35 protein-coding genes and 1 pseudogene (1 of these 36 running past the window's edge) are annotated in these 40,823 nt (G+C 62.5%); 18 read left to right on the plus strand and 18 right to left on the minus strand.

The window, feature by feature from the left end; all coding sequences use genetic code 11:
* Positions 1-557, plus strand: the 3' portion of a protein-coding gene (locus tag SJQ66_RS29355; protein ID WP_320534872.1) for a chalcone isomerase family protein. The gene continues 16 nt to the left of window position 1, outside the view; only the last 557 of its 573 coding nucleotides appear in the window; its start codon lies beyond the left edge, outside the window; the stop codon is at positions 555-557.
* A gap of 111 nt (positions 558-668) precedes the next feature.
* Here SJQ66_RS29355 and SJQ66_RS29360 read toward each other — a convergent pair whose 3' ends face one another.
* Entirely contained in the window at positions 669-1,814 is a 1,146-nt protein-coding gene (locus tag SJQ66_RS29360) for a PhaM family polyhydroxyalkanoate granule multifunctional regulatory protein (protein ID WP_157685165.1), read from the minus strand.
* Positions 1,815-2,068: 254 nt separating this feature from the next.
* Positions 2,069-3,037 (minus strand): fumarylacetoacetate hydrolase family protein, encoded by a 969-nt coding sequence (locus SJQ66_RS29365; protein WP_051504653.1) that lies wholly within the window; start codon positions 3,035-3,037, stop codon positions 2,069-2,071.
* Between the two features lie 51 nt (positions 3,038-3,088).
* Between SJQ66_RS29365 and SJQ66_RS29370 the strand changes: the two genes are divergently transcribed.
* The 4 genes from SJQ66_RS29370 to metH all read left to right on the plus strand — a co-directional run bounded on the left by SJQ66_RS29370 (position 3,089) and on the right by metH (position 9,482).
* A complete protein-coding gene (locus tag SJQ66_RS29370; RefSeq protein ID WP_320534873.1) occupies positions 3,089-4,609 on the plus strand; it encodes a DUF3108 domain-containing protein in 1,521 nt (506 codons plus the stop codon).
* A gap of 399 nt (positions 4,610-5,008) precedes the next feature.
* On the plus strand, positions 5,009-5,263 hold the full coding sequence (locus tag SJQ66_RS29375) for a BTH_I0359 family protein (protein WP_024905152.1): 255 nt from the start codon (positions 5,009-5,011) through the stop codon (positions 5,261-5,263).
* Between the two features lie 353 nt (positions 5,264-5,616).
* The gene (locus tag SJQ66_RS29380; protein ID WP_320535401.1) at positions 5,617-6,660 is read left to right on the plus strand and encodes a homocysteine S-methyltransferase family protein; all 1,044 of its coding nucleotides are present in this window, start codon (positions 5,617-5,619) and stop codon (positions 6,658-6,660) included.
* Between the two features lie 83 nt (positions 6,661-6,743).
* Positions 6,744-9,482, plus strand: coding sequence for a methionine synthase (metH, locus tag SJQ66_RS29385; protein WP_081765137.1), 2,739 nt, complete (start codon positions 6,744-6,746; stop codon positions 9,480-9,482).
* Between the two features lie 133 nt (positions 9,483-9,615).
* Here metH and SJQ66_RS29390 read toward each other — a convergent pair whose 3' ends face one another.
* Complete coding sequence (locus SJQ66_RS29390) at positions 9,616-9,939, minus strand: DUF1840 domain-containing protein (protein WP_024905153.1); 324 nt, start codon at positions 9,937-9,939, stop codon at positions 9,616-9,618.
* Positions 9,940-10,221: 282 nt separating this feature from the next.
* Here SJQ66_RS29390 and argS point away from each other — a divergent pair, with 282 nt between their 5' ends.
* The 5 genes from argS to SJQ66_RS29415 all read left to right on the plus strand — a co-directional run bounded on the left by argS (position 10,222) and on the right by SJQ66_RS29415 (position 16,434).
* Positions 10,222-12,036, plus strand: a complete 1,815-nt coding sequence (argS, locus tag SJQ66_RS29395; RefSeq protein ID WP_024905154.1) for an arginine--tRNA ligase — start codon at positions 10,222-10,224, stop codon at positions 12,034-12,036.
* Between the two features lie 82 nt (positions 12,037-12,118).
* Entirely contained in the window at positions 12,119-12,832 is a 714-nt protein-coding gene (locus SJQ66_RS29400; protein WP_024905155.1) for an SPOR domain-containing protein, read from the plus strand.
* A gap of 130 nt (positions 12,833-12,962) precedes the next feature.
* Positions 12,963-13,601 carry a thiol:disulfide interchange protein DsbA/DsbL gene (locus tag SJQ66_RS29405; RefSeq protein WP_024905156.1) on the plus strand — a complete coding sequence of 213 codons (639 nt, stop codon included), beginning with the start codon at positions 12,963-12,965 and terminating at the stop codon, positions 13,599-13,601.
* Between the two features lie 132 nt (positions 13,602-13,733).
* A complete protein-coding gene (locus tag SJQ66_RS29410; RefSeq protein ID WP_046152360.1) occupies positions 13,734-14,654 on the plus strand; it encodes an SDR family oxidoreductase in 921 nt (306 codons plus the stop codon).
* Positions 14,655-14,832: 178 nt separating this feature from the next.
* The gene (locus SJQ66_RS29415; protein ID WP_024905158.1) at positions 14,833-16,434 is read left to right on the plus strand and encodes an ABC transporter substrate-binding protein; all 1,602 of its coding nucleotides are present in this window, start codon (positions 14,833-14,835) and stop codon (positions 16,432-16,434) included.
* 47 nt (positions 16,435-16,481) lie between these two features.
* On the opposite strand, the gene SJQ66_RS29420 is transcribed toward SJQ66_RS29415, so the two are convergent.
* Positions 16,482-17,597, minus strand: a complete 1,116-nt coding sequence (locus SJQ66_RS29420) for an MBL fold metallo-hydrolase (RefSeq protein WP_320535402.1) — start codon at positions 17,595-17,597, stop codon at positions 16,482-16,484.
* A gap of 187 nt (positions 17,598-17,784) precedes the next feature.
* Between SJQ66_RS29420 and can the strand changes: the two genes are divergently transcribed.
* The 5 genes from can (at position 17,785) to SJQ66_RS29445 (ending at position 22,935) form a co-directional block, all read left to right on the plus strand.
* On the plus strand, positions 17,785-18,609 hold the full coding sequence (can, locus tag SJQ66_RS29425; RefSeq protein ID WP_320534874.1) for a carbonate dehydratase: 825 nt from the start codon (positions 17,785-17,787) through the stop codon (positions 18,607-18,609).
* On the plus strand, positions 18,606-20,036 hold the full coding sequence (locus SJQ66_RS29430) for an alpha/beta hydrolase family protein (protein ID WP_320534875.1): 1,431 nt from the start codon (positions 18,606-18,608) through the stop codon (positions 20,034-20,036). Before can ends, SJQ66_RS29430 begins: the two co-directional genes overlap by 4 nt.
* Positions 20,037-20,275: 239 nt before the next feature.
* Positions 20,276-20,812, plus strand: a complete 537-nt coding sequence (locus SJQ66_RS29435; protein WP_320535403.1) for a YbaK/EbsC family protein — start codon at positions 20,276-20,278, stop codon at positions 20,810-20,812.
* Positions 20,813-21,148: 336 nt separating this feature from the next.
* Positions 21,149-21,604, plus strand: a complete 456-nt coding sequence (locus SJQ66_RS29440) for a MaoC family dehydratase (protein ID WP_024905163.1) — start codon at positions 21,149-21,151, stop codon at positions 21,602-21,604.
* A 374-nt stretch (positions 21,605-21,978) separates the two neighbouring features.
* Positions 21,979-22,935: an NAD(P)H-dependent flavin oxidoreductase gene (locus SJQ66_RS29445; protein ID WP_253465894.1), complete on the plus strand. Its 957-nt coding sequence runs from the start codon at positions 21,979-21,981 to the stop codon at positions 22,933-22,935.
* 27 nt (positions 22,936-22,962) lie between these two features.
* Here SJQ66_RS29445 and SJQ66_RS29450 read toward each other — a convergent pair whose 3' ends face one another.
* Positions 22,963-23,562, minus strand: coding sequence for a hypothetical protein (locus SJQ66_RS29450; protein WP_320534876.1), 600 nt, complete (start codon positions 23,560-23,562; stop codon positions 22,963-22,965).
* Positions 23,563-23,918: 356 nt separating this feature from the next.
* Here SJQ66_RS29450 and SJQ66_RS29455 point away from each other — a divergent pair, with 356 nt between their 5' ends.
* Positions 23,919-24,932, plus strand: coding sequence for a bile acid:sodium symporter family protein (locus SJQ66_RS29455; protein ID WP_024905165.1), 1,014 nt, complete (start codon positions 23,919-23,921; stop codon positions 24,930-24,932).
* A gap of 12 nt (positions 24,933-24,944) precedes the next feature.
* On the opposite strand, the gene SJQ66_RS29460 is transcribed toward SJQ66_RS29455, so the two are convergent.
* The 3 genes from SJQ66_RS29460 to SJQ66_RS29470 all read right to left on the minus strand — a co-directional run bounded on the left by SJQ66_RS29460 (position 24,945) and on the right by SJQ66_RS29470 (position 29,500).
* The gene (locus SJQ66_RS29460) at positions 24,945-25,919 is read right to left on the minus strand and encodes a LysR family transcriptional regulator (RefSeq protein ID WP_024905166.1); all 975 of its coding nucleotides are present in this window, start codon (positions 25,917-25,919) and stop codon (positions 24,945-24,947) included.
* Positions 25,920-26,107: 188 nt separating this feature from the next.
* Positions 26,108-28,555, minus strand: a complete 2,448-nt coding sequence (locus SJQ66_RS29465; RefSeq protein ID WP_320534877.1) for a site-specific recombinase — start codon at positions 28,553-28,555, stop codon at positions 26,108-26,110.
* 171 nt (positions 28,556-28,726) lie between these two features.
* Positions 28,727-29,500, minus strand: coding sequence for a BspC domain-containing protein (locus SJQ66_RS29470; protein ID WP_024905168.1), 774 nt, complete (start codon positions 29,498-29,500; stop codon positions 28,727-28,729).
* 415 nt (positions 29,501-29,915) lie between these two features.
* Between SJQ66_RS29470 and SJQ66_RS29475 the strand changes: the two genes are divergently transcribed.
* Positions 29,916-30,206 carry a PsiF family protein gene (locus SJQ66_RS29475; RefSeq protein WP_046152444.1) on the plus strand — a complete coding sequence of 97 codons (291 nt, stop codon included), beginning with the start codon at positions 29,916-29,918 and terminating at the stop codon, positions 30,204-30,206.
* A gap of 148 nt (positions 30,207-30,354) precedes the next feature.
* On the opposite strand, the gene SJQ66_RS29480 is transcribed toward SJQ66_RS29475, so the two are convergent.
* Positions 30,355-30,651, minus strand: coding sequence for a hypothetical protein (locus tag SJQ66_RS29480; RefSeq protein ID WP_236693398.1), 297 nt, complete (start codon positions 30,649-30,651; stop codon positions 30,355-30,357).
* Between the two features lie 88 nt (positions 30,652-30,739).
* A complete protein-coding gene (locus tag SJQ66_RS29485; protein WP_176026073.1) occupies positions 30,740-31,924 on the minus strand; it encodes a glycosyltransferase in 1,185 nt (394 codons plus the stop codon).
* 230 nt (positions 31,925-32,154) lie between these two features.
* Here SJQ66_RS29485 and SJQ66_RS29490 point away from each other — a divergent pair, with 230 nt between their 5' ends.
* Positions 32,155-33,420, plus strand: a complete 1,266-nt coding sequence (locus tag SJQ66_RS29490; RefSeq protein WP_024905172.1) for an MFS transporter — start codon at positions 32,155-32,157, stop codon at positions 33,418-33,420.
* On the opposite strand, the gene SJQ66_RS29495 is transcribed toward SJQ66_RS29490, so the two are convergent.
* From SJQ66_RS29495 to rpmH, 8 genes and pseudogenes are all read right to left on the minus strand, one after another.
* Positions 33,398-34,246 (minus strand): ABC transporter permease, encoded by an 849-nt coding sequence (locus SJQ66_RS29495; protein ID WP_320534878.1) that lies wholly within the window; start codon positions 34,244-34,246, stop codon positions 33,398-33,400. The genes SJQ66_RS29490 and SJQ66_RS29495 overlap by 23 nt on opposite strands.
* 46 nt (positions 34,247-34,292) lie before the next feature.
* Entirely contained in the window at positions 34,293-35,027 is a 735-nt protein-coding gene (locus SJQ66_RS29500) for an ABC transporter ATP-binding protein (RefSeq protein ID WP_320534879.1), read from the minus strand.
* A gap of 48 nt (positions 35,028-35,075) precedes the next feature.
* Positions 35,076-35,504, minus strand: a complete 429-nt coding sequence (locus SJQ66_RS29505; protein ID WP_052738182.1) for a hypothetical protein — start codon at positions 35,502-35,504, stop codon at positions 35,076-35,078.
* Between the two features lie 199 nt (positions 35,505-35,703).
* Positions 35,704-37,137 (minus strand): tRNA uridine-5-carboxymethylaminomethyl(34) synthesis GTPase MnmE, encoded by a 1,434-nt coding sequence (gene mnmE, locus SJQ66_RS29510; RefSeq protein WP_046152366.1) that lies wholly within the window; start codon positions 37,135-37,137, stop codon positions 35,704-35,706.
* Between the two features lie 287 nt (positions 37,138-37,424).
* Positions 37,425-39,104 (minus strand): annotated as a pseudogene (yidC, locus tag SJQ66_RS29515) (membrane protein insertase YidC); the annotation flags it as partial.
* Positions 39,105-39,214: 110 nt separating this feature from the next.
* On the minus strand, positions 39,215-39,550 hold the full coding sequence (gene yidD / locus SJQ66_RS29520) for a membrane protein insertion efficiency factor YidD (RefSeq protein WP_024905178.1): 336 nt from the start codon (positions 39,548-39,550) through the stop codon (positions 39,215-39,217).
* Between the two features lie 35 nt (positions 39,551-39,585).
* Positions 39,586-40,128, minus strand: coding sequence for a ribonuclease P protein component (rnpA, locus tag SJQ66_RS29525; protein WP_046152450.1), 543 nt, complete (start codon positions 40,126-40,128; stop codon positions 39,586-39,588).
* 13 nt (positions 40,129-40,141) lie between these two features.
* Positions 40,142-40,276, minus strand: coding sequence for a 50S ribosomal protein L34 (rpmH, locus tag SJQ66_RS29530; RefSeq protein ID WP_081765139.1), 135 nt, complete (start codon positions 40,274-40,276; stop codon positions 40,142-40,144).
* Between the last annotated feature and the right edge of the window lie 547 nt (positions 40,277-40,823).

Consider the following 40,823-nt stretch of genomic DNA (forward strand, 5'->3'; position numbering starts at 1 on the left):
CCACCGGCATCCGTGGCGCCGCGCTGGCGTTGGTGTGTGTGGTATCACTCGCGGTCGCTCCACGCATGGCAATCGCCTATGATCCGTTGGATTTCGTACCGGATCAGGTCGCGGCGGCCCGGTTGTATGGTAGTGCACTGTTAAGGCGGTATGGTCGGCCGGTCTACGACATCAAGCTCTTCGTCGACCTGGGCACCTTTTCCGCCGATGATCTATCACGCGAATCGTTTGCTCTGGATCTGGAGTATCGCAACGATCATACCGCCAACCGTCTGGCCAACGAATTCGCTAGCCAGATGACCGATCAAGGAATAGCAAATGGAGCACAGATTCGTGTCTGGCAGCGTCAATTGACGCAATTTTTGCCCACGGTGCAACCCAGCGATCACTTGACCGCCGTCTTCCGTCCCAATGAGGGCACCCAGTTCTTTCTCAACGGCGAGCCGGTTGGCAAAATTGCCGGCAACGAATTCTGTCGAGCGTTTTTCGGTATTTGGCTGGATACGAGCACCACTATGCCAAGCGTTCGGTCGCAATTACTCAAAGGTGCCGGTTAAAACGCGGCACCCCCTTTCATCCCGCCACGATATCGGCATGGGGAGATAGGAGGGTGATGAGGAGGGAGCCACCTCCCCTGCCGCTCTGCGCCCCCGGTGCCCCAGGGCACGTCAAACCGATGACGGGGATTTTCGATGGGGCGGGCGCCCCCCGGCGTTCTGACTGGCCGATCGCGTCACAGCGCTGCCATTCGCCCCTTTCGACGTCGTTGCCGGGCGTGGCGGCGCGCGTTTCGCAACAGGTTTCACCGGCTGCTTGGCGGCCGACACCGGTGCGGGTACGGACTGTCCGCCGTCCGTCTGGCGTGGGGGGGCGGCTGTTGCACGGGAACCCGCCCCGGCAATCGGTGCCGCGGCATTCTTCCCCTGGACATCTTCTTTGCTTACCGCCGGGTGCGAGGTCTCGCCAGCGTCCGTCGGCGGCGCGACCGATGCGGCGGCGGCGGCCATTTGCTGGAACTGATCGTTCAGCATGGCCCACCAGCGCTGTGGATCGAGCGCCGGCACCGCTGCCAATCCAGCCGCCATGGCTTCGCCGGCGGCTTCCACGGACGGATCGGGGGACGCGCCAGCGGCGCCGTCACGCATCGGTTGCGTCGCCGCATCGCTTGCCGCCGCGGTGGCCGCACCGAATGCCCGCAATGTGGCCAACGTCGCACGTTGGACTTCCAACGCCTGTGTTGTCGATTGCAGCATTTGCAGATTCAATTTCAACCAATGCTCGACCGCGCGTAGATCAGCGATCCGTTTGTCGAGTTCGTCAACCTGTGTCAGCGGCGCGATCATCTCGGACATCATCGATAACGACGGCGACAATCCGGCGAACGGCGCGTTGAAGACGGCACTTGCTGCACTCATGGGATCCGATGCACCGCCCGTTGCCTGGCCGGACGTCCCGGCGATACCTGACATGCCGGGTGTCATTGCCGCCAGCGCCGCCATCTGGCCCCACGGCCCGAACGCGCTGAAAGGATTGCCAGACACGCCTGCGACCCCAGGAAACGTCCCGGGCATCCCTGGGAAGCCTGCCACGTTCGATGGAAAACCCGGTATCGCGCCAGAAAAGCCTTGCGGAAAAGTACCGGGAGCCACGCCAGGGAAACCGGACGGAAACGCGCCCGCCATAGTAGGAAACGGTGAGCTTGCGTCTTTTGCTCCTACTGCCCCAGGCCCTGTCGCGCCTGACGCGTCAGTAGTGGAAGGCACCCACATCGACCATAACTTCTGCCACGCTTCCGGACCGCCTTGTTCAGACATCGCATTTCTCCACTGGGCGGCGGTGCGGCCACGCACGACCCGATAAAAACGTTCCTTGCCCGCCTGTCGGTCGAACTGCGGATGCGGAGACCCGTCGCGATTGCAACGCGAAGGCCGCCCTTCATCAGACCCAACGGCGGACCGGGTCGGCATCGACGCGCACCGCCTGCTTGTACATTCGCCTATCTTACAGTGGCACCGCCCGACTGTGGCATGGCCTCGGGTATTAACGGACGATAACGGGGAACGGCCGGTCAGGCATCCATGGCGTCGCCATCAGTGCGTGGTGCCACACTGGTCTCGATCGTACCGCAATACGTCACGCCCTTATCGTCCCGCATATCCACTGCGACGCGGTCCCCTACCGCCAGCATGTCCGCATCCGGGCGAGCAATGCCGGGCGCGCCAAGCACGATCGTCCCCGCGCCGATACCCTGTTCGCGGCCCAACAAGGCGGCGACCGTCGCGAAGCCGCCGATATCGGCACGCCACGCGGCAGCGGCGTTGGCGGCTGCGTCGGGCTCCGCGATGCGCTGCCCATTTACCTTCAAGTCGATCCGCCGGCGCAATACCCCGTGATGCCAGCCTTCGCCGAAAACGTCGGGCGTCACCGCAAGCGGCGCAAAGGCCAACGCATCGTGTGCCGTGGCGTCGAACCATCCCGGCACGGCCTTCGCCTGAGTCGCTTCGGCCGAGACGGATGGCGATGCCTGGAACGATGCGAACAGCGTCAGTAAACGGACCGCCGAGACCGCCTCCATCGGTGAGGCGCCAGGCGCGATATCGCCGAGATACGCGGCCAAGCCTGCGCGTAAAGCGAGTTGTCGTGCATCGTCCGCGACCAGGATGTCGTCGCGCGCGCCGACCAGCGCGTCGGCCCGACGAGCGGCGAACCATTCACCGGTGGTCGCATTCCCCTCGATCGGATGCGTCGCGTCGATGCATCGCCAGGCGCGCGGTAACGGCGCCATGCAGGCCGTCGCATCGAATTTGAACGCCCGACGCACTCGCCCGCTATTCAACGATTCGTACAGCGTGCGCAACTGGGGAGCATAGAAATGCCAGTCTTCCAGCACCCGCTGCAATGTCGGCGCAATCGCATCGGCAACCGCGGCGGACTGCAAATCGCGGGACACGACGATCAATTGACCATCGCGGGTGCCATCCTTCAATGTGGCGAGCTTCATCGGTAACCAGAAAAAGTAAGGCAGGCGGAGCGCCATTTTACGTGAGTCCTTTGGACAGGCGAGTCGCATTACACATTGGACGAGACAATGCGCGACAATGCGGCCATGCGCGATGCCCGCTCTCCTTCCTCGTCCCCCGCCCGCCAGACGGTCTCGTCCGCCGTCGGAAACTATCACGCCCTCGCCGCCTGGCCTGCGCTCCAACGCGGCGTGCATCGACGGCGTGCGCGCATGATCGTGGCCATCGTCGCCGCTGTGTTCGTGCATTTGTCGGTAATGGTGGCGTTCCTTGCCGGGCTGCTTGGCCAGACGCACGGCGTCGAACCTGCCGCGAAAGCCCACGCAATCGTGGAACTGCTGCAGCCCACCCGCATTGCCCGAGACGGTCGCAGTGACCCACTCGGCACGCCGGACGAGACCCGGGATGCCGCGGCGGGTAACGCACGGAAATCATATGCTGCCGGGACATTCCAGCCTTTGCTGACGCCTCCACCGCCTGTGCGGACACCGCCGATGCCGCCGCCTCGCCGCCCTGCGCCCCTCTCGTCGGACGCGCAAGCCCCAAGGCGGGGCAAGCATCATCTTGACGTGGCGTCCCCGGCGAAACCGGCGTCGGCCGTCGCCGGTGCGAGCGATATCCGGCGTCCACGATCCGCCGACGACATCGAAGCCACGGCCGCGCGACTGGCCCTCGCGGCAGGCGTTTCAGCCGCGAGCGTCGATGAGGCGCCCGTGGGCAACACACACGAACGCGTGACCAACGTCGACAGCGGAGCGCCAGTCCCTGCGTCCACGACGTCGACGACAGGCACGGCCGCCCCGGACCCAGGCACCGGCACCCCTGGTCCCGCGCAACAGGGCACGCGATTCGCGTTGATGCCGTCCTGCGACCTGGTCTACGACACGTTCTACAACGGCGCGCAGAATCAAAGCGGCACATTGCACTGGCGCACGGACGGGCATCACTACACGCTACTGGTGTCGATGCCGGTGCCGTTCATCGGCACCTACAGTTATCGCAGCGAAGGCCATATCGATGACTACGGTCTGGCGCCAGATACGTATACCGAAACACGTGGACGTCGCGGCACATCGGTCTCTCGCTTCGTGCGCGACGACGGTAGTCCGCATGTTGCGTTCACGCGGACGCCAAATAATGTACCGCTCCCGGCCGGCGCGCAGGATCGCTTCAGCATGATCTTCCAACTGGCGAGCCTGGTGCGCGCCGATGCCTCGCTTTACCAGCCTGGGGTTACGCGCGCATTCGACGTGATTGACAGCGACAGCGCCGAGATCTGGCCGATTCAGACGATTGGCACCGACCAGACCATGATCGGCAATCGTCCCGTGGCGACATTGCACTTCATGCGGCTGCCGCGCAAGGAAGGAGATAAGCGCCGGATCGACGTGTGGCTGGCACCGTCTATGAACTGGGTTCCGGTGCGGATCATGCAGACCGAGCCAAATGGGACACAAATCGAACTGCTGTTCCACGCCCGCCTGCCGCCGGCAGGCGCGTCCGATGATAGTGCGACGGACAATAACGCGGTATCCGATGGCGCGTACACCGCTGATCCGTCGACGTCCAGGGTGATCGACCGCCCGTGAGCGGCCCACGATGCTATACTGGCACGACCCTTGCGACAGCAAGGTTGCTTTTCGTAGATATCGCCCCACCTTCAATCCATCGCTGGACACCGCTCCCGGTGGACGCGATGCGCGAACACAACATGTTGCAGGCCACATCTGCAAATGCGCGCTTTACGATCCACGGGAAATCAGCCAATCTGGAACCGGATGCACAATGACGGCGACGATGCCTGCCATTGCGGCGTCAGACGATGCAAAGCTTGTCCATACCGAGCTTTACCGTAGGAGCGGTGCCATCGTCCGGCGCCTATTTGCCCCTCCCACATGTTTCACCGGCATGGCAGGCCCGCATGGTCCACGCCTGAGCGTCCGCGACATCGGCTGTTCGTCTGGAGCAGGACTCACTGGAGTGTCGCCATGCAAATGATCTACAACAGCCCGAACTATTGCATCGTTGAATTTGCCGCCGAGGGCAGCTCCCGCCTAACGGCCGGCGGTTACGAGATAGTCGACAAGAAGTTGCAGCGCGAATGGTTCATCGACGGTGTGCTGGCAATGCAGTTCCGGGAAAACGTGCAACGACTTATCGCGCAAGAACCATCACTCGAGGAGGTCGACGACTTTCTCGGACAGTTCGACAGCCTGATGCTGCACCCCGTCATACTGCACTGACCACACGCCTCCTTCATCACGATGGTGGGACATCCCAGGGGCTAGGGGGCTAGGGGGCTAGCCACGCACTTCACCGCCTCCTTCCCCTTTTTCTATCAACACGCCGCGCCACCGGGAACGGCATGCGGGCCGCCGTCGCGCCGGGCATCGACAGTGCATGCCGGCTGCGCCCCCCACGCCCTTGATCGGCTAGAATCGTGTCTTTGTTAATGTGTCGGTCCTCATCGCTGCCAGGTTGCGCGCCGGATCGCCCGCACCACGGACCTTATCCTGCTCTCGTCATGTCCACGTCTTCTCAGGCTAGCGCCTCCGCCCCCCCGCTGTCCTCGCCCGCCGCCGCGGGCCAACCGGCCATGCGCCCCTACACGCGCGGCGCGCAACTGCCCGGGTTGTTGGAAAAGCGCATCCTGATACTGGATGGCGCGATGGGGACGATGATCCAGCGGTACAAGCTCGACGAGGCAGCTTATCGGGGTACACGTTTCGCTGATATCGCGCAGGATGTAAAGGGCAACAACGAGCTGCTGTCACTGACGCAGCCGCATATCATCCGCGAGATCCACGACCAGTACCTGGCCGCCGGCGCCGATATCATCGAGACGAACACATTCGGTGCGACACGCGTGGCGCAAGATGACTACAAGATGGAGGCGCTTGCGTACGAGATAAATGTCGCATCTGCCCGGCTCGCCCGGGAAGCATGCGATGCGGCGTCGACACCGGACAAGCCGCGTTTTGTGGCCGGTGCCATCGGCCCGACACCGAAGACCGCGAGCATTTCCCCCGATGTCAATGATCCGGGCGCGCGCAACGTCTCATTCGATGGACTGCGCGAGTCTTACTACGAACAGGCAAAGGCACTGCTGGAAGGGGGCTCCGACCTGTTCCTGGTGGAAACCATCTTCGATACGCTGAATGCCAAGGCGGCCCTCTTCGCGCTGGATCAGTTATTCGAGGACACCGGCGAGCGCCTCCCGATCATGATCTCGGGCACGGTCACCGATGCGTCCGGCCGTATCCTGTCCGGCCAGACCGTGGAAGCCTTCTGGAATTCGCTGCGCCATGCGCGTCCATTCACCTTCGGGTTGAATTGCGCACTCGGCGCCACGCTGATGCGGCCGTACATTGCCGAACTGGCGAAACTGTGCGATTGCGGCGTGTCCTGTTATCCGAACGCGGGCCTGCCCAATCCGATGAGCGATACCGGTTTTGACGAAACCCCGGACGTGACGTCGCGGCTCGTGAAGGAATTCGCGACATCGGGTCTGGTCAACATCGCGGGCGGCTGCTGCGGCACGACGCCCGACCATATCGCCGCCATCGCGCAGGCACTGAGCACGGTCGGGCCGCGCCGTTGGCCTTCGCAGTACCATCACAGCGACGCAGACGCCGCCTGACAGGCCATCGCGCCCTAGATAACCTTGCCGCGCCGGCGTCCGTGCCGCGCGCCGATCCCAATACAACGACCGACCGCTCCAGCATGTCCGACACTTTGCCGATCGCTCGCCCGATGCGCCTCTCCGGCCTCGAACCCTTCAACATCGGCGCCGGCGCCTTGTTTGTCAACGTGGGTGAGCGCACCAACGTCACCGGCTCTCGTGCTTTCGCGCGGATGATCCTGAACGAGCAATACGACGAAGCGCTCGCCGTGGCACGGCAGCAGGTCGAGAACGGCGCCCAGGTCATCGATATCAACATGGACGAGGCGATGCTGGATTCGAAAGCGGCAATGGTCCGCTTCCTGAATCTGATCGCATCGGAACCCGATATCGCACGGGTGCCAATTATGATCGACTCGTCGAAATGGGAGGTCATCGAAGCCGGGCTGCAATGCGTGCAGGGCAAGCCGATCGTCAACTCGATCTCGCTGAAGGAAGGCAAGGAAGCGTTCCTGTATCACGCCCGGCTGGTGCGCCGTTATGGCGCCGCCGCGGTCGTCATGGCGTTCGACGAGAAAGGTCAGGCCGATACGTTCGCGCGCAAGACCGAAATCTGCGCGCGCAGCTACCGTGTCTTGCTGGACGAAGCGGGGTTCGACCCCGAGGACATCATCTTCGATCCGAATATCTTTGCGGTGGCCACCGGTATCGAGGAGCACAACAACTACGCGGTGGACTTCATCGAAGCCACGCGCTGGATCAAGCAGAACCTGCCATACGCAAAGATCAGCGGCGGGGTCTCGAACGTATCCTTTTCGTTCCGTGGCAATGATCTGGTGCGGGAGGCCATTCACACGGTGTTCCTGTATCACGCGATTGCCGCGGGCATGGACATGGGCATTGTCAACGCCGGCCAGTTGGGCGTCTACGAGAACCTTGATCCGGAACTGCGCGAGCGCGTGGAAGACGTCGTACTGAACCGGCGCGACGACGCAACGGAGCGGCTGCTGGAAATCGCGGACCGCTTCAAGGGCGGTGGCGCGGCGAAGAAGGAAGAAAATCTCGCGTGGCGGCAGCAGCCAGTGGCACAGCGGCTCGCGCACGCGCTGGTACAGGGCATCACCACTTTCATCGTCGACGACACCGAGGAGGCGCGGCAGCAGATCGCCGATGCGGGCGGGCGCCCGATCCAGGTCATCGAAGGCCCCTTGATGGACGGCATGAATGTCGTCGGCGACCTGTTCGGCGCCGGCAAGATGTTCCTGCCGCAGGTGGTGAAATCCGCCCGTGTGATGAAACAGGCGGTGGCACACCTGATTCCTTACATCGAAGAGGAAAAGGCACGGATGGCCGCGAGTGGCGCGGATGTGCGCGCGAAGGGCAAGATCGTCATTGCGACGGTGAAGGGTGACGTCCACGATATCGGCAAGAACATCGTATCCGTCGTGCTCCAGTGCAATAACTTCGAAGTGGTCAATATGGGCGTGATGGTCGCGTGCGCCGAGATCCTGAAAAAAGCCAAGGACGAAGGCGCGGACATCATCGGCCTGTCCGGATTGATCACCCCGAGCCTCGAGGAAATGGCGTATGTGGCGGCCGAAATGCAGCGCGACGACTATTTCAAAGACAAGCAAATCCCGCTGCTGATCGGCGGCGCGACAACGTCGCGTGTGCATACCGCCGTCAAGATCGCACCTCATTACGAAGGCCCGGTCGTCTACGTACCGGATGCCTCGCGGTCGGTATCGGTGGCATCGAGCCTGCTGTCCGATGAAGGCGCCAAAGCCTATATTGAAAACTTGCGAACCGATTATGAGCGTGTGCGCCAGCAGCATGCGAACCGCAAGGCCACGCCGATGGTGACGCTGGCGCAAGCGCGTGACAATCGGCTCAAGCTGGACTGGTCGGGGTTCACGCCGAAAGCGCCGAGTTTCATCGGTCGCCGGGTGTTCAAGAATTACGATCTGTCAAAGCTCGCCGATTATATCGACTGGGGCCCGTTCTTCCAGACCTGGGACCTGGCCGGCCCCTACCCGGCGATTCTCGATGACGACGTCGTTGGCGACGCCGCCCGCAAAGTGATGGCCGACGGGCGCGCGATGCTGACGAAGGTCATCCAGAATCGCTGGTTGACCGCCAGCGGTACATTGATGCTGCTGCCGGCAAACGTTGTCAACGACGACGATATCGAGATCTATACCGATGAGTCCCGCACCGAGGTTGCCCTGACATGGCGTGGGTTGCGGCAGCAGTCGGAGCGCCCGGTCGTGGATGGCGTGCGACGACCCAATCGCTGCCTCGCCGACTTCATCGCACCGAAGGACAGCGGCAAGGGCGACTATATCGGCATGTTCGCGGTCACCGCCGGACTGGGTGTGGAAACGCGCGAGAAGGCATTCGAAGCGAGCCATGATGACTACAGCGCGATCATGCTGAAGGCCCTCGCGGATCGTTTGGCCGAAGCCTTCGCCGAGCATTTACACGAGCGCGTGCGCAAGGAATTGTGGGGCTATGCGCGGGAGGAAACGCTGACCAACGACGACTTGATCCGTGAGAAGTACGAAGGCATACGTCCGGCACCGGGCTATCCGGCCTGCCCGGATCACTTGGTGAAGCGCGACATGTTCCGCGTCATGCAGTGCGCAGACGTGGGCATGAGCCTGACCGAATCGCTGGCAATGCTGCCCGCGGCCAGCGTGTCGGGCTTTTATCTGGCGCATCCGGAAAGTACGTATTTCTCCGTTGGCAAGATTGGCGAGGATCAGGTGGCGGACTTCGCGGCGCGGATGGGGATATCCGATGCTGACGCGCGACGGGCGCTGGCACCGCTGCTGCACTAAGCCGCATGAAAAAAGCGGCCCGAAGGCCGCTTTTTTCATCGCTGGCATCACCGCGTGGCACGTTTTGCCACTGCTGGCGATCCCCTCTCGCGCGGTGCGCGTTCACCCTTGACCGCCAGGCGAATGCGGCACGTCATACCCCCCAGAGCACGTCGGCGTTTTTCTTGTGCGCCAGCCGCATCATGTCAAGCAACGGAAACGCGCGCTGTGCCAGATGGACGGCATCGTGATGCAACGGATCGCCGCTCGCCGTGGCGTAGTGCGACTCATGCGCCGCATGCTTTGCCTTGTCGACCGCGATGGCCGATTCCAGGCGAGAGATGGCGCTGGACATCTCGTCGTGGTGGATGACACCCCGCACGCCCAAGGTCTTGCCCAACAGGCCGACCAGGTAATGCGCCAGATCTTCCGTCATCAACAATTCCGGCGCCGCAGGGGATTTGAAAGCTATCAACATGAGTCCTCTCCTTCGTTTTTTCTTTTCTACACTACCGCTTCCCCGTTCGCGAACCATGACTCACCACGCCACGGCCGATCCCGCCCCCGGCATCCCAGAACAGGAAGCGCCTGGAGCCCATCATAGCACCTGCTAAAATCTCGCAACCGCGCGCTGTCTTTGCCGTAATCGTTACGTAAACATTGCGCCCACGTAGTCGGACCTCATCGCCGACCGTCGTTATATTTCGTAATGGAATCGTCGCCAACAGCCCACGCTACCCGGCTTCACAGGACTCCAACAATGCTGCCCGAACATTCACTTTTGCTTCAAAACATGCTGTCGCAAGCGACCGCGACCGTCGGTGGCGATGCCGCGTCGGCCGCGCACGACGCCGCCACGACAGTGCCCGCGTTTCACGCCCCGGCAATCGTCCTGGAACGACCCAAAGCGGCCGCGCACGGCGATATCGCCTGCAATGTCGCCATGCAGATCGCCAAGCCGTTGCGCGCCAATCCGCGCCAGTTGGCGGAGCGCATCGTCGCCGCCGTCATGGCCGACCCGCGGGCCGAGAAGCTGCTGGCCAGCGCCGAGGTGGCTGGTCCCGGCTTCATCAATTTCCGGCTGGCCGACGGCGCGCGGCACGCGGTGGTGAACGCAGTCCTGCAATCGCCGGAGACCTTCGGCCACAGCGACACCCATAACGGGGAGCGTGTCCTGCTCGAGTTTGTCTCGGCCAATCCCACGGGACCGTTGCATGTCGGCCATGGCCGACAGGCCGCCCTCGGGGATGCGCTTGCGAACTTGATGCAGACGCAAGGCTGGGACGTCTGGCGCGAGTTTTACTACAACGATGCCGGCGTGCAGATTCAGACGCTGGCGCTTTCAGTGCAGGCACGCGCACGAGGACTGAAGCCGGGTGATGCGCAATGGCCGGCGTCGGCCTATAACGGCGACTATATCGGCGACATCGCGCGGGACTACGTAGCGCGTGCAACAGTGTCCGCGAAGGATGGCGACCCGGTAGAAGGCGCCGGTGACATCGAGGATCTGGAGTCCATTCGTCGGTTTGCCGTGGCTTACCTGCGGCATGAGCAGGATATCGACCTGCAGGCGTTTGGCGTGTCGTTCAATTGCTACTACCTGGAGTCGTCGCTCTATGCCGATGGCCGCGTGGACCGTACGGTAAAGCGTCTGGTCGACAGCGGCAAGACGTTCGAGGAAGGCGACGCCCTCTGGCTGCGCACGACCGACTACGGCGACGACAAAGATCGCGTGATGCGCAAGACCGACGGCACGTACACCTATTTCCTGCCCGATGTCGCCTATCACGAGGCGAAGTGGGAGCGCGGCTTCACGAAGGTCATCAACATCCAGGGCTCCGACCATCACGGCACCATCGCCCGCGTGCGAGCGGGCCTGCAGGCGCTGGCGATCGGCATTCCTGAAGGCTATCCCGACTATGTGCTGCACAAGATGGTCACCGTGATGCGCAACGGCCAGGAAGTGAAGATCTCGAAGCGGGCCGGCAGCTATGTGACCGTGCGCGACCTGATCGAATGGTCGGGTGGCGTCGGCGTCGATGCCGACAAAGGCAGCGCGGGCATCACGGCGGACCAGGAGGTGATCCGCCGGGGCCGCGATGCGGTACGGTTCTTTCTGATTTCGCGGAAGGCGGATACCGAATTCGTGTTCGACGTGGATCTCGCGCTGAAGCAGAATGACGAGAATCCGGTGTATTACGTGCAGTACGCGCACGCCCGGATCAGCTCGATCCTGACCACGTGGACCGAATCGGGAGGCGATGTGACCACGCTTTCCTCTCTGTCGCCGGCTGATCTGGCGCCGTTGAACAGCGACCGCGCCAAGGACCTGCTGCAACGGCTCGCCGAATATCCGGATATGCTGAGCCGGGCCGCGGCGGATCTGGCGCCGCACGCGCTGGCGTTCTACCTGCGCGATCTGGCCGGCGATTTCCATTCGTTCTACAACACAGATCGTGTATTGGTGGATGATACGACGGTCAAGCACGCGCGCCTTGCCTTGCTGGCAGCCACGCGTGTGGTACTGGCGAAGGGGCTCGCGGTGCTGGGCGTGTCGGCGCCGCAAAAGATGTAAGGAACAGGGGCGGTGCGGGCAGTCCGCGCGCGAGGCGTGCACGACTGCCCGCACCGCTGGATCAACACTGTAGGGATATCAGATGGCAAGCAAGCAACGTCGGTCGCCCGCAAAGACGACCAAGCAGCATGGCGGCACCCTTCTGGGCGTGATACTCGGACTCATCGTCGGGCTGGCGATCGCCGTGGTGGTCGCACTGTACATTACACGTTCACCCACCCCGTTCGTGGCCAAAAACCAGCCGGCAGCCGGTGCCAGCGCCACCAGCCCGGCGCTGCCCCCATCCGCGGCGCAACCTACCCCGCCGAACACGGCGCCGGGCCAACCGGCGAACCCCTCGACGGGTTTATTGGACGAGCCGAAAATCGTCGAGATGCCAAACGCACCGGCACCGTCGTCGACACCGGCCGGGCCAGCGCCATCGCAACAATCGCCTACCGTATGGGGGAGCGAGCCGCCGAAGCCGAATACGCCGGCCCAGCCCGCCACGCCCTCGCAACCAGCAGTCGCGCAGCAACCCGCGGCCCCGGCAACGCCCGAGACACCAGGGCAATCGAACACCGGCTATATGCTGCAGGTAGGCGCTTACCGTACCGCCGATGCGGCGCAACAGCAGCGCGCCAACCTGGCGATGCTGGGCCAGGAAGCCACCGTATCGAAGGGCGTCAGCGGCTCGACGACGTACTACCGCGTGCGCGTGGGTCCGTTCTCCACGCTGGATCAGGCGAACAAGGTGCGCCGCGCGTTGACGAACCAAGGCTTTGACACCACGGTGTTCCGCTTCAGCCAGCAGTGACACACGCAAACGCGTCGTTTCAGGCACGTTTAAGCGTGCCTGACTATACTCTGCGACGTTGCAGGAACCGCTCAGCCTGGATTGCCGGCGGTGTTCGCCCTTCCCTTGATCAATTTGGAACTGGACTCAGATGAAAAGACTTCTTGGCGCGTTGTTTCTGTCCATTGGACTGATCGCCAATGCCGCGCATGCGTCGCCGGATGCGCCGGTGCTGAACAAGGATTACTCGGTACTGTCGAAAGCACAGCCCGTGGATGCGCCTGCGGGCAAGATCGAAGTCATCGAATTTTTCTGGTACGGTTGTCCGCATTGCTTCGCGTTCGAACCGTTCATCGAGAAATGGGCCAAGGCGAAGGGCGATGACGTCGTGTTCCATCGCATCCCGGTAGCATTCAACGACCAGTTCAAGCCGCACTCGCTGATGTACCACGCACTGGTGGCGATGGGCCTCGAGTCGACGTTGACGCCGAAGGTTTTCGAGGAAATCCATGTCAAGAAGGACTACCTGCTGACGCCTGACGCGCAAGCAAAGTTCCTCGCGACGCAGGGCGTGGACCCGAAAAAGTATCTGGCCACGTACAACTCGTTCTCGGTGCAATCGGCGTTGAAGCGTGACACCGACATGATGAACAGCTACCAGATAGAAGGGGTCCCGACTGTCGTGATCCAGGGGAAATATGTGACCTCGCCGGCGCAGACGCAAAGCCTGGACGGCACGATCAAGGTCATGGACTGGCTTGATGCGCAAATTCGCGCCAAGAAGATGTAAACAACAACCGCGGGCATGGTCTGTCGGGCGGCGTCTTCCGACGGACGCACATCGTTCCATGCGGTTCCGCGTTTCACCCGCTCGAACAAGGGTAAGCTAGGCGGATCGTATTATTGATCCGCTGCTCCCTATATGAAAGTCTTCCTCACCGGTGCTTCGAGCGGGTTGGGATGGGCGCTGGCCGAGGAATTCGCTCGCCGGGCGCGCCACCACCCCCCTGTTTCTCCGTCCAACGCCGCCTCGCACGACGGATCGGCGTCAGAATACGCATCCCCCCTTGCCCCCGACGAAGGCGCACAGCGCGCGGCGCAGTCCACCCGTTCGCCCGACGCCACCGGCGCGACGCATGCCGCAGTGCCCGACCGGACCGTCCTGGCGCTCGTTGCGCGCCGTGCCGACCTCCTGGACGAATTCGCGCACACGCATCCGCACGTACAAGTGGTGCCGTATGTGCTCGACGTGACCGATACCGATGCGCTACGAGACGCCGCCGAAGACTTCACCACCCGCTTCGGTCTGCCGGACATCGTTATCGCCAATGCCGGCATCAGCCAAGGATCGGTGACCGGCATGGGCGACCTCGACGCCTTTGCGCGGGTGATGGCCGTCAACTATCTCGGCATGGTGGCGACGTTCGAGCCTTTCGTCAGCCCGATGCGCCTGGCGCGCAGCGGAACGCTGGTCGGCATCGCCAGCGTGGCCGGGGTGCGCGGCCTGCCGGGCGCGGGCGCATACAGCGCCTCGAAAGCGGCGGCGCTGCGCTATCTCGAAAGCCTGCGCGTGGAATGCCGGCGTGCGGGCGTGGCGGTGGTGACCATTGCGCCAGGATATATTCGCACGCCGATGACCGATGGCAATCCTTATCCGATGCCTTTCCTGATGGCACCGGACGCCTTTGCTCGCGGCGCGGTGGACGCGATCCTGAAAAAACGCCGGTTCACCGTCCTGCCCTGGCCCATGCGGCTGGTGGCGATGGTGCTGCATATCCTGCCTCGCTGGCTCTACGATGCGGCGTTCGCACGCGCCCCCCACAAGCCCCGGGTACCGCGCTAATCCATCTGGAGGAAATAAGACCGAAAGAGATAATCTTTCACGGCGGTTATAAAATCGTAAGACAATAAACGTCCGAGAGTGCCCCCTGCGCGTGACGCGCCAATGCGCGATGCGCCGCGCGAGGGCCAAGAACACCTTGTCCGGCACCATTACGTTTATCAATCGCTCTGGAGTCTGTATGCGTCTTTTCTCGTGCGCCGCGCCCGCCGCGTTATTGGCAGCCGCGCTGATCCTCCCCGGTGTGGCATCGGCGAAACCGTTGACCGTTTGTACGGAAGCCAGTCCCGATGGTTTCGATGTCGTCCAATTCAATGCCTTGACCACGACGAACGCGTCGGCGGACGTGGTCTTCGACGGCCTGGTCAAATACGATGAAAGCCAGCACAAGGTGGTGCCGGCGCTTGCGAGCAGCTGGACCGTCAGCCCGGATGGCCTGACCTACACCTTCCATTTGCGTCCGAACGTGGCGTTCCAGACCACCGACTGGTTCAAGCCGACGCGCGCATTCGATGCCGACGACGTCGTCTTCACCTTCAGCCGGATGCTCGACGACAGCAATCCCTGGCACAAGGTTGCCGGCGCCAGCGGCTTCCCGCATGCGCACTCGATGGGCCTTGAAAAGCTGGTCAAGTCGGTTGACAAGGTGGACGCGCATACGGTGCGCTTCACACTGACGCAGCCGAACGCCGTGTTCCTGTCGGTGCTGACGATGGGCTTCGCATCGATCTACTCGGCCGAGTACGCGGACCAGTTGCTGAAGGCGAACCAGACCGCACAGATGAACGAAAAGCCGGTAGGCACGGGCCCGTTCCAATTGCGCAGCTACACGAAGGACGCCGTGATCCGCTACGACGTGAACAAGGCGTACTGGGGCACGAAACCGAAAGTCGATCGCCTGATCTATTCGATCACGCCGGATGCCGCGGTGCGCGTGCAGAAGGTCAAGGCCGGCGAGTGCCAGATTGCCCTGTCGCCAAAGCCGCAGGACGTCCAGGATGCCGCGAAAGATCATGCGCTCAAGGTCGTGCAAACCCCGGCATTCATGACCGCCTTTGTCGCGTTGAACACGCAGCACAAACCGCTCGACAATCCGAAGGTGCGCCAGGCGCTGAACATGGCGTTCGACCGATCGACGTACCTGAAGACGGTATTCGACGATATGGCCACGCCAGCCGTCAATCCCTATCCGCCGAACACCTGGAGCTATGACAAGCAACTGAAGGCCTATCCGCATGATGTCGCGAAGGCCAAGCAATTGCTCGCCGAAGCAGGCTACCCGAACGGCTTCTCCACAACGATCTGGACGCGCCCGACCGGCAGCGTGCTGAACCCGAACCCCAAGGTGGGCGCGGAGCTGCTGCAGGCCGATCTCGCGAAAATCGGCGTAAAAGCCGAGGTCAAGATAGTGGAATGGGGTGAACTGATACGCGACGCCAAACAAGGCCAGCACGACCTGCTGTTCATGGGGTGGGCGGGTGACAACGGTGATCCGGACAACTTCCTGACACCGCAGTTCGCTTGCGCCTCGGTGCAGTCGGGCATCAACTTCGCGCGCTATTGCAATGATGCGCTGGAGAAGGATATCGCCGATGCGAAAACGACCGATAACGTCGCGACCCGCACCAAGCTGTATATCGACGCGCAGAAGAAGATCCACGATGAAGCGTTGTGGATTCCCCTGGGTTATCCGGTGGCGTCCGCCATCACGCGCAGTGATGTCAGCGGCTATCAGGTCAGTCCATTCGGCCGCGTCCACTTCGACGCCGTCAACGTGAACTGATCGATATCGATGGTGGCGCCGACGCTCCGCATCGGCGCCAGATCGCTTCAGCGGGTCGTGAACCGATAGACGTCGTCCGCGCCAACCTCGCGCCGTAATGCGTTGCGCAGCCACAGATGGTTCAAGTGCGCCAGTGCCTCACCCAGCGCAAACGTCATCTGGTGTGTGTCCAACGCGCGCGGGAACATGATCGGGACGATATCGGCGGCGCTGCGCGGCGCATGCGAACAGGCCTCGATCACCTCGCCAAGCCGCGCGCGGTGATGCTCACGCAATTGCCGAAGGCGCGGATGCAATCCTCGGAACGGCTTGCCGTGCGATGGCAGGACCAGCACATCGGCGGGCAGATCGTCGTAGCGGCCCAGCGACGTCAGAAAGTCGCCCAACGGATCGCCTTCGGGTTCCGTATCGAAGACCGAGACATTGGTCGAGATCCGGGGCAGCACCATATCGCCGGCGATCAGGATATTGCGCTTGTCGCTATACAACGCCGCATGCTCTGGCGAATGTCCCTGTCCGATGATGACCCGCCAGGTCACGCCGTGCATCATGATCTGGTCATGCTCGCGCATCCGCCGGAACCGCGGCGGCACGGACGGCACCAAAGTGGGGTAATAGGCCGCGCGATGGGCGATCTGTTCGAGCGCCACCTTATCGTCGAAACCGTGACGGCGCATATGCTCCGCGGCGGCAACACCGCCACTGCCGGTGCTGGCGCTGGTCTGTGCCAGCAAGCGGCCGGTGGCGTATTCCCCCACCGTCATCCACAGCCGGGCCTGCCAGCGGTGCCGCGCACCGCCCTCGCACAACCAGTGCGCCGAGCCGAAATGATCCGGATGGAAATGGGTGCACAACACGCGATGCACCGGCTTGCCGTCCAACAGACCATCGAAGACGCTTTCCCAATGCCCGTGCGTGATGTCGCTGCCGATGCCGGCATCGATGATGGTCCAACCCGGCGCCGCATCGGTCTCGCCTTCCGCCGCGGCGTTGCCGTCACCTGGATTGTAGGGGTCGTTGATGACCCACAGGTTGATGTGGTCCAACGCAAAAGGCAGGGGCATCCGCACCCAATGCACCCCCGGCGCCACCTCGAACGCGGTGCCGGGCGGCGGCAACGTGTCGCCGAAACAGTAATCGAGTTCGCGTTCGCTAGGTTTCATCATCGGGAAAGTGAGAGGTTGCTGTGGCATTGTAGACGATCCATTCCCTGGGCTCCTGCCGCGGCCCTCCGGCATATCGGATCTCGGACCGTTCCAGCGCTCATCGGCAAGCACCGGCAATGGCGCTACAATTTAACAACGCCGTACCTGGACCATTGACCATTGACCGTGCGGCACAGGATAAAACATGACCTATCGCCGCTCCGACGCCGATACCGGCACACCGCCCCTCCTCGCCACCGGGGCGGACACGCCCGGGGTGCCGCCCTGCTGCACCCCACCGGGCGACGACGCGGATGGCGGCACCAAGGCGACACTGAACTACCTCTTCGAGAACAACCGGGAGTGGGTCGACCGCATGATCGCGTCGGACCCCGGATACTTCGCCCGGCTGGCGGACCAGCAGTCGCCGGAACTGCTGTGGATTGGCTGCTCCGATTCGCGTGTACCGGCCAATGAAATCATCGGCCTGCCGCCTGGCGAGGTGTTTGTTCACCGGAATATCGCGAATGTCGTGGTGCCGTCGGATCTGAATTGCTTGTCCGTGATCCAGTTCGCGGTGGATGTGTTGAAGATCCGGCACATCGTGGTAGTGGGTCATTACGGCTGTTCAGGCGTGCGCGCGGCGATGACGGGCGCACGGGTCGGGCTGGCCGATAACTGGTTGCGGCACGTTCAGGATGTCCGCGACAAGCATGCTGACCTGCTGGAGCGATGGCCACTCGGCGCGGCCCGCCACCGACGCCTGGTCGAGTTGAACACGATGGAACAGGTAGTCCATGTCTGCAATACGAATATCGTGCTCGACGCCTGGCAGCGCGGCCAGCCGCTGACGATGCATGGCTGGACGTACGGCGTCCATGATGGCCGCTTGCGGGACCTGGGCATGACGGTTTCGTCACCTGCCGATATCGCGCCGCGCCATGACGCCTGCGTCAAGACCATCGGTGGACTGGGTAGCGACCATCCGGAGTCCGTCGATTTCGCGGGTCTCCCGCCTGGACAGGAGTGACGCGCCGTTGGTTCAGTGCGGCGCTGGGCGTGTTGCTGCTGGCAGCGCCAGCAGTTACGCGCGCCGAAGCGCCCACACCGCCGGACACGCAAGCGCATCCATCACGCCCCGCGTCGGCGGCCGTCCTGGTGAAACGCGTCGCGCTGGTCACCGTTCCGGGTGGTTTCGAGCGCGGACGCAGTGCCGCCGGAGTGCGTGGACCCGCCAGCGGCGTGGCGACGCGCCCAAGGCAATCGTTGCCGCACACACCGGTTCCGTCACAGTCCGCATCGACCGTCGATACGGCGTCGGCACCGGCTGCCGTGCAGTCGGTCCCCAGCGCGGTCACCGAGAGTGACACACCGCTCACGCTCCTGCCGCTGCTGCCGCCCGGCATGAACGAAACCGTTGTCCGCGTACCGGTAGGTACGACCGGCAAGACGCTCGAGACGACTGTCTTCAAACCGGAAGGCAGCGGCCCATTCCCGGTTGTCGTGTTCAACCATGGCAAGGAACCCATCGACCCACGTGAACAGCTACGCGCGCGACCGTTGGCCTTCGCCCGCGAATTCGTGCGGCGCGGTTATCTGGTGGTCGTGCCGAATCGTGAAGGATTCGCCCGTTCCGATGGCACCTACACTGAAACGCCATGTGATATCACCGGCATCGGCGAACAGCAAGCCGTGGATGTGGCCGCCGCGGTGGACTGGCTGCACACCCAGCCAGATGCCGACACGTCACGCGTGCTGGTGGCAGGCGCCTCGCAAGGCGGCCTGGCCACCATCGCGTATGGCATGCATCCCGCCACGGGCGTAAGGGGACTCATCAACTTTTCGGGCGGATTGCGGCAAGCACTGTGCGATAGCTGGCAGCAATCGCTTGTGGCCGCTTTCACCCACTTCGGCACACGCGCGCCGTTGCCTTCCCTTTGGCTCTATGGCGATAACGATCAGAACTGGCCGATCGACCTGGCACGGCGCTTACGTGATGGCTATCGCGACTCGGGTGGTCAAGTGGCGTTCGTCGACTTCGGTGCCTACAAGGACAATGCCCATCGACTAGTGGGCGATCGTGACGGCGTCGCGATCTGGTGGCCGGCCGTGGACCGTTTTCTGGTCAGTATCGGCATGCCCGATACCGTCTGCGAACGAACGCCGGCGGTCCATCGGCCGGCGCCTAGCCATTTCGCGGCGCTCGATGATGTCGATGCGGTGCCCTATCTCGACGAAGAAGGCCGCAACGGCTATCGCACATTTCTCACGCGATATCCCAGCCGCGCATTCGCCATCTCGTCAGTCGGGGCGTGGTCGTGGGCCGAAGGCGGCGACGACCCTATCGCCGTTGCCCTTGATAACTGCCAGCGTAACAGCGAAACCCGCTGCCAGCTCTATGCCATCGACGACGCCGTGGTCTGGCATTCGCCCAACGAACGATCCGAACATCATTGATGTTGCGCCGGCCCGCGGCGTGATGCCAAATCCCATGCCGATATTGACGTTACTGCATCGCTGTCCGGCTGGGCCTACAATGAGGTCACATCGAATGGAACGCAGAGAGCACGGCAGGAGAGGATATGACGGATAGCAGTATCCAGGCGCAGGCACCGTCGGCGCCGCAACAACCGCTTGCAAAATCAGCCTTGGAAGAGAATGGACTCGAGGTGACGCACGGTTCCGCCGCTGAAGCGATGCCGGCCCGACCAGGCAGTCCGGCATCGGCCACATCGACGGAACCAACCGAGATACCGTCGTTGCCGCCATCGGCGCAACGGGTTGCCGCATTGCTGGCAAGGTTTGCGCATCCCCATCCCGTCGTCATGTTGCCGCAAACCGGGCGCACCTCGGCGGAAGCCGCGCAGGCCCTGGGTTGCGAGGTCGCCAATATCGCGAAATCGATCATCTTCCGACGTCTGGAAGACGACCGCCCCGTGTTGGTTGTCGCAAGCGGCATCAATCGCGTGGACGAGCGCAAAGTCACCGCGCAAGTCGGCGCGATCGGTCGCGCCGACGCCCGCTTTGTCCGCGACGCGACCGGCTACGCCATCGGGGGCGTATGCCCAATCGGCCATGCCATCGAACCGGTGGTCTTGATCGATGCCGACTTGATGGCCCTGGACACAATTTGGGCCGCGGCAGGCCACCCGCATGCCGTGTTCCAGCTAGACGGCGCGACGCTGGCTCGTTGGACGAACGCGCCGGTGATCGACCTGGCAGAACGCCGTTGACGAAAAAGTCACTCACCAGTCGATATGGCGACTCCTGTTGCATGGCTGTTCGAGCACCCGCTCAGGATGCGCTTGCGGCCGCATGTGTTGCGCGTTACGGCCCATTTTCCAGCACCGTGCACGGCGCTTGCTGCAGCAAGAGGAAGCATGTGAATCGACATACGGTATGACTGTCGTGTTCTTGCCTCAGGCATAGGGTCAAACGGGAAACGCCTAGTCAATTTTCGTTGGCCAGTTTGATATCGGCGGCGCAGAATGCAAATCAAGGATGCCGGTTTGCTTAGCACGCGTTGCCGTTACCCTGACCCCCGACACCCAGAGTGAGGTACGCTTCTTATGTCACGCATTGTCATGATCGGCGACGTTTTTTCGAAGGTTCAGCGTCTGGCGCCGCAAGACATTCGCCTCTATGCGGAGCATGTCGATGACATGCATCCGCTGCATCACGACGAATCGGCCGCCAAGGCTGCCGGCTTCCCGAACATCCTCGCGTCGGGCTCGCAACCCACCGCCTATTTCCTGGCGACGGTGACCGCACACTTCGCCAAATTCGCGCAACCGCTGCTGCAGGACTTCGCCATCAAGGTGCATCGGCCCGTCATTGCCGGCGACACGCTGACGATGACCTGGACCGTGGTGGATGCCTTCTGGAAGAACGAGTTGAATGGTGATCTCACCACACTCGAAGGCACGGTCACGAACCAGCGCGAGCAGACCGTGCTGAGCGCAACGGCGAAGGTACTCATCAAGCCGCGATCCGCCGAAGTCGCCACCAGCGCCGGGTCGTTGTAATAAGGTAGTCGCGTATTTGGCTTGCTGGCTTGCGTCGAAAGTACGCATGCCATGCCCCGCGCGCAAAAAAAAAGCCGCTCTGAATAGAACGGCGTAATTATCGACGTGATCAGCGTCATCGCGTCTTGCGATATCTGTAAGACCGCGCATCCTCCGGAAAGTTCCCATCGATCGATGATTCGCGAGGCAACGCATTTGAGCGCCGCCTCTTCGACAAGGTCGGACCGCCGGGCTATACTGCGAACGCCCATTAACGCACGATCGTGCTATTTCATGGATTCGGTACGCACCACCACTGCCGCGTCGCACGCGACGGTGAAGGACACGCCGGGCGCCGCAATCTCATCGCACGATCGGTCTCGGAGAGCGCCGTCATGGCCATCCCCTCGCTGTTGCAGCACATACGCCTACCGCTCATCGCCGCGCCGATGTTCACCGTCAGCTATCCGGAACTCGTCATAGCGCAATGCCGCGCCGGCATCGTCGGCGCGTTTCCCGCGTTGAACGCGCGTCCACAGCCCGAGTTGGATGCCTGGCTCAAGCGTATCGCACAAGAGACCACGGAACCCTATCCCGGCGTCGAGAAATGTGCGCCGTATGCGGTCAACTTGATCATTCACGGCTCAAATGAGCGGCAGGCGGAAGATGCAGCCGTCTGCATCGCACATAAGGTAAAGATCCTGATCACGAGCCTCGGCGCACCACCGAAGGAACTGGTTGATGAGGTGCACGGGTACGGCGGTATCGTGCTGCATGATGTCATCCACGCAAAGCACGCAAAAAAAGCGCTGGAAGCGGGCGTGGACGGACTGATCGTCGTCGCCAGCGGTGCCGGTGGACATGCGGGCCGGCTCTCTCCTTTTGCGTTGGTGGCGGAGATCCGCCAATTCTATCCGGATGGATTCATCATCCTGTCCGGTGCGATTGCAAGCGGCGGCGCCATCGTCGCGGCACAGGCATTGGGTGCGGACATGGCTTATATGGGGACGCGATTCATCGCGACACAGGAAGCGAACGCCGCGGAGGCATACAAGCAGGCGGTCGTCGCCGCGTCGACAGATGACATCGTCTACACCGATCGCGTCACCGGAGTGCTAGGCAATTATTTAAAAGACAGTCTGATTCGCGGTGGCATCGATCTTGACGATGTACAGGGGAGACCCGGGGCGCTGCGCCTCAACAACGAACAAGGCAAGGCATGGAAGGATATCTGGGGCGCGGGTCAGAGCGTTGCCGCCATCGGCGATATGCCGCCAGTGGAAACGCTCGTCAACCGGCTGGCTACGGAGTATCGGGAAACGCTTGACCGATTGGTGGGCATAAAAAGCTAGGCGGCCCCACACATGCCGGGCGAGACGTCAATTCCGATACACGTCGGACATCGGGCCGGGAATCTCGTCCCAGAGCGAATGGACGTTCGGTACGCTCGCGGCATGCAATACCCCCGGACGGTGACCTGAATGGCGCTCCGCATTGTAACGGGCAATATCCGCGCGCAACGTACCGCCCGAGCGCATGCTGTCGGAGTCGACCGCCGGACGATGCATGGCCGCCCGCAAATGCGAATGCCGCATGCCCGCGGCATTGGCGGATTGGGCATCGGATGCAGGCAGCACATCGGTGGTCGCCGCCGATCCGGACGCGGATAGTGTCGACGCGCTGGAAGCTGTATCGCCGGGTGTAGCGCCGATATCGGTGTCGGTGTCGGTGTCGGTGTCGGTGTCTGATTTTGTCACGCCCGAGGCACCGGGACGTGACAACGGCGTAACCGCCGCGATGCGGGATGCCCGGCCGACCCCCGACGTCATGTCATCGGTACCATCACTGCTCGTTTGCGCATGACGCGACGGCATTACATTACTGATGAGCACAGCGGCAATCGTTGCAATGACGACGAGCACGGCAAACACAGCGAGTAACGCCGGCAGCGATTTAGAGCGACGAAGTGCGGTGGGCATAGCAAACTGCGGAAATGAAGCCGACTTCAAAACAATGATTTATTGCGCGGCATCGCGTTAAAAATACATGACTCGCATATCAATAACCCAAAATCGTGAAAGGTCTGTTACCCGACCCTGACACGTGCCCTCAATGTAAGCGGCAGCCCCATTACTGTCGAGGGGCAAGATGTTAGCGTGGCCGCCCGGTTGTAACTTCGTGTAACACAGACAATGCACATGTCTTCCACGCACAGTCCTTATACGTAGTCGATTATTCATATCAATAACGCATGAATAGCGCCAAAAAATGAATTTGCCATTTTAGTAGGCACGCGTTTCAATACGGCTTTCATTCGCTCGCATTGAGACTTGACATGGCTCGCCCGCGCTTTCTTCCCGATAATTTCACGTTGTCGCTCGTCGGCACGGTTGCGCTTGCCAGTTTCCTGCCGGCGCGCGGCATTTTCGCCCCGATCTTCAGCCACCTGACCACGCTCGCGATTGTCATCCTGTTTTTCCTCCACGGCGCGAAACTGTCGCGCGAAGCGCTGGTTGCCGCGCTGACGCACTGGCGCCTGCATGTGTCGATCCTGTGCAGCACATTTATCGTGTTTCCGCTGCTCGCCATTGTGTTGAAGCCGGTGTTGCTCCCGTTGGTTACACCGGCGTTATACGTTGGCGTCATGTACACATGCATGCTTCCCTCGACGGTGCAGTCGTCAATTGCACTGACATCGATTGCAAAAGGGAATGTGCCTGCCGCGGTCTGTGCCGCCTCGGCGTCGAGCGTGCTGGGCATCTTCATCACGCCGCTGCTGGCGGGCTTGATCCTGCAAACGCACGGCGGCGGTGGCAATGCGCTGCATATGATCGGCAGCATTGTCCTGCAACTGCTGGTGCCCTTCGCCGCGGGTCAGATCGCCCGGACGTGGATTGGCGAGTGGGTCGGCCGGCATCGTGGGATGCTGAAGATCGTCGATAACAGCTCGATTATCCTCACTGTCTATAGCGCATTCAGCGCGGCGGTGATCGGTGGGCTATGGCACCAGATTCCATTGTCGGCAATCGCTGGCCTGGTCGTGGTCAATCTGGTGTTGTTGGGCATCGCACTGGGACTGACGACAATCGCGGGCCGCAGGCTGGGCTTTTCAAAGCCGGACCAGATCACCATCATGTTCTGTGGCTCGAAGAAGAGCCTGGCGGCCGGCGTGCCAATGGCCAAAGTGCTGTTTGCCGGCATGCCCGGCGGCGCAGGCACGATCGTGCTGCCGTTGATGCTGTTCCACCAGATTCAACTGATGATCTGCTCGGTCCTGGCACAACGTTTTGGTGCCCGCGACGTGTCGCTCGACGACGATCCGCACGTCGCCTCCGCGGCGGCGAAGTAACCGTGGCGACGATCAGCGGTGTGTTTCACGCTGGCCTTGGATATCGTCTGCGTCCTCATCGGGCAGCGCGCCGTGTAATCGCGACGTATCGTGGGTATCGCCGAAGCTTTCCGCGATGTGATCAATGAACGTCCGCACTCGGCGATTGATATAACGTCTACTTGGATAGACAAGGAACACCGAGACTTCACCATCTTCAACGGTCGTCGGCGCCAGCAGTCTCTGTAACGCACCGCTGCGCAGATCGCGCTCGACCAACGTTTGCGGCAAGATCGAAAAGCCCGTTCCTTCGAGCGTGAGCGCGTGTAAAAACATGCTCGAATTAGCCGATAGCGTGGGCGTCAGGTGCACACGCCAGTGCTGTTGTCCATCCCCGAATGTCCATTGATGGCTGCGCATATCGCTGCTTGGCGCCAGGAATGCGTGCGCTTCCAGGTCCTGTGGCGTAATCGGCGTCCCGGCACGGCTGAGGTAGGCGGGCGACGCGACAGGAATACGGGGCAGCGCTGCCAGCTCTCGCATGATCAAGGTCTCGGATTTGACCATATGGTCCGCGACCAGGCCGACATCGAAGCCTTCATCGACGATATCGACGGGCCGATCCATCAACGACACTTGCAATGCAATGCTGGGAAAACGAAGCTGGAATGCCGCGAATACCGGCGCAAGACGTGTCAGTGCAAAACCAGTGGAGGCCGCCACGCGCAGGCTGCCACGCGTTTCGCTCGACGTACGCGCCACCGTCGTCTCAATATCCTCGATCTGCATCAGGACCGCCCGGCATCCTTCCAGATACGATTGACCGGTATCGGTAAGCGAAACGCGTCGTGTCGTACGCTGGAATAACCGCACGCCCAGATGCTGCTCCAGCGCGGCGATGCTTCGCGTCACCACGGGTACCGATACGTCGAGTTGTTCCGCCGCGCGCGTGAAGCTTTGCGCATCCGCCACTCGTGCGAAGACACGCATCGCGTGAATCAGGTCCATGCTCGATTCTTGTTGTCAGTTTGATGAACCAGAGCGCCTCGCATGCCGCCAAGACGAATACAGCCACGCCCTGGACGTGGTTGCCACCAACAATCTTTCAGCAAATTACCATTTTTACGACCACCGCGGTGACGTATCACGACGACAACATCGTATGCAGCCAATTCATCCCACATTCCAATCATTCATCACGTTGCGGGTGGAAACAACAATGACCAGGGATGAAGCACCAACCGACGCCGTATTGCGCGGTAAATTTCTACCTTGTCCACGGGCAAACTCGTGCGCGAACGCAACGCCATCTGGAATGCGAGGAAGAAACTGACCGCCACGTTCAAAACAGCCATGATCGCCGTCCCGGCAACGGCCCACCACAAGGCAGCGTCATGCAACACCTTCGGCCCCAACACGCCAATCGCCGCGGCGATCGAACCGGTGGAAAGCGTGACGTGACGCACTTCGAACGGCAACGCGAACGCGCCCATGACGGCCGGAACGATACCGAGCATCATGCCCAATGACAGATTGCTGACGATACCGGAAAAATTACGACGCCAAAATCCCGCAATATGCGCGGCGCCGCGCTCACCGGTCAAGGTCCGCAGGCGGCGGTTGTAGTACAGCACATCCGCCAGGCGATGCAAGGCAAACCAGTTTTCGGCCCAACCGGCGATCAGCCCCGACAACCAGAGCAGCACCCCGGTCATCGCCGCATAGATCGGCGTGGGACCCAGCAGTGAAAACGATCGCAACGTGGCTTCGGCTTTCGCGGGGGAAATCAAATGACCACCATGCGTCAGATGCGCCCAGCCGAGTTGCGCCAACAGGCACAGCGGAAACACCAGCGCCAGATTGCCAAAGACGGCCGCGGCCTGGGTGCGCATCAGCGCGATCACGTCGGTCGCGAATGCGTCCATGCCTTCCGGCGTGCCCGTATCCTCTAGCCGTGCGGCAATCGCCGGCGCCGTCATCGCCGGTTGTTTCGTCGCCAGCGTGAAATGCAGGAAGTGCATCAGCACGAAGCTGATCGCGTAATTCAGACCGGCCAGCGTTCCTTCGACCATCGGCGCCCAGTGCGCGCCGGTGACAAAGAATTTGATATAAACGGTGAACATCGTCAGCGCGCCACCGCCGCTCGCCATCCATAGCATCTTGCGATACTCGGCGCGGTCGCGTGCGATGTAATGATCCCCTGTCTGCGCACAACTTTCGATCATCTTGCGGGCAAGCAAGGCAAAGTTGACGCGGATGAGGTGGCCGACGCTTTGACGCGCACGTACCGCCCGAACGAGGTCCGCGAAAAGGCTGGCCTGTGCGGCAAGCGGATTTTCGGCAAGCCAGGCGTCCAGCAGCCGCTCGAGGCGTACCAGACGTGCACGCATGCGCTCGACTTGATAGACCACCTCGACGCTCACGCCGTTCGCATCCAGGTGTGCATACAGCTCGGTGATCGCCGCATGGCAATCGTCGAGCAACGCCCGAAGGACGTTCACTTCCTGCAGCAACGTCGACTGCGCCGATCGGCGCGCATCGGTTGCCGCGGCGATGTGTTGCGCGGCGGCAAGATGAATGGTCGCGGCGCGGGTGTCGTCCATGCCGTTGGCGCGCGACGATGCGTTGGCGTTGGCGTCGCCTTCAACGCCGCGATCGGTCACCGTCGATGCCTCCCCGGAGGCGGATGGGGCCAACGGCTCCTTATCCCGCGTATGGGCATCGGCGGCCTCCACGGCCTGCATCACCGGGCCGAGCTGATAGAACGGCAGCGCCCGGATACGGACTTCACTCAGCCGCGAGCGCACCGCCGGAGACAAGCCGGTGGAGCCTATCTGGTAGCAGAGGTTGTGCATCGCGGCCAGCAATGCATCGGCGTAGGCAACGCGCGCGACTTCGTCGGCGTCCGGGTCATGCAGCAACGCGAACAGGCCTTGCAGCAGTTCAGCGGGCAGCGCGTCGATCCAGGCCGCATCGTCGAGCCGCGAGGGCGTTGGATCATCGCGTCGCCCCCACCGGCCGCGCCAGCCCCAGGTACGAGAAAATCTTGGCGCGGCCGCTTTACGCATTCGCCGCGCCTGACGATCCGGCTGATCGTCGCCGAACATCAAAATGACCAGCGCCGACAGATCACGGGTGTTTGGCGCCGGCGGAATCCACGATGCACCGATGCGCTCGGTCAGCGCGCCCCAGAAGCCGGAACGCGTCGGCATCCCGGTGTCGCATAGCATCGAAATGGCGTCGCCCTCCGCCAGCGTCGCCCGGAGCAAACGCGAGACATTACGGCGCCAGTCCGGATGCTGGGCAAGCGTGCGCAACAGGAAGCGCAGCCGCACATGCTGGGGCCAACTGCGGACCGTGTCGTCGCTGGCGTCGGTTGCCGACGTGTCGGTGATCTCTTCCTGCTCCGCCCGTTCTGCCATGGTCTCGGCGCCGCCAACCTCGCCGTGGCCCGTCGCGCCAGTCGGGTTCTTTGGCACCGAGGTGCGACGCAGCCAACGCACGACATCGATCAGCCATTGATTTCGGACAGCCAGTGGCGCATCCCACTCGGCATGGGACAACAATTCGAATAACTGGCGCTCGTGACGCGCGGCACGCCATTGCCGCAAAAACGAGAAAGGGCGGAACAAGGAACGGAACATCGTGCGGCGGACTCTCCTGGACGGCATGACACGTGCCGTCGTGCCGCCTCGCTAGCGCAAAGGTCCGCACGACGGATTCACGGTCAGGTACCTGGGGATTCTACCGACACTTCGGGATCACGCCTGTTGAGAAACGCGCAAACCGCGCTTCGGCGCGGGCCACCGGAGCGATCAGGCGTGACGCATGGGCGTGAAACGCTCGACATAATCGACGCCTGGCCGGCGCTCACGTTCCTCGCCCGGTGGCAGCGGCGCCGGTGCCGTGCGCGGTTCGATCGACGTGGCCACGACCTTGCCGTTATGCAGGCCGCAGCGGGTGATGACGGGCTGCCACTGCCAGTGACCTCGAACCCGTGCGGACCCCTTGATCATCACCGTGGTATCCACCGGCACCGGCTGCACCACGCTGAAAACCGCATCCTCGTGCTGCACCCGGGCGCGAATTACATAGCGATCCAACTGGATCAGCCGGTCGTAGCGTTTGTTATTACGCATATCTCGATTCAGCGAGGCGATACAGACCGATACCGCGTCCTGAACGGGCAGCGTGCCCGAGGGCACCTTCGAGACGGACGCGCGCGCGGCATCGTCTTTGGCGGCGTGATTGGCCCGGGTGGCACGTACCACATGTCCCGCGGCAGGTGATGCCGCCTGACGCGAGCCGGCCTGACGATGCACCGTGCGGCTTGCATGTGTGCGTTCCGCGGCTGTCATACCGGCGTGATGGTGCGTTGCAGCATGACGCGTCCTGGTGGCATGCAATGGCTCGGCGGCGAACGCGCTTGCCGCCCCCGTCAGCAATGCCGCCAACCCGGCGACACTTGCCAAGGACGCCACGACCGTCGCCAGGCCATGCGCAGGCGCACGCCGCCGGCCATGCACGCCGCACGGGCGCGCATTGGCCGGGTAAGGCGAAACAACTTGGCGGGAATGGACGACAGACATGGGAATTGCAAATCAGCAGTAGCCAGCATGGTAAGCCACGCCCGGTGTTCCAACGTGCCGACGCTGGCGCGAACAAGCGTAGCGATCACGCAAATGGTAGCAGACGACACCGGGCAAACGCGAATTTATAGACGACAAATATCCATTGCTGGCGATCTCGCAACGTTCGCGGTCTCTTTCACGCGGCGGAGGGATATTCCCCGGAGTTACCGCCTCCCGGCTGTCTGCGCAATGAGGAATTGCAGCACGATACCGGCGACTCGGTGGACAGGGGGCGGGCGTATCATGCAAGGGTCGGATGTCGATTCCATTTCCCCTTGGAGAGAGCACCAGCATGAAACTGCAACGCAATGCCACATTGTTTTCGTCCAGTGCCAACGCGCCCTGTCGGACCGGTTCACGCAAGACGTTGGCGATGACCGCGCTGAGCCTGGGACTTGCGCTCGGCCTGGCGAGCACCGCCCCCGCGGCCGTGGCGCAAAACGCGCAGCAAACGAAAATGGCGACCTGCAACAAGCAAGCGTCCGACGGGAATATGAAAGGCGATCAGCGCAAGGCGTTCATGAAGAGCTGCCTGTCGTCGAAGCCCTCGGTCGCCCCCAAGCCGACACAGCAGGACAAGATGAAGAGCTGTAATGCCGATGCCAAAGGCAAGACCGGCGATGCGCGCAAGGCATTCATGAAAGATTGCCTGAGCGCCCACTAAGCAGATGCCCACGCAGGCGCGAACGCCTGCGTGGCGGATAACGTGAAAAGGCCTCGCCCCCGTCCTGTTCGGATAGCAGCGGCACGCTACGCGCATGCGAGACGCGTTTCGCTCTTTCACGAACCGCGTTCCGGCGCGTCCCTCTTGATCAGTAGCTGCGCTGGATTCGCTTGCACGCGATGACCATCGTGTTCTGCTGACCGGTTTGTTGACTTAACGTGTCATAGCCGCCGTCCCCACAAGCCACTTGCGCACGGCGCTGGCATTCGACGAAACTGCCGCCATTGCAGCTGATCTGCTGCGTCGGACGGCCATCGCTGGTGAATAGCGCAGGCCCGGAACTGCATGCGCCCAGACCCGCCAGCGTCATCGCCGCCAGCATCGTCGTCGCGGCCGCTCGCACCATCGCCGCACCCGGCATCCTTCCCGTCTTTATCATTGCCATCGTCGTAAGACCTCTTGTTGTATCGAGGGGCCGTTCCAGCCGGCCCTCGCTTGCTCTATCGCCGCATGGCGTCCCATGCGTTACCGCATCATTCCGTCACGTTACTGGACTGCGCCCGCCCCTTCCAGTGACCACCCCGCCCCACGCTATGTCGCCAGCCGGAATCCAGCGTGGCCGCCATATAAAAACACGCTACCACCGGCAGCGCCACGGCCCAGAGCGGGGATTGTTTGTAGTACCGCAGCATCGGCATATAGCAGCGGGTCATCAGCACCCACGCCGCCAGACCGGCAAACCCCCAGGGCGCGCCGCTCAGCAGACCGACTATCGTCAGTAACGGCGGCGCGAGATACGTCAGCACCATGCCCAACGTCGCACCAATCAGCAACCACGGAGAATAGTGCAACTGGGTATACGCCGTGCGCGCAATCATGTTCCAGATGTCTTTCCAGCCATCGTACGGGCGAATCGACACTGCGGCATCGGCCAGATCAAGCCGGACGCTGCCGCCGCGCTTGACCGCGGCCGCCAACGCACAGTCGTCGATCAATGCGCCTTTGATCGCCGCCAGTCCACCAATGCGCGTCAATGCGCCATGGCGCAGCAGAATACACCCTCCCGCCGCGCCGGCAGTCGCCTTCGCATCGTCGGCAATCCACCGGAACGGGTAGAGCTTGGCGAAGAAGAAAACGAAGGCCGGGATCAACATCCGCTCCGGCAATGCGCTGCAGCGCAACCGTACCATCAGTGAAACCATGTCGCGCTTGCCCTGTTCTCCACGCAGGACGAGGTCGCGCAGTCCATGGGGGGGATGCACGATGTCGGCGTCCGTCAGCCAGAACCATTCCGCGCCCGGTGCGAACGTGCCCGATGCCGCGATACCCTCGGACTGTGCCCACACCTTGCCACTCCAGCCTTTGGGCAGCGTTCTCGCGCCTACGATCCGCAGTCGCGCCGTCGCCTGCTCGCCCAGCGCGGCGGCCGCGGCGCGGGCCGCCTCGGCCGTGCCGTCGTCGCTGTGATCGTCGATCACCACCACGCGCAGCGCGCCCGGATAGTCCTGCGTCAGCAAGGAATGGACCGCCTGGGCGATCACGTCCGCCTCGTTACGTGCCGGGACGATGGCCACCACATCCGGCCAAACACGCCCCTCCGGCATCGCACCGCCGGTGCGCGGCAACGCGACCTGCCAGAATCCGCCACGCCCATAGCGCAGCACCGCCCAAATTGCCAGTGTCAAACACGAAAGCAATGCGGCCATCATCGATGCCACCGTCATGCAACTCCTTTTTCTTCAAATGCTCCGCGCACTACCGGCGCACGGCCGGTGACAAGCTTAACCGAAGCCGACCGTTCTGCGGTCTCTTCGAAATCGATGCCACCTGCGGAAAACCTGACAAAAAACTACGGTCTTTTCATGGAATCGGACTCGTGGGCCTGGGTTTGAGCGGATAATTGACCCTCGCCTGAAAAGTATGACGTTTGTATCGTTCCCGAAAGACAATGCCCGATCCCTCTCCCGCGCAGGAGCGCACCCCGCCGGAAGCGTCGAAAACGCCCAAAGCAGCTATTCCGCCGTCGTCCAGCCTGCCGTTGACGCTGCAAATTCTCTCCTGCACTGTTTTTACCTTCATCACCTATTTTTCGATCGGTGTGCCGATGGCCGTGATTCCCGGCTTCGTGCATAACAACCTGGCATTCAGCTCGGTTATCGCCGGTCTGGCGATCAGTATTCAATACATCGGCACGTTCATCACGCGTCCATCGGCAGGGCGTGTCGTGGACTCGATCGGTGCCCGTCGCACTGTCCAGATCGGCATGGCAGGCTGTGCCGCGAGCGGCGCCCTGCTGTTGCTGGCCGCTTGCCTAACGCACTTCCCCGTCTACAGCTTGATTGCGATGATGATCGGACGCTTGCTACTGGGCGCCGCCGAGAGCTTTGGCTCCACCGGCGCGACGTTGTGGGGCATTGGTCGCGTGGGGCAGTCGAATAACGCAAAGGTGATCTCGTGGAACGGCGTGGCAACGTATGGCGCGCTGGCCGTGGGAGCGCCGCTAGGCGTATTGCTGGATGGCGCGGCGGGCCTCTGGGCACTGGGGGTGTTGATCACGGCCGTCGCGGTAGGTGGTTATTTCCTCGCGCAACGTACGCCGGATGCGGCGGTGATCGTGGGCGAGCGGATGTCGTTTTTCAGCGTCTTCACGCGGGTGGTGCCGCACGGCATGGGGCTCGCGCTCGGTTCGGCCGGCTTTGGCTCGTTGTCGACGTTCATCACGCTGTACTACGCCACGCAACGCTGGCCGCATGCGGAACTGACGCTGAGCGTGTTCGGCATCATGTTCGTCGGCAGCCGGCTGCTGTTTTCCAACCTGATCAAGACACACGGCGGCTTTCGCGTCGCCATTGTCTCGTTTGCCGTGGAAGCCGTAGGACTGTTGCTGGTCTGGCTGGCGTGGTCGCCACACGTTGCCTTGATCGGCGCCGGTCTTGCGGGCATGGGCTTCTCGTTGATCTTCCCGGCATTGGCGGTGGAAGCCGTGGCGCTCGTACCCCCCGCGAGCCGGGGGGCGGCGCTCTCGGCGTATTCCGTATTCCTCGATGTGGCGTTTTGTATCACTGGCCCGATTGCCGGCTTGATCAGTACGCATCTGGGTTATGCCGCGATCTACCTGTTCGCCGGGTTGGCCGCCATCGGTGGTGGCATGCTGTGCGCTTCGCTGCACAAGGGTCTTGGCGACGGACCGCTCAGGAAATCGCGCGGGGCGTGACGCGTTTCACGGCTTTGCGCCTGGGCTTGGTCGCACGCAAGCGTTCGAACAGGAAGCGGTGATCGCGACTGAAAAGACGTCGATAAGCCAAAAACACCGCCAGCCCGCTACCGATCGCCGATGCCGCCGCAATCGAGAACATCACGACGATCTGATACCGGACGGCATTGCCCGGCGCCTCGCCCGCCAAAATTTGACCGGTCATCATCCCAGGCAAACTGACCACGCCTACGACGGACATCTGGTTGATCACCGGGATCATCGCCGCCGTCAACGCCTTCCGGATGGGTTCCGCCGCCGCTTCCCAGCGCGTGGCGCCCATTGCCAATTGCGCCTCGATGGTCGGGCGCCCGTTCGCGAAGGCATCGGTAACGCGCTCCATTCCCAATGCCACCGCCGTCAATGTCGTGCCCAGCACCATGCCCAAGGTAGGTATCGCGTAGCGCGGGTCGTACCACGGGTGCACCTGCATCACCAACGTCAGGCTGAACATCGTAATCAGCCAGCCGCCAACGGCAACCGAGACAAAACTGTCCATCAACCGCCCCGGGTAGGCGATCTTGCTGCGTCCATTCGCGGCGAACGCGGCAGTGGCCGTCATGACCATCATCACCGGTACAACCGCATACCATTGGCTGAATCGGAATACCGTGCCCAGCACCAGGCCGATAAGCAGCAGTTGCGCGACGGCGCGTAACGACGCGATCAGCAGGGATTTGCCCAGATCCAGTTTCAGAAAGAACGACAGTAGGCCATTGATCAATACCAGCGCCGCCGCTGCGGCCAATTGCCAGCCATTCAACGCGATATAGCCCGCGTGGTTCATCGGAAAGCCTCGTGATTCGGGGTCATCGATAGATAAATGGATCGGATCAAGAGGAGACCAAGTGCCACCGCATGGTGCCGACACGCGCCGCTTGCGCGGGATCGTGGCTGATCCAGACGTAGGCGCGCGGTAGTCGAGCGGGGGTTGCGCGCGTACCGGCCGTGTGCGCCGGGCTTGTCACGCTCGCTGGTCCCTGCCCGTTCGCCCATTGCGCGACGAGCGCCTCGACCACCGATGCGCTTTCCGGATCAAGCGCGGCCGTGGGCTCGTCCAGCAGCAGCACGTCGGGGTCGAGCAGCACCGCGCGTATCAACGCCGCGACCTGCGATTCACCGCCGGACAGTGTCGCCGTGGGATTGTCGAGGAACGCTTCCGGCTTACCAGCCTGTGCGGTCAATGCCAGCGCCGCGGCTTCGTCGTACCGGTGGTCGCGATGCGCGGCAAATGTGTATGGCCATTGCAATGCATCGCGAACCGTTTCGCCGGACAGCGTGGGACGTTGCGGCAGATAGGCGACCGCGCGGCGATACCGCGGCACCGCCGCCGCGGCAATGGGATGGCCGAGATAGAAAACGCTCCCGTTAACCGGCGCGTCCAACAGCGCAAGCGTCCGCAGTAAAACGCTCTTGCCCGTCCCTGACGGGCCTTGCAGTGCAATATGGTCGCCCGCATGGATGGCCAGCGCGAGCCGATCCGTTCTCTGCACGACGTCACCAGCGTGCAGCGCCGGGTAGTCGCGCAGGCGCAAGGCAAGGTCCCGGGTTTCTACGAGCGCGGTCATTGATCCAGGTGACGGCGTTTGAGGAAGGCTGCGCTTTTTTGCATTCGCTCAGGGCTGCGCGGCCGGCGTGGGCGCGTGCTGCGCACCCTGCCTGGCAGGCGGGGCTTGTTGCGTCTGCTGCGTCAAGCATTCCGATGTGATTTGCACGCTAACCTGCTCTGGCACCAGGCGTTTGTGCGGGTCCATGTAGACGCGCTCGACAACCCGGTGAAGCATTTCACGGTCAGCCGGGTCACTGTAGTACTTGTCGACCTGTTCCTTCGCCTGTGCGAGCGTCTTGCCTCGATTGCGCCAGCCCGCCATCTGCGCGGACAAATCGCCTACTGCCGGACAGTTGTTTGCGACCATCGGCTCGGCATGGGCCGTCGGGATGGCGAATGCGAGCAACGCGGTCGTGACGGTCGTCATCGCGACGACAAAGGTTTTCACCAACGCCGCCCGACGCAGGCACGCTTGAATGTTGATGCGGGATGTCATGGGAAGTCCTGGTACGCCTTAGACGCTATTCTAAGGGAACCCGCCCGGGGTTTGAATGAAGGTTTGCTTTCGGGGCGAGGAATCGATGTAAATCATCATTACGTCGATACGGCAGGCGTCTCGAGAAAGCGCCCATTCCGTTATCCGCACGACCTTCAAACACCTGCCGAGGCATCCGGGGATGTCCATGGACTTCGCCTTATTTTCCGATACAAAACCGGCTGAAGATCACCCCTAGCAGATCGTCGCTGGTGAATTCACCGGTAATGGCGTTGAGGCGCTCTTGCGCAAGGCGTAATTCCTCGGCGAACAGATCAAGCGATTGCGACGCGCAATCCGCATGCGCCGCCGCTTCCGCCAGATGTGCCGATGCGGCCTGCAGCGCAATCAAATGGCGTTCCCGCGCGATGTACACGCTCTGCGCGCCCGCCTGCGCGCCGGTCACCGTCAGCAGCGCCTGCCGCAGCAGATCGATACCATCGCCGCGCTTGGCCGACAGCCGAATCTCCCGCACCTGCCGGTCGCTCGCCACCGCATCGCCCTCGGCGCCCATCCCGGCATCCAAGACGCGCGCGCCGGCGGGCGTGGCAGTCAAGTCTGTTTTATTCAACACCCGAATCACGGGCACCTTCACTGGAAAGCGCTGCGCGATACGCTGGTCCTCGGCATCCATCGCCTGCGCCGCGTCCAGCAAATGCAGCACGACATCCGCTCGCCCAATTTCCTCCCAGGACCGCGCAATGCCGATGCGCTCGACTTCATCCTGCGTCTCGCGCAAGCCCGCGGTATCGATGATGTTCAGCGGAATCCCATCGATCTGGATGGTCTGCTGCACCTTGTCCCGTGTCGTACCGGCGATCGGCGTGACAATCGCCAATTCCGCGCCCGCCAGAGCGTTCAGCAGCGACGACTTGCCAACGTTCGGCTGCCCCGCCAGCACCACTTGCAATCCATCACGGAGCAACGCGCCCTGCTTCGCATCCGCCTGGATCCGCCGCAGCGTTGCGCGGATCGCCGATAGCTTCCCACGCGCATCGGCCGCCTCGAGAAAGTCGATCTCCTCTTCGGGGAAATCCAGCGTGGCCTCCACCAGCATCCGCAACGTGATCACGTCTTCCACCAGCGCATGGATGGCCTGCGAGAACATGCCCTCCAAGGAACGTCCCGCCGATCGTGCCGCCGCCTCGGTGGATGCTTCGATCAAATCGGCCACCGCCTCGGCCTGCGCCAGATCCAGCTTGTCGTTCAAAAACGCCCGCCGCGTGAATTCGCCCGGCTCGGCCAGCCGCATGCCATGCGCCGCCCCCGCCTCCAACACACGTTGCAACAACAATTGCATCACGATCGGGCCGCCATGCCCCTGCCATTCGACGACATGATCTCCCGTGTACGAATGCGGCGCGGGAAAATGCAGCACGATACCCCGATCGATCGCCTGACCGGCCGCATCGAGAAATGGCAGATACGCCGCATGCCGTGGCGCGGGCACTTGCCCGGACACGGCCTCCAGCACCGCACGAGCCGCCAGCGCCGCGGCGTCCCCCGTGCCGAATGACGCACGGACAACCCCGATCCCGCCACGCCCGGAAGCCGTGGCGATGGCGACGATCGGATCCCGATCAGATGCATGCATATCGATCTCGCTCCATTCAACTAGCCACCGGCAATCGCTTCAGCTTAATCAGCCCAGGCCCCGAGCGCCAGCGCACAATGCAAAAACGGCGGGATGGCTTTCGCCCCCCCGCCGCTCTTGACACACAGGCGGGCGGTTTTACCACACCGCCCCCTGCACCAGCCACCGGCGTCCCTATCGGAGAAGACGCCCTGCCGGCCCTGCTGCCTCCATCAGTCTTTCTTCGGCGCCGGCTTCGCGTCATTTGCCGCTTCCCGCGTCACGACAGGCGTGGCTTTCACCGTGGTGGCCTTGTTCTTCGAACGCCCACCAATCACCCGCGTGATGTAGTACTGCTGGGTGATCGACAACAGGTTGTTGACCACGTAGTACAGCACCAGGCCCGACGGGAAGAAGAAGAACATGACCGAGAACGCCAGCGGCATGAACATCATCATCTTCGCCTGCATCGGGTCCGGCGGCGTCGGGTTCAGACGCGTTTGCAGGAACATCGACGCGGCCATCAATACAGGCAAGATGTACCACGGATCAGGCTGCGACAAGTCGTGAATCCAGCCCAACCACGGCGCACCACGCATTTCCACCGACGACAACAGCACCCAGTACAGCGAGATGAACACCGGAATCTGGATCAGCACCGGCAGACAGCCACCCACCGGGTTGATCTTCTCGGTCTTGTACATCTCCATCATCGCTGCATTCAGCTTCTGCGGATCGCCCTTGAAGCGCTCCCGCAGTTGCGTCATCCGCGGCGAGATTTCCTTCATTCGTGCCATCGACTTATAGCTCGCGGCCGACAGCGGGAAGAACACGGCCTTGATCAACAGCGTCAGCAGGATGATCGACCAACCCCAGTTACCCACGAAGGAGTGAATCTTTTCCAGCAGCCAGAACAAGGGCTTGGCGATGATCGTCACCATGCCGTAGTCCTTGACCAGATCCAGGCCCGGCGCGATGTTCTCGAGCATCCGCTCTTCTTCCGGACCGGCGAACAGGCGCGAATCCACATCGCTCGACGCGCCCGGCGCGATCGTGCCCATCGGCAACTTCACCCCTACCCGGTACAGCTTGTTGTCGAACTTGTTGACGTAGATGTCACGCTGCGCCGTTTCCGGCGGAATCCAGGCCGATGCGAAATAGTGCTGCACCATTGCAATCCAGCCATTGTTGGCGGACGGCGTGAAATCAGCCTTGTTCTTATCGATGTCACTGAAGCTGATCTTCTGGAAGTGATGCTCCGACGAGTAGACCGCCGGTCCGATAAAGGTATGCGAGAAACGCGGCGTCTCCACCGCCTGGTCGTCACGCACCAGTTCCATGTACAGCGTCGGGCTCACGGGCGTGCTACCGGTGTTTTCCACACGCTGGTCGACGTTGATCACATAGCTGCCACGTGTGAACGTGTAGGTCTTGATCAAGCGCACACCGCCCACGACAGGCGACGCAAAGCGCAATTGCAGCTTGCCGTCGGCACCCATCGTGGTGCTGCCTTGGGACACCAGCGTATATATCGAATTGTGGTTCGGGAAGTCGCCGCCAATCAGGCCGGTACGGGCCAGATAGGTATGGTCCGGCGTCTGATCGAACAGCGTGACATACAGGTCCGCCTGCTTGCCATCGCCTTCCTTGACCAGCTTCAGCAACGACAACGTGCCGCCCAGGGTGTCGATTTCGCCGTCATAGAGATCGGTCTTGAACGCGATCTTCTTGCCTTGCGTGGCCGCCTGCGCGCCCGGCGCGGCACCGGCGGGCGAACCCACGGCAACACCGCCGGCATTCGGCACGTCGGACTTCGCCGCGCCGCTCGCCCCACTCGCGCCGCTACCGGCTGCGGCCGGTGTGCTGGCTTGTTGCGAGGCACCAGGGTTGAACAGCGACGGATGACCCTGCGACCGTTGCCAATTGTCGACGAGCAATACCGCCGATACGGCGAAGATCACCCACAAGATGGTACGTTTTATATCCATGCCTGGTCTCTAACCCTCAACTCGTTCGCGCCTTCCGGCGCGATATCAGCCACGCGGCCGCGGGCGTGCAGTCCTGCGCTACGTCTTCCGCGGCAGCGCCGCGGCACATCTTACTTGTCCGTGGACCGATCGCCCGCGTCGTCCGTCCGCGAGAGAACGATGCCCGCGTCGGCATCCGCATCGCGACACCCACGCCGGCCGGATGCGGGCGGCACCGGATCAACGCCACCCGCGGAAAACGGATGACAGCGGCACACCCGGCGAAATGCCAGATATGTACCGCGTGCGGCGCCATGATACTGGATTGCGTCTTTGGCGTAATCCGAGCAAGACGGATAATATCGACACCGACTGCCAAGTAGCGGGCTGATGCCCACCTTGTAGAAGCGCAACAGTGCCAGCAACACAAAGCGCGCGCCGATTCCGACCAGGCGAACGCCCCGCATCCCGATATTTGCCCGATCCACGTCGACCACGGTGTTCACCCCTGCGACGGCGCCTCCGACGAAGCGACCGCTGCTGTTGGCGCAGCGCCACGCGAAGATGGCTTGCCGGACGAAGCACGGCCATGTTGCCGCGCGGCTTGCTGTATCACCGCGTCGAACAAGGCCTGTACCTCGGCGCGGCACAGCCGTTTCAGTGCCGGAGACGCGGCACCGGGAAATTGCTGCTTGTCGAAACGCTGGGCCAGCCGCACCAGCACGTCCCAGCCCGCGAATTGCGGCCGGCGTTGCCGGAAGGTTTCGCGCAACGCGCGACGGACCATATTGCGCGTGACCGCGCGCGGCGCGAACTTCTTGCCCAACACCACGCCGAATCGCCCCGGCGCCTGCGGTTCGCGAGCGCGGAGATAGACGACGAAATGCGGGGAACGGCGCACGGGCCGCATCTTGAACAGCGCGGCAAATTCATCGGCTTTTAATAGACGAACGGCCCGCGGAAAGCATGCACTGCTCTCGCGGACCGCTTCATCTGCCGCGCCGGCGGACCGGCCGCGCGCATCGCCCTCACGCTGCGAGGGCACGCCGTGCACTCGCTTAAACTGCGAGCTTCTTGCGACCCTTCGCACGGCGAGCGTTGATGACCTTGCGGCCGCCAACGGTCTTCATGCGAACGCGGAAGCCATGGGTGCGCTTACGGCGCGTCACGGAAGGTTGGTATGTACGTTTCATGTCGATCTCGTTATCACAGAGGTTGCCGCGCCCAATCCTGCCTCTTTCATGCCCGGCCAGACGCCTTCGATTTCGACCGAAGAACGACCGAAGGACGGGCGCAGCACACCAGCGGTCATGTGCATCGGGACGACGTTTCCGCTCGAATTCAGCCGGAAAAACGCGCGCCGCAACGACAGTACCAGGGAATCGGTTTTGCGGAACCAGCTATTAGATCGGCTTTTTGCAAAGGTGTCAATCGTTTATGATACGATGCACGGTGGATAGATTGTGGATAAGTCCCCTCGCTAAGGTCTTTTACTCACTCACACGGCTTTCGTTTAGCGTAAAATCCACCATCCCAGACACAATCGCCGACACGCGTCGCCCCTGAAAGGTGCGGCGGTGCGGCGTTTGCAATGCATCCTTTTGACATCGCGGCGTTGCCGGCCCTGGCTGGGCGGCGCCGTCTGGCGTCCCTCGCGCCGTGCCCCGTCCTGTTGTCCCGTGAAGCGCCACCGGGATCACGAGGCGTCGCATTCGCGCCGGTCGTCGACCAAAGCCTTCG

This window comes from Robbsia andropogonis (assembly GCF_034047095.1).
Lineage (GTDB): Bacteria > Pseudomonadota > Gammaproteobacteria > Burkholderiales > Burkholderiaceae > Robbsia > Robbsia andropogonis.

Coding starts and splice junctions, on each gene's coding strand:
- SJQ66_RS29460 (WP_024905166.1), bottom strand. CDS start 25,919: ATGGACCTGATTCACGCGATGCGTGTCTTCGCACGAGTGGCGGATGCG.
- SJQ66_RS29440 (WP_024905163.1), top strand. CDS start 21,149: ATGTCACGCATTGTCATGATCGGCGACGTTTTTTCGAAGGTTCAGCGT.
- SJQ66_RS29435 (WP_320535403.1), top strand. CDS start 20,276: ATGCCGGCCCGACCAGGCAGTCCGGCATCGGCCACATCGACGGAACCA.
- SJQ66_RS29380 (WP_320535401.1), top strand. CDS start 5,617: ATGCGCCCCTACACGCGCGGCGCGCAACTGCCCGGGTTGTTGGAAAAG.
- SJQ66_RS29450 (WP_320534876.1), bottom strand. CDS start 23,562: ATGCCCACCGCACTTCGTCGCTCTAAATCGCTGCCGGCGTTACTCGCT.
- SJQ66_RS29360 (WP_157685165.1), bottom strand. CDS start 1,814: ATGTCTGAACAAGGCGGTCCGGAAGCGTGGCAGAAGTTATGGTCGATG.
- SJQ66_RS29370 (WP_320534873.1), top strand. CDS start 3,089: ATGCGCGACAATGCGGCCATGCGCGATGCCCGCTCTCCTTCCTCGTCC.
- SJQ66_RS29415 (WP_024905158.1), top strand. CDS start 14,833: ATGCGTCTTTTCTCGTGCGCCGCGCCCGCCGCGTTATTGGCAGCCGCG.
- SJQ66_RS29465 (WP_320534877.1), bottom strand. CDS start 28,555: ATGTTCCGTTCCTTGTTCCGCCCTTTCTCGTTTTTGCGGCAATGGCGT.
- SJQ66_RS29420 (WP_320535402.1), bottom strand. CDS start 17,597: ATGAAACCTAGCGAACGCGAACTCGATTACTGTTTCGGCGACACGTTG.
- can (WP_320534874.1), top strand. CDS start 17,785: ATGACCTATCGCCGCTCCGACGCCGATACCGGCACACCGCCCCTCCTC.
- SJQ66_RS29400 (WP_024905155.1), top strand. CDS start 12,119: ATGGCAAGCAAGCAACGTCGGTCGCCCGCAAAGACGACCAAGCAGCAT.
- SJQ66_RS29475 (WP_046152444.1), top strand. CDS start 29,916: ATGACCGCGCTGAGCCTGGGACTTGCGCTCGGCCTGGCGAGCACCGCC.
- mnmE (WP_046152366.1), bottom strand. CDS start 37,137: ATGCATGCATCTGATCGGGATCCGATCGTCGCCATCGCCACGGCTTCC.
- SJQ66_RS29470 (WP_024905168.1), bottom strand. CDS start 29,500: ATGTCTGTCGTCCATTCCCGCCAAGTTGTTTCGCCTTACCCGGCCAAT.
- SJQ66_RS29405 (WP_024905156.1), top strand. CDS start 12,963: ATGAAAAGACTTCTTGGCGCGTTGTTTCTGTCCATTGGACTGATCGCC.
- yidD (WP_024905178.1), bottom strand. CDS start 39,550: ATGCGGGGCGTTCGCCTGGTCGGAATCGGCGCGCGCTTTGTGTTGCTG.
- metH (WP_081765137.1), top strand. CDS start 6,744: ATGTCCGACACTTTGCCGATCGCTCGCCCGATGCGCCTCTCCGGCCTC.
- SJQ66_RS29480 (WP_236693398.1), bottom strand. CDS start 30,651: ATGGCAATGATAAAGACGGGAAGGATGCCGGGTGCGGCGATGGTGCGA.
- argS (WP_024905154.1), top strand. CDS start 10,222: ATGCTGCCCGAACATTCACTTTTGCTTCAAAACATGCTGTCGCAAGCG.
- SJQ66_RS29490 (WP_024905172.1), top strand. CDS start 32,155: ATGCCCGATCCCTCTCCCGCGCAGGAGCGCACCCCGCCGGAAGCGTCG.
- SJQ66_RS29455 (WP_024905165.1), top strand. CDS start 23,919: ATGGCTCGCCCGCGCTTTCTTCCCGATAATTTCACGTTGTCGCTCGTC.
- rpmH (WP_081765139.1), bottom strand. CDS start 40,276: ATGAAACGTACATACCAACCTTCCGTGACGCGCCGTAAGCGCACCCAT.
- SJQ66_RS29390 (WP_024905153.1), bottom strand. CDS start 9,939: ATGTTGATAGCTTTCAAATCCCCTGCGGCGCCGGAATTGTTGATGACG.
- SJQ66_RS29365 (WP_051504653.1), bottom strand. CDS start 3,037: ATGGCGCTCCGCCTGCCTTACTTTTTCTGGTTACCGATGAAGCTCGCC.
- SJQ66_RS29505 (WP_052738182.1), bottom strand. CDS start 35,504: ATGACATCCCGCATCAACATTCAAGCGTGCCTGCGTCGGGCGGCGTTG.
- SJQ66_RS29375 (WP_024905152.1), top strand. CDS start 5,009: ATGCAAATGATCTACAACAGCCCGAACTATTGCATCGTTGAATTTGCC.
- SJQ66_RS29500 (WP_320534879.1), bottom strand. CDS start 35,027: ATGACCGCGCTCGTAGAAACCCGGGACCTTGCCTTGCGCCTGCGCGAC.
- SJQ66_RS29495 (WP_320534878.1), bottom strand. CDS start 34,246: ATGAACCACGCGGGCTATATCGCGTTGAATGGCTGGCAATTGGCCGCA.
- SJQ66_RS29410 (WP_046152360.1), top strand. CDS start 13,734: ATGAAAGTCTTCCTCACCGGTGCTTCGAGCGGGTTGGGATGGGCGCTG.
- SJQ66_RS29445 (WP_253465894.1), top strand. CDS start 21,979: ATGGCCATCCCCTCGCTGTTGCAGCACATACGCCTACCGCTCATCGCC.